Consider the following 55,304-nt stretch of genomic DNA (forward strand, 5'->3'; position numbering starts at 1 on the left):
CGCTGCACCTGGGGGTCACCGAGGCGGGCCCGGCGTTCCAGGGCACCATCAAGTCGGCGGTCGCGTTCGGGGCGCTGCTCGCGCAGGGGATCGGGGACACCATCCGGGTCTCGCTGTCGGCGCCGCCGGCCGAGGAGGTCAAGGTGGGGCTGCAGATCCTGGAGTCGCTGAACCTCAAGCAGCGGGGTCTGGAGATCGTCTCCTGTCCGTCCTGCGGGCGGGCGCAGGTGGATGTGTACAAGCTGGCGGACGAGGTGACCGCCGGGCTGGAGGGCATGGACGTGCCGCTGCGGGTGGCGGTGATGGGCTGTGTGGTCAACGGTCCGGGGGAGGCCCGCGAGGCCGATCTCGGGGTGGCCTCGGGCAACGGCAAGGGGCAGATCTTCGTGAAGGGCGAGGTGATCAAGACCGTGCCGGAGTCGAAGATCGTGGAGACGCTGATCGAGGAGGCCATGAAGATCGCCGAGCAGATGGAGAAGGACGGCGTCGCGTCGGGGGAGCCGGCCGTCACCGTGAGCTGAACAGCACGGAACCGAAGGGGGCCCGAGCGTGACGATTCTGGAGAGCATCCGGCAACCACGTGACCTGAAGGCGCTGTCCGAGGCGGAACTCGGTGAACTGTCCGAAGAGATCAGGGAGTTCCTGGTGCACGCGGTCGCCAGGACCGGAGGGCACCTCGGGCCCAACCTGGGCGTGGTGGAACTCACCGTCGCCCTGCACCGGGTCTTCGAGTCACCCGTCGACCGCATCCTGTGGGACACGGGCCATCAGAGCTACGTCCACAAGTTGCTGACGGGACGTCAGGACTTCTCCAAGCTGCGCGGCAAGGGAGGCCTGTCGGGCTATCCCTCGCGCGAGGAGTCCGAGCACGACGTCGTCGAGAACAGCCACGCCTCCACGGCCCTCGGCTGGGCCGACGGGCTGGCCAAGGCCCGCCGGATGCAGGGGGAGAAGGGGCATGTCGTCGCCGTGATCGGCGACGGCGCCCTGACCGGCGGCATGGCCTGGGAGGCGCTGAACAACATCGCCGCCGCCAAGGACCGCCCGCTGATCATCGTCGTCAACGACAACGAACGTTCCTACGCCCCGACCATCGGCGGCCTCGCGAACCACCTCGCGGCCCTGCGCACCACCGACGGCTACGAGAGGGTGCTGGCCTGGGGCAAACACGTGCTCCAGCACACCCCGTTGATCGGCGGCACCGTCTACGAGGCGCTGCACGGCGCGAAAAAGGGCTTCAAGGACGCCTTCGCCCCCCAGGGCCTCTTCGAGGACCTGGGCCTGAAGTACGTCGGTCCCATCGACGGGCACGACGTCAAGGCCGTGGAGTCCGCCCTGCGCCGAGCCAAACGCTTCCACGGGCCCGTCCTGGTCCACTGCCTCACCGAGAAGGGCCGCGGTTACGAACCCGCCGTCGCCCACGAGGAGGACCACTTCCACACCGTCGGCGTGATGGACCCCCTCACCTGTACGCCGCTCGCACCGGTCGGCGCACCCTCCTGGACCTCGGTCTTCGGTGAGGAGATCGTCCGCATCGGGGAGGAACGCGAGGACGTGGTGGCGATCACCGCCGCCATGCTGCATCCGGTGGGCCTGGGCGCCTTCGCCGAACGGTTCCCGGACCGGGTGTGGGACGTCGGCATCGCCGAGCAGCACGCCGCCGTGTCCGCGGCGGGACTGGCGACCGGCGGCCTGCACCCGGTCGTCGCCGTGTACGCCACCTTCCTCAACCGCGCCTTCGACCAGCTGCTGATGGATGTGGCGCTGCACCGCTGCGGGGTCACCTTCGTCCTGGACCGGGCCGGTGTCACCGGCGCCGACGGGCCCTCGCACAACGGCATGTGGGACATGTCGATCCTCCAGGTCGTCCCCGGCCTGCGGATCGCCGCCCCGCGCGACGCGGACCAGTTGCGCGTCCAGCTGCGAGAGGCGGTCGCCGTCGACGACGCGCCGACGCTGCTGCGGTTCCCCAAGGAGTCCGTGGGACCGGCGATCCCGGCGCTCGACCGGGTCGGCGGCATGGACGTCCTGCACCGCGCCGGCGCTCCCGAGGTGCTGCTGGTGGCGGTCGGGGTGATGGCGCCCGTCTGTCTCCAGGCCGCCGAACTGCTCGAAGCCCGCGGCATCCGCTGCACCGTGGTCGACCCCCGATGGGTCAAGCCCGTCGACCCGGCGCTGGTCGGGCTGGCCGCCGAGCACCGTCTCGTGGCCGTCGTCGAGGACAACAGCCGTGCGGCGGGCGTGGGTTCGGCCGTGGCCCTGGTGCTGGGCGACGCCGATGTCGACGTACCGGTACGGCGGTTCGGCATCCCGGAGCAGTTCCTCGCGCACGCCAAACGCGGCGAGGTGCTGGCCGACATCGGTCTGACGCCCGTCGAGATCGCCGGCCGGATCAGCGCGAGCCTGACCGCCGGGGAGGAGTCGCCGAAGCAACCACAGGACCGACAGGAGTCACCGCAATGACCATCGCGGAGTCCGCGGCGAAGTCTTCGCGGGCCGGGGAGTTCGACCTCGGCGCGCTGCTGGCCGAACGCGGAGCCGAGCGCTACGAGCTGCACACCCGGTACCTCAACCACCAGCTCCCGCGCATGCTGCACACCATCGGCTTCGACAAGGTCTACGAACGAGCCGAGGGCGCCCATTTCTGGGACGCGGACGGCAACGACCACCTGGACATGCTCGCCGGATTCGGGGTGATGGGCCTGGGGCGCCACCACCCCGTGGTCCGCAAGGCGCTGCACGACGTCCTCGACGCCTCGCTCGCCGACCTCACCCGCTTCGACTGCCAGCCGCTGCCCGGTCTGCTGGCCGAGCGACTGCTCGCGCACAGCCCGCACCTGGACCGGGTGTTCTTCGGCAACAGCGGAACGGAGGCGGTCGAGGGCGCCCTGAAGTTCGCCCGCTACGTGACCGGCAGACCGCGCGTCCTGTACTGCGAGCACGCCTTCCACGGACTGACCACCGGCTCCCTGTCCGTCAACGGCGAGTCCGGCTTCCGCGACGGCTTCGCCCCGCTGCTGCCCGACACTGCGGTACCGCTCGGCGATCTGGACGCGCTGGAGCGGGAGTTGGCCAAGGGTGATGTCGCCGCCCTCATCGTGGAGCCGATCCAGGGCAAGGGAGTGCACGAGGCCCCGCCCGGCTATCTGCGCGCCGCGCAGGAACTGCTGCACCGGCACAAGGCGCTGCTGATCGCCGACGAGGTGCAGACCGGACTCGGGCGGACCGGCGACTTCTACGCCTACCAGCACGAGGAGGGGGTCGAGCCGGACCTGGTGTGCGTGGCCAAGGCGCTCTCCGGCGGCTATGTGCCGGTGGGGGCCACGCTCGGCAAGGACTGGATCTTCCGCAAGGTCTACTCGTCGATGGACCGGGTGCTGGTCCACTCGGCCAGCTTCGGGGCCAACGCCCAGGCGATGGCCGCGGGCCTCGCGGTCCTGTCGGTCATGGAGAACGAGCACATCGTCGCGCACGTCCGGGCCACCGGGGAGCTGCTGCGGTCCCGGCTCGCGGCACTGACCGGGAAGTACGAACTGCTGGCCGACGTCCGCGGACGGGGCCTGATGATCGGCATCGAGTTCGGCAGGCCGCGGTCGCTCAGGCTGCGCGGCCGCTGGGCCGCGCTGCAGGCCGCGCGCAAGGGGCTCTTCGCGCAGATGGTGGTCGTACCGCTGCTGCGGCGGCACAGGATCCTCACCCAGGTCTCCGGTGACCACATGGAGGTGATCAAACTGATCCCGCCGTTGATCATCGACGAGCGGGACGTGGACCGGTTCGTGGAGGCCTTCACGGCGGTGATGGACGACGCCCACGACGGCGGTCTGGTGTGGGAGTTCGGCAGGACCCTGATGAAGCAGGCGGTCGTCGGCCGGTGAGACACTGACCCCGTCCGGCCGTGATGCCTGCCAGGCGGTGACACCCGCCCCGTCTTGCCCGTGAGGCAAGAAATTTGCCCCACGGGCAATAATGCTGCTGAATGGGGTCATGAGCACCCCCGGAACCGAGCCGTCGGCCGAACCGGCCGCCGCGCTTCCCGCGGTCGCGCCGCACCTGCGCGCGCTGCGCCGCCGGGCGGGTCTGACCCTGGAGGCCGCGGCGCGCGACGCGGGGCTGTCGCCCGCCCACCTCTCCCGGCTGGAGACCGGGCAGCGTCAGCCCTCGCTGCCCATGCTGCTCTCCCTGGCCCGTACCTACGGTACGACGGTCTCGGAACTGCTCGGCGAGACCACCACCGACCATGACACGGTGCTGCGCGCCGCCGACGCGGAGCCGACCGTCGCGGGCGGCTGGACGTACCGGCAGGCCGGCTCCCCCGGGCGCGGGATGCAGGCCCTGCGGGTCGAGGTTCCCCACGGCTCCCAGAGCGGCATCGTGCGGGTCCACCCGGGCGAGGAATGGCTGTACGTCCTCAAGGGGCGACTGCTGCTGCGCCTCGGGGACGCGCTGCACCGGCTGGCCCCGGGCGACAGCGCGCACTTCGACTCGCTGACCCCGCACCGTATCGCCGCTCAGGACCCCGACGGGGTCGAGCTGCTCTTCGTCCATACCCTGTTGCAGAGCCCCACGGCCGCCCTGTGCCTGGGCCCCACCCATGGAGATGTGTCATGAAAGACCTGGAGGAGAAGTTCCCTCGCGCCCTGTGGGTGAGGCTGTTCGTCTACGTCGTGGTGGGGCACGTCTTCGCGGGCTTCATCTATCTGCTGTTCGCGCTGGGTGCGAAGCAGTAGCCCTCAGGGCCCGTCCGGGCAGTGCCTCCGTGAGGCGCTGCCCGGACGGGTGGTTCCTCAGGCGAGCAGGCGCTCGCGCAGTCGCTCCCGGCTTTCGGGGGTGAGCCCGAGCGCCGTCTCGAGGTAGGGGTCCACGCCGCCCCAGGTCTCCTCGATGGTTTCCAGGGCGGCCGACAGATATTCGGCGCGGGCGTCGAACAGGGGGTTGAGCAGCTCCATGACCTCGGGGGAGTAGGCCGAGGCGGAGCTGCCGCTGCGACGCAGCTTGTAGCGGCGGTGCTTGGCGTTGGACTTGAGGTAGTCGTCGAAGATCGCGTCCCGTTCCACACCCAGGGCGAGCAGCGTCACCGCCACCGACAGGCCCGCGCGGTCCTTGCCCGCCGCGCAGTGCATCAGCACGGGGACGCTGTCCTCGGCGAGTGAACGCAGCACCTGGGAGTGCTCGGCGGTGCGTTCCTTGACGATCACGCGGTACGAGGCGATCATCCGGCCCGCCCCCTTGCCGTCGGCGAGGAGCGAGCGCAGCTGGTCCAGGTCGCCGTCGCGGACCATCCTCCAGAACCGGGCGCCGCCGGCCGGGTCGCTCAGCGGCAGGTTCACATTGCGCACGCCGGGCAGCTCGATGTCGTGGCCGTCCAGCTTCTGGTCGGCCGCGTTGCGGAAGTCGAAGACGGTGTGCAGTCCCAGGGAGGACAGGAAGTCGGCGTCCGACGCGGTGGCGTGGGCGAGATGACCGCTGCGGAACAGCACGCCGTGCCGTACCCGGCGGCCGTCCACGGTCGGCAGTCCGCCCACGTCGCGGAAGTTCCGCACTCCGGTCAGCTCGGGTTCGGTCGACGGGATGTGCTGCGTCACAGGGGCCCCTCCCTCTCACCACCGACGGAGAGGCGCCGGCGGGTGTCACTCGACGATACGACATGCCTGTCAGGGGCAATGAGTTGTCCACGGATCAGCCGGCACGGGCGTTCCGAGCCCGCCGCACGGCCGGAGCAGAACATCCCCGATCAGGTAGTTAAATGCGTTATGTCTGTTTAGTGCGTTTAGGTGCAATACGCTCCGGTAGTGAGGGGTATGGGGAGGGTGTAGTGAGCATCGTCATATCGGTGACGATGTGTTGCCGTCATGCTCATGTAATTCCGGCATTTCGCAAGGGAATTCAGAGGGCGCGGGAAATCCGGGTCGACTCTGGGTGACGGAATTCAGGTAAATGGATCACGGAAAAGGGCCTTCGTTCGGAACATCGCGCTTGTCCCTTTGCGTCGTGGTCGCCTACGTTCGCCATCGATCCGGACGGACGCCTAATCCTGCCGCCGCCCGGAGCCCGCACACACTGACCCGTGTACGGCAGGAGCGGGGGACCCACAGGTACCACTGCCTGTTCCGGTCTCCGGAACAGGCTCGGGGTTAAGTCGCGTCTCGACGCGACCGGGCATCTCCAGTCCGAACCCGACAGCTCACCTCGTAGGCGCCGGAGAGGAATTCGTCATGCCCGCAAAGGGTAAGCACCGCCGTCCCCGCGCTTTGCGTTTCACCCGCGCCATCGCCGTCGCCGGCACTGGTGGCGCCGCGCTCGCCCTGCCGCTTCTCGGCGCCACCGGCGCGAGCGCCGCTCCTGCGCAGGCGGCCCCGGAAAAGGCCGTCCAGTCGTTCTCCGTCGCCGACAAGAAGGCCGACAGCGGCAAGAACGGCGACGCCCGCACGTACATCGTGAAGGGCGGCGACTACCTGGCGAAGATCGCCGAGTCCGAGAACGTCGACGGCGGTTGGAAGCAGCTCTACGCCGACAACCGGGAGGCCGTGGGTGACGACCCGTCGCTCATCCACCCCGGTCTGAAGCTCTCGGTCGACGGCAAGGCCGCGACGAGCACGCCGAAGAAGTCGCCCTCTTCCGGTCCTTCCGGCCCCCTGGGTCTGCCCTCTTCGTCCGCTCCGTCCTCCGCGCCGAAGGCATCCTCCGGCGCCGCGACCGCCAACCAGGCCGCGAACACCTCCGGTTACAGCTCGCCGGTGCCCGGTGGCGGCCTCGGCACCGCCTACAAGGTGGCCGGCAGCATGTGGTCCAGCGGCTACCACACCGGTGTCGACTTCGCCATTCCGACCGGTACCTCCCTGAAGGCCGTCGGCCCGGGCACCGTCGTCTCCGCGGGCTGGGCCGGTGCGTACGGCAACCAGGTCGTCATCAAGCTCGAGGACGGCCACTACGCCCAGTACGCCCACCTGTCCTCGCTGTCCGTCTCGGCCGGTCAGGCCGTGAGCGGCGGCCAGCAGGTCGGCCTCTCGGGATCCACCGGCAACTCGACCGGCCCGCACCTGCACTTCGAGATCCGCACCACGCCGAACTACGGCTCGGACGTGGACCCGGTCGCCTACCTCGGCTCGAAGGGCGTCTCCATCGCCTGACCCCCGCGAGACCCGCCTGACGCACGCCGAAGGCCGGACCCCGATCCCGGGGTCCGGCCTTCGGCGTGCGTCGCCTCGCAACGTTCTTGCCGAGAGGGCTATTCCGGAATGGGGCAATGTTTCGGGAGTGGTTTATCTCACCGCGCGTCAACCCCTTCCTACGGTCGCGTAGGTCACATTCGGAAGGGAATCATGTCCCCTCGTGGCAGACGATTCGAAGAGTGACAGCACATCAGTGATCGGGTCGTACGTGGCGGTGGGGGACAGCTTCACCGAGGGCGTCGGCGACCCCGGCCCGGACGGGGCGTTCGTCGGCTGGGCCGACCGGTTCGCCGTACTTCTCGCCGACCGTCGTCCCGAAGGCGACTTCCAGTACACGAATCTCGCGGTGCGCGGAAAACTGCTCGACCAGATCATGGCCGACCAGGTTCCGCGGGCCGTCGAACTGGCTCCCGCACTGGTCTCCTTCTGTGCGGGCGGCAACGACATCCTCCGCCCCGGCACCGACCCCGACGAGGTGGCCGAGCGTTTCGAGCAGGCTGTGGCCGCGCTCACGGCGGTCTCCGGCACGGTCCTGGTGACCACGGGGTTCGACACCCGGGGCGTGCCCCTGCTCAAGCATCTGCGCGGCAAGATCGCCACCTACAACGGGCACGTGCGGGCCGTCGCCGACCGATACGGCTGCCCGGTGCTCGACCTGTGGTCCCTGAGGAGCGTCCAGGACCGCAGGGCCTGGGACGCGGACCGGCTCCACCTGTCGCCCGAGGGGCACACGCGCGTGGCGCTCCGCGCGGGCCAGACCCTCGGCCTGGACGTCCCGGCCGACCCGGAGCAGCCCTGGCCCCCGCTGCCGCCGCGCGGCAGCCTCGACGTCCGGCGGGACGACGTCCACTGGGCGCGCGAGTACCTGGTGCCGTGGATAGGGCGCCGACTGCGCGGGGAATCGTCGGGGGACCACGTGACGGCGAAGGGAACGCTGTCCCCGGACGACATCAAGGTGCGGATCGCCTCGGTGGCGTAACGCCGGACGGGGAGGGAGGCGGCGGGCAACAGGCCTGGGAGCGGGGCGCGGGAGCGGGTGCCCGCACCCCGCCCCCGCGAGGGGCCGGAGCCCGGCCGGCCCATCGCCCCGTGCGGCCGGTTCTGTCCCGTCCGACACCGCGGTACCGGCCTGTCCGCACATAATGGGATGTCTGACCGACTCCGCTGGGAGGCATCGTGGCCGGTTTCCGTTCCCAGAGCTCCGGGCTCCGTGCGCTACGGCCCGCGGCCTTCGGCGCGGACCCGAGTGGGGAGCGCATGGAGCGCATCCGCAGATCCCCGCACTACCGGGGCGGGGTGTTCCAGAACCCCGGGGGCCCCACCCGGCCCCGGTCCGAGGGCTCGGCCCGAGACCTGGCGAAGACCTACTTCGACAAGGAGACCCGGTACAGCCGTGCGCCGCGCGGCACCGTGCCGGTGCACTCCACCACCCTCGCCGACCTGGCCCGGCCGCCGGTCACCGGGCTGCGCCTCACCTGGATGGGCCACTCCAGCGTACTCACGGAGATAGACGGTCAGCGGGTCCTGTTCGACCCGGTGTGGGGCGAGCGCTGCTCCCCTTTCCCCTTCGTCGGGCCCCGGCGGCTGCACCCGGTGCCCCTGCCACTGGCCGGGCTCGGCCCGGTCGACGTCGTGGTGATCTCGCACGACCACTACGACCACCTGGACCTGCCCACCATCAAGGCGCTGGCCGGCACGGACACGCTGTTCGCCGTGCCGCTCGGGGTGGGTGCCCATCTGGAGCACTGGGGCGTGTCCGCCGACCGGCTGCGCGAACTGGACTGGCACGAGGCGACGCGGGTCGGCGGGCTCACCCTCACGGCCACCCCGGCCCGCCATTTCTGCGGCCGGGGACTGCGCAACACCCAGCACACCCTGTGGGCCTCCTGGGTCGTGGCAGGTGCGGAGCACCGCGTGTACCACAGCGGCGACACCGGCTACTTCGACGGTTTCAAGGACATCGGCGCCGATCACGGCCCGTTCGACGCGACGATGATCCAGATCGGCGCGTACTCGGACTTCTGGCCCAAGGGCCGGCTGGACCCGGTCCCGGGACCTGGCTCATGGCCCGAGATCCACATGAACCCGGCCGAGGGCATCCAGGCCCATCTCGACCTGCAAAGAGGCCGCCCGGACGGTGTCTTCCTGCCGATCCACTGGGGCACCTTCAACCTGGCGCCGCATCCCTGGGCGGAGCCCGGCGAGTGGACGATGGCGGCCGCCGACGCGGTCGGTCAGCCCGCCGCCTTCCCCGTCCCGGGCCTGCCGTTCGAGCCCGCGGGAGAGCTGCCGACGAAGACGTGGTGGCGGGAGGTGGGACACGTCCCGAACCACAAGTGGCCGCTGCCCGCCCCCGTCACGGGTCCCTCCGCTTCCTCCCACGAGGACCTGGACCTGGTGGGAGAGGAGTGACATAGCACAGGAGCCCAGGAGTCATGGCCTGCGCTGCTACGGAGAGTGAGAATTCTGTGGGCCTCTCTCGGGTGTGAAGGATCCCCGGGGACGCCGTGACGGAGGGACCGCGGCCGTCGCGGCGGTCCCGGGTGGGTGGATGCCGGAAGGGCGAGGGCCGGGGAGCCGTGAGCTCCCCGGCCCTCGGTATGTGCCCGTGACCGCTTCTGACCAGGTCAGATCGATCTGTGACCGTTTCCGGGCGGCTCCCTGACGGGCTTATCGGTCTGTCGTACGACGCCTCATACCAGAGCGGGACGCTGTCCGGGCAAGTTTGTCAACTGACCACCGCACGTGATGCGGTGGTGACTACGGTGAGTGTCGGTCGGGCGCATCGCGCCCCGGGGTCATGTTCACCGGATCGGATCAGGGAGCGGGGACCGGTACGTGCAGGCAGCAGGCGGACGAGGGAGCCGACGGGGCGAGGAGTCCCGCCGGCCGGGCCCGGCCGACGTCTCGGGCGCGACCGGCACCCGGAACCGACGGGCCAGTACCAGTTCGAGGACACCGATGCCCGGCTCCCGCGCTCCGGTCTCCCGCACGGACCGGCGGGAGGGCGGACGGCATGGACGCCCGTCCTCCCGGCCCGTCCCCGCGCTCCCCGAGACGCAGATACGGCCCCAGCTGCTGCGGCTCGCCGTGCTGCCGCCCGTCGCGGTCGCCCTCAGCGCCTGCGCGGCCGTGCTGTTCACGGTCCGCTCCACCGGGGTACGCCCCGGCGCCACGCTGTGGGCCGTGCTCGGCGGCGCGGGGTCGGTGGCCCTTGCCGGCATCGTCATCGCCGCCGTGGCCGCCGACCGCGCTGCCCGCTCCGTGCACGAGAGGGTGGAGAGCCTGCGCCGGAGCACGGCCCGGCGCGAGGCCGACCTGGGTGGTCTGGTGGACGCCCTGCGCCGGGGGGAGGGCCCGCCACCACGGGGACAGCGCGACAGGACGCCGGAGGACGCCGACGACTTCGACCTGCTCGCCGCCGACCTGTCCCGGGCGCACGACGGCGCCGTCACCGCCGTCGTGCAGGCGTCCCAACTCTCCAGCCAGGCGGGCAGCGAACAGAAACTCGAGGTGTTCGTCAACCTGGCCCGGCGCCTGCAGTCCCTGGTCCACCGCGAGATCTCCCTCCTCGACGAGATGGAGAACGAGATCGAGGACCCCGACCTGCTCAAGGGACTCTTCCACGTCGACCATCTCGCCACCCGTATCCGCCGTCACGCCGAGAACCTCGCCGTGCTCGGCGGAGCCGTCTCCCGGCGGCAGTGGAGCAACCCCGTCTCCATGAGCGAGGTGCTGCGCTCGGCCATCGCCGAGGTCGAGCAGTACTCGCGGGTCAAACTCGTCCCGCCGATCGACGGCACCCTGCGCGGGCACGCCGTCGCCGACGTCATCCACCTGCTGGCCGAACTCGTCGAGAACGCCACGCTGTACTCCGCCCCGCACACCCAGGTGCTGCTCCGCGCCGGCCTCGTCACCTCAGGGCTCGCCGTCGAGGTCGAGGACCGCGGACTCGGCATGCCCATGGGCGAGCAGGAGCGGATGAACGCCCTGCTCGCCGACCCGGACCAGGTCAATGTGGCCGGCCTGCTGGCCGACGGACGCATCGGTCTGTTCGTGGTCTCGCAGCTCGCGAAGCGGCACGGCATCCAGGTCCGGTTGCAGAGCAACATCTACGGCGGAGTGCAGGCCGTGCTCGTCGTGCCGCAGTCACTGCTGGGCGCGGAGCCGTGGGTCGCGGGGCAGGGCACGGGACAGCCGCGAGAGATCGACGCGGTGCCGGGCGCGGAGCACGGCGGCGGGCCGGCGCCCCGGCCCGGGCGCCCCGTGCCCGCGCCCGGGGGTGTCCCGCTGCCCGGGCCCGCCGGGTACGGGACCGGCCCGCTGCCCGATCCGCAGGCGGGCTCCGGACCCGGCCCGGTACAGGGGCCCGGGACGCCCCGCACCCCGGTGCCGCATGCCGCGGGAGAGCGGTCGCACCGCCGCGACCACGCCACCGTTCCGGCCCCGTCGCCCCCCGACGGCGTGGCACCGCCCCTGCCGCTGCGGGGTGCCCGCGGGGTACGGCCCAACCCGGCCGAGGCGACACCCGGCGTCAACCTCGATGACCGGCGGACCCTCGCCGAGAACGGGACGGGAGCCGCTCTCCTCACCTCGCGCGACGGCACGGTGCGCGGCACCATGGACAAACCCCGGCTGCCCCGCCGCCGTGCCCAGGAACACCTCGTGCCCCAACTCCGCGACGGCCCCACGCCGCGTCAGGAGACCGAACACGTTGCCGGTCACGATCCCCACCTGATGGCGGCCTTCCAACGGGGCGTCAGCCTCGCCGAAACCCAACCACCTATGGACACCGGCCACATGGGACGCGACGACAACGCCGGCGAGCACATGGTGGGCGACCCCACGGTGTCCGTGTCCATGCTGCCGTCACGGCCCATGAACGCCCATCCCATGGACCCGCTCCACACCACGCAGACCCGTGCCATGGAGCCTCACTCCATGGAGTCCCACACCACGGAGTCCCACACCATGGAGGCGCGCCATGTGCCCGCGGTGCCCCGGGAGACGCGCGGTGCCCATGACGGGGTGCCCGCGCCCCGCACCGACCACACCGCCCGGGACGACGGGAGCGCACCCGCCGGATGAGCATGCCCGCACCCACCCCCAGCGCTTCCGCAGACCTTCTTACCCCAAGGAGTCGATCCACCATGGCGAGCGATGCGCCGACCGCCCACGTGTCCGATCTCGACTGGCTGATGAGCGGCCTCGTGCAACGGGTACCGCACACGTCGAGTGCCGTGCTGCTCTCCTGCGACGGGCTGGTGAAGTCCGTGCACGGCCTCGACGCGGACAGCGCCGACCACATGGCCGCCCTGGCCTCCGGCCTCTACTCGCTCGGCCGCAGCGCCGGCATCCGCTTCGGCGACGGCGGCGAGGTCCGCCAGGTCGTCGTCGAACTCGACTCGACCCTGCTGTTCGTCTCCACCGCCGGTTCCGGCACCTGCCTCGCTGTGCTGGCCGGCCGTGAGGCCGACGCGGCGGTGCTCGGCTACGAGATGGCGATGCTGGTCAAGAGCGTCCGGCCGTATCTGATGACCGCTCCCCGACAGCCCGCCGTCGAACCCCCGGTGATGAGGCCTTGAACGTGGCGGCGGCCGGCGACGGCCCCTGGTTGGACGACGCGGCCGGGCGGCTGGTGCGCCCCTTCACCGTCAGCGACGGCCGTACCCGCCCCACCGTCGAACTCGACCTGATGTCGCAGGTGATGGCCACCGGGGCCACCCCTTTCGGCTACCTCGGCCCCGAGCACGCGCAGGCACTCGACCTGTGCCGCGCGCCCCTCCCGGTCGCCGAGGTCGCCGCCCACCTCAAGCTGCCGGTGGCCGTCACCAAGGTGCTGCTGGCGGACCTCGTCGACTGCGGGGGGCTCACCACCAAGCCCCCCGTGTCCGACCACAACCCGACGGACCGGGCCCTTCTGGAGGCAGTGCTCGATGGACTACGACGACAGCTCTGACCGCGGCACCGGCACCGACCCGTTCCCCACCGCGCTCAAGATCCTCGTGGCGGGCGGGTTCGGCGTGGGCAAGACCACCTTCGTCGGCGCGGTCAGCGAGATCGCGCCGCTCAGCACGGAGGAACTGCTCACCACGGTCAGTGCCGCCACCGACCGGCTCGACGGGATCGAGAACAAGGTCGAGACGACCGTGGCGATGGACTTCGGCCGCATCACCCTGGACCCGGAGCATGTGCTGTACCTGTTCGGCACACCGGGCCAGGAGCGGTTCTGGTTCATGTGGGACGAACTCTGCGAGGGCGCCCTCGGCGCGGTCGTCATCGCCGACACCCGGCGCCTGGAGGAGTGCTTCGCCGCCGTCGACTTCTTCGAGCAGCGCGGCCTCGGTTTCGTCATCGCCGTCAACGAGTTCGACGGTGCCTTCCGCTACGACCCCCAGGAGGTGCGCGCCGCCCTGGACCTGACCGACGAGATCCCCGTCGTGTGCTGCGACGCCCGGATCTCCAGCTCGGGTGTTCAGACCCTGCTGACCCTGGTGCGCCACCTCATCGCCCACGCCCCGGCCCCCGCCACGGGGTATGGCGCCCACATGTGATCCCCGCACACCGTCACGGAGCCCGTATATGCGTTTTGCCCACACCCAGGGAGTCCGCCCATGAGCTACGACCCGCCCCGCCCGGCCGGTCGTCTGCTGCTCACCCCCGAGGACAAGGAGGCCCCGGCCCGCACCCGGCGGCTGCGCCGACTGGGCCTGGGTGAGCGCCCCGAGCCCTCGCTCGACGCCTTCGCGTACGGTCTCGCCGAACTCACCGGGGCGGCGTACGCCGTGGTCAACTTCCTGAGGGAGGAGGGGCAGTTCTTCGCCGGTCTGCACGCCCCGGCGGTCGCGCCCGTGGTCCGCGGCGACGGCACCGGCGCCCTGCTGGGCCGGGCACTGCCCCGCGACCACGGCTTCTGCCCCCATGTGGTGGCCCGGCGCAAGGCACTGGCCCTGGGGGACGTGAGCGACTATCCGCGGTTCGCGGGCAATCCGGTCGTGGACGAGTTCGGAGTGCGCTCCTACCTGGGCGCCCCGCTCATCGACAGCACCGGCATGGTGCTGGGCACCGTGTCGGTCTCCGACACCCAGCCGCGGGCCTGGGGGCAGGCGGGGCTCACCGCCATCAAGGAGCAGGCCGCGGGTCTCGTCGTACGGCTCGAACGTCTCGAGAACCTCGAACACCTGGAACACGGAGAGACCGACGGGCCATCGTGGTGAACCCACGGGCCCGGTGGTGAGCAGGTGAGCAGGGGGCCGATGGGGTGACGGCGTGAAGGAAAGCTGTGGCCACGCTTAAGAAATCCTCGATGGACCGGTGAGGGTGGCGTACGGCAGATTGCAGTGCGAATCCACTCCGCTTCCCGGCCTGGGCTGCTCCGGCATGCCCGGGAGTCGGGACTCACCCTCAGGAGCCGTGGCGTTGAAGGCGCTCGTCAAGGAGAAGGCCGAACCCGGGCTGTGGCTCGCGGACGTTCCGGAGCCGGCCGTCGGGCCCGGTGACGTGCTGATCAAGGTGCTGCGCACCGGTATCTGCGGCACCGACCTGCACATCCGGTCCTGGGACGGCTGGGCCCGGCAGACGATCAGTACTCCGCTGGTCCTCGGGCACGAATTCGTCGGCGAGGTCGTCGAGACGGGCCGGGACGTCGACGAGATCAAGACCGGTGACCGGGTCAGCGGCGAGGGCCACCTCGTGTGCGGCAAGTGCCGCAACTGCCTGGCCGGACGACGGCACCTGTGCCGCGCCACCATCGGGCTCGGCGTCGGCCGCGACGGCGCGTTCGCCGAGTACGTCGCGCTGCCCGCGACCAACGTCTGGGTGCACCGTGTGCCCGTCGACCTCGATGTCGCCGCGATCTTCGACCCGTTCGGCAACGCGGTGCACACCGCCCTGTCCTTTCCGCTCGTGGGGGAGGACGTCCTGATCACCGGCGCCGGACCGATCGGCTTGATGGCCGCCGCCGTGGCCCGGCACGCCGGAGCCCGCCATGTCATGATCACCGACGTCAGCGAGGAGCGTCTGGAACTCGCCCGCAAGATCGGCGTGAGCCTGGCGCTGAACGTGGGGGAGTCGGCCATCGCCGACGGGCAGCAGATCCTCGGTCTGCGCGAGGGATTCGACGTCGGCCTGGAGATGTCCGGACGCCCCGAGGCGATGCGGGACATGATCGCCAACATGACCCACGGCGGCCGGATCGCGATGCTGGGCCTGCCGGCCGAGGAGTTCCCGGTCGACTGGGCCCGGATCGTCACCTCGATGATCACCCTCAAGGGCATCTACGGCCGTGAGATGTTCGAGACCTGGTACGCCATGTCGGTGCTGCTGGAGGGCGGCCTGGACCTCGCCCCCGTGATCACCGGCCGGTACTCCCACCGCGACTTCGAGGCGGCGTTCGAGGACGCGGCGAGCGGCCGCGGCGGCAAGATCATCCTCGATTGGACGTCCTGACCCCGGCACCCCCGTCCCGGGCGCACCCCGTCCCGGCGCCCGCCCGACACCTTCCTCTTCCTCGGCATCCACCTCATCCGCGAGCACCTTCATCCAGGAGCCTTCCCATGTTCGACTCCGTGCGCGACGACCTCCGCACCACCCTCGACGAGATCCGCGCCGCCGGACTGCACAAGCCCGAGCGGGTGATCGGCACTCCGCAGTCCGCCACCGTGAACGTCACCGCGGGCGGCCGGCCCGGTGAGGTCCTCAACTTCTGCGCCAACAACTACCTCGGCCTCGCCGACCACCCCGAGGTGCTCGCCGCCGCCCACGAGGCCCTCGACCGCTGGGGCTACGGCATGGCCTCGGTGCGCTTCATCTGCGGTACGCAGGAGGTGCACAAGGAGCTGGAGGCCCGGCTGTCGGCGTTCCTCGGCCAGGAGGACACGATCCTCTACTCGTCCTGCTTCGACGCCAACGGCGGCGTGTTCGAGACGCTGCTCGGCCCGGACGACGCGGTGATCTCCGACGCGCTCAACCACGCGTCGATCATCGACGGCATCCGGCTGTCCAAGGCCCGCCGCTTCCGTTACGCCAACCGTGACATGGCGGACCTGGAACGTCAGTTGAAGGAGGCCGCCGAGGGCGGGGCGCGGCGCAAGCTGATCGTCACCGACGGCGTCTTCTCCATGGACGGCCATGTCGCGCCGCTGGACGAGATCTGCGACCTCGCCGACCGCCACGACGCCATGGTCATGGTCGACGACTCGCACGCCGTGGGCTTCGTCGGGCCCGGCGGACGCGGCACCCCCGAACTGCACGGCGTCATGGACCGCGTCGACATCCTCACCGGCACCCTCGGCAAGGCGCTCGGCGGCGCCTCCGGCGGCTATGTCGCCGCCCGCGCGGAGATCGTCGCCCTGCTGCGCCAGCGTTCCCGGCCGTACCTGTTCTCGAACACCCTCGCCCCGGTGATCGCGGCGGCCTCGCTGAAGGTCCTCGACCTGCTGGAGTCCGCGGACGACCTGAGGATCCGGCTGGGTGAGAACACCGCCCTGTTCCGCCGCCGGATGACCGGCGAGGGCTTCGACATCCTCCCCGGCGACCACCCCATCGCCCCGGTGATGATCGGCGACGCGGCCCGCGCGGGACGCCTGGCGGAGCTGCTGCTGGAACGCGGTGTGTACGTGATTGGCTTCTCCTACCCCGTGGTGCCCGAGGGACAGGCCCGGATCAGGGTCCAGCTGTCCGCGGCCCACTCCACCGAGGACGTGAACCGCGCGGTGGACGCCTTCGTGGCGGCGCGGGCGGAGCTCGACGCCTGAGCGGAGCGCGGCGGCGTTCGAGGGGATCTGAGAGAATCCGGTCTCATGATCGAGGCACGGCGGCTCCACATCCTGCGTGCGGTGGCCGACCACCGTACGGTCACGGCGGCTGCCGCCGCGCTGTACCTGACCCCCTCGGCCGTCTCCCAGCAACTGACCGCGCTGGAGCAGGAGACCGGCCACCGGCTGGTGGAGCGCAGCGCCAAGGGGGTACGGCTGACGCCGGCCGGCGAGATCCTGCTCGACCACACCCACGTGGTCCTCGCCCAGCTGGAGCGGGCTGCGGCCGAACTCGCCGACTACAGTTCGGGCGCGGCCGGCACCCTCACCGTCGCCTCCTTCGCGACCGGGATCGCCCAGGTCGTCGTGCCCGCTCTGGTCCGCCTCGCCGCCACGGCTCCCGGTATCCGTATCCACGTCCAGGACGCCGAGGGCGACGCCAGCCTGCCGATGCTGCTGGACCGGCAGATCGACGTCGCCGTGGCCGTCGAGTACCGGGGAGCGCCGTCCGCCGACGACCCGCGGCTGACCCACGTACCGCTGTACGCGGAGCCCTTCGACGCGGTCGTCCCCGTCAGCCATCGGCTGGCCGACACCGCCGAGGTGCCGCTCGCCGAGCTGGCCAAGGACCCGTGGATCGGCCCCTACCCCGGCAACCCCTGCCATGACGTACTCGTCCTGGCCTGCGAGAACGCCGGATTCCAGCCCCGTCTGGAGCACACTTCGGACGACTTCCGCGCGGTGGTGGCGCTGGCCTCGGCGGACGTGGGTGTCGCCCTGGTCCCGCGCTCGGCGCTGCGCGGCACGGACCTGACGGGCGTCGTCGTCCGCCCCGTCGACGGTGTGGCACCCACCCGCCGGGTCTTCGCCGCCGTACGCCGGGGAGCCGAGGAGCACCCGCTGATCCGCCCGGTGCTGGACGCGCTGAGCGAGGCCGCCGGAGCACCGTAGGCGACCGGCCCCCGTCTCGTGACCGGTTGTCAGTGGCAGTCGCTACGGTGCCTGACATGCCGGATGCCGAAGACGTACGACGGATCGCCCTGTCCCTGCCGGACACCACGGAGAAGATCGCGTGGAGCATGCCCACGTTCCGGGTCGCGGGGAAGATGTTCGCCACCCTGCCCGAGGACGAGACGTCCATCGCCGTGCGCTGCCCCAAGGAGGAGCGCGACGAACTGGCCCTCGCCGAACCGGAGAAGTTCTGGATCGCGGACCACGAGGCGCAGTTCGCCTGGGTCAGGGCACGCCTCGCCGCCCTCGACGGCGAGGACGAGCTGCGTGACATCCTCGCCGACTCCTGGCGCCAGGCGGCCCCGCCCCGGCTGCTCGAGGCGTATCCCCGGCTGGGGCTGCCGTCCGTGGGCTGAACACCGGCGGGCGTTGCCATTCGTTCACCCCGAGACGAAGCCCGCGATCCGCTCCCGGAGCGAGGTGGCGTCGAGACCGTGCGCGGCGACGTGCTCCTCGAGCTGCCCGTACCGTCGCAGTTCCCGCCGCCCCACGCCCAGCCCCAGCACCCGGTGCGGTACGTCGGCCAAGGCGTCGTTCACCCGCGCCACCGACGTACCCGCCAGGTACGGCTCGACGAGGACGACGTCCGTCCCGGCGGTCCCGGTGGCCCGCCGCAGCGCGGCCGCGTCGAACGGCCGGACGGTGGCGGCGTACAGGACGGTGACGTCGAGCCCCTCCGTGGCCGCGAGGACGGCCTCCAGAACGGGCCCCACGGCGACCACCACCGCGGAGCGGCCCTCGCGGACGGTGCGGAAGCGCTCACCGTCCACCGGCAGCGGGTGCGCGTTGGACTGCAGGGACAGCCGCACGTACACCTTGTCGTCCCCGGCGGCCACCGCGTGCCGCAGCAGCGTCTCGGCCTCGTCCGGATGCCCCGGCACATGCACGGTCCAGCCGTCCAGGGTGTCCAGCAGCGCCACGTCACCGGGCGCCATGTGGGTGTAGCCGCCGGCCGGCCAGTCGAAGGACGCGGCGGCGCTCACCAGCACGGCACCCGCGCCCTGATGCCCGAGATCCAGCTTGACCTGCTCGAAGGGCCGCTCGACGAGGAAGCTGGCGAACGTGTGCACGACGGGCCGCAGGCCGGTGAGCGCCATCCCGGCGGCGGCCCCCACCAGGAGCTGCTCCCGGATGCCGACGTTGACGACCCGGTCCGGGTGCCGGCGCAGTGCCTCGGTGAAGCCGTCCTTGCCGATCTCGGCGAGAACCACCGCGACCCGGGGGTCCTCGTCGAGCAGCCGGGTGACGACAGGGGCGAAACGGTCACGCATGGTGTCCACGGAAGTCTGTCCTTTCCATACCGCATACCGAACTTGACTGAAAGAAGGGGAGGGTTCACGCGTACTTCGGCTCGACCCGGGCCACCACCACGTGCGGGCGGCCCGGATGCGGCGCGGTGAACGCGGCGTACAGCGCCTCGTGGTCACGACCGTCGACGGTGAGCGCGGACCAGCCGGCCGCCTCGAAACGCGCGACGATCCCGCCGGGCCGGGCGTGACTGGCGGAGGAGTTGTCGACGACTACGGTGTGCAGCCGTTCCAGACCGGCCGGACCGGCGAAGGCGATCGCCTCGTGGTTGCTGCCCTCGTCCAGTTCGGCGTCCCCGATCAGCGTCCACACCCTCGGTCCGTCCAGCCCCTGCGCGCGCAGCCCCAGCGCCGTCCCGACCGCGATCGGCAGCCCGTGCCCCAGCGAGCCACTGCCGATCTCGGCCCCCGGCACCAACACCCGGTCGGGGTGGTGGCCGAGCGGGGAGTCGTACGAGCCGAAGCCCGGCAGCCACTCCACCGGCAGGAAGCCCTTGGCGGCCAGCACGGCGTAGTACGCCATCGGCCCGTGCCCCTTCGACAGCAGGAACCTGTCACGGTCCTGGGCGTCCGTCCGTTCCGGCGAGACGCGCAGCACCCGGTCGTAGAGCACCCACAGCACGTCCAGCGTGGAGGTGGCGGCCGGCCCGTGCTTCTCGTCGCCGGTCATCAGGCCCATCAGCCCCGGCAGATCCGCGAACCCGTACGTACGTGTGTGTTCCTCGGTGATCGTCATACGGCGATCGTGCAACCTCAACCAAACTTCAGGTCAAGCCCCGCCGTGCAAACGGGTGCGCGATCACCGTCCCGAGTGCGGTATTGTTTCCGTGCACGTTGATCCCGGGGAATCCCCAGGTCAGACGGGCATCGGGACGTGGCGCAGCTTGGTAGCGCACTTGACTGGGGGTCAAGGGGTCGCAGGTTCAAATCCTGTCGTCCCGACCAGCTTGTAGCAGGTCGGAAGCCGCCTTCTCATGGATGGGAAGGCGGCTTTTCGTCGTCCCCCGATGTGGTGGTCGTACGATGTGTCGTCTGTGGGGTGTGCCGCCACCCCTTTGACGGGGAGCCACTGACAGGGAGTCGCTCATGACCACGGCACGGGACCTGATGATCGTCGCCCTCGACACCCCCTCCACCCCTCCGGTGGCGCAGGGTGAGCTGTCGCTCGCGCTCGCGGGAGCGGAGCTGATCGACCTCATGGACGCCGAGGCCGTCACCCTGGACGAGCACCGCGTGGTCCCCGGGCTGCCGCCCGCCGACGGTGAGGGACTGATGGGCGAGGCCGCCTCGTCACTCGTACGGCAGACGCCCTACGAATCCGTCGAGGACTGGTTGTGGCGCCGGGGCCGCGGTCTGGCCGCCGCCCATCTTGCCGCCCTGGAGTCGGAAGGGCTGGTCACCCGGCCGCACGCCCGCCGGATCTCCTTCCGGACGGATCCGCCGGTGCCGGCCGATTCGCCGGCCCGGAGCCGGGCGGCCGACCGCTGGGCGTCGCGTGAACCGGTGCTGGCCGGCCTCGCCGCCGCCGCGGGGATCGGGGAGCAGCCGGCCGAGGACCTGGTCGCCGAGCTCGCCGACGATCAGGTCGTGACCGTCCTGGCCACCGTCAACGACGCCGTCATGGAACTGGGGGCCGTACGGCAGCGGCGGGACATCGAGGACGCGGCCTTCGACAACGTCTGGCGAGCCGTCTGACGCGCTCCGCGGTCGATTCGCCCGTAGATGTCCTTGATGTCGCTCTGTGTGCTGCTTAATGTTCGCCGGGTAAGCACCGCCGCGGGGCCCGACGCCCGCGCCGCCGTCCCGGAAGCGAGGTGTGGAGCGCGTGCGCGCGATGTGCGGGGGCCGACCGGACCCGGGAAACCCCGGCGAGGGGCGACACCCCCGACACCCCCGACGAACGCGACGGCCGCGGCCGCGGGTGCTGGTCGCGCTGACGCTGATGGCGTCCACGCTCGCCGCCTGTGGCGGTGAACAGGAGGGTTCCGGCCCGACCACGCTCAACTGGTACAACTTCCCCGACGACTCCGGCGCCCTGCAGAAGGCCGCCGACCGGTGCGGTCGGGCATCGGGCGGCCGCTACCGGATCAGCTACAACAAGCTGCCACGAGGCGCCGACGGCCAGCGCCAGCAGATGGTGCGCCGGCTCGCCGCCCAGGACGACTCCCTCGACATCCTGGGCCTGGACGTGACCTGGCCCGCGGAGTTCGCCGAGGCCCGCTGGATCCGGGAGTGGACGGGCGAGACGAAACGGCGGGCCACCGAGGACACCCTGCGTGTCCCCCTGCGGACCGCCACCTGGAAGGGCAGGCTCTACGCCGTCCCGTACAACACCAACACCCAGCTCCTGTGGTACCGCGAGGACCTGGTGCCCACCCCGCCCACGACCTGGTCCGAGATGCTGACGATGTCCCGCGACCTGGCCCGGCAGGGCAAACCGCACTACGTGGAGATCCAGGGCGCCCAGTACGAGGGGCTGACCGTCTGGTTCAACACCCTGGTCAACAGCGCGGGCGGCTCCATCCTCAACCCGAGCGCCACCGCGCCGTCGCTCGGCGCGCCGGCCGTGCGGGCCGCCGCCCTCATGCGGGACTTCGCCCGCTCCCCGGCCGCGGATCCCTCCCTGCCCAACCAGATGGAGGACCAGAACCGTCTCGCCATGGAGTCGGGGGCGGCGGCGCTCGAGATCAACTACCCGTTCGTCTATCCGTCGATGAAGGCGAACAACCCGCAGCTGTTCAAGAGCTTCCGCTGGGCGCCCTACCCACGCATCGACGCCGCCCGCCCCGCCCGCCCCACCATCGGTGGCATCGACCTGGCCGTCAGCGCCTACTCCCGCCACCCCGACCTGGCCTTCGAGGCGGCCCTGTGCCTGCGCGACCACGAGAACCAGCTCACCGCCGCGCTCGAGGGCGGACTGCCACCCACTCTGCGCTCCCTGTACGACGAGCCGACGTTGATGAAGCAGTACCCCTTCTCCCAGGATGTGCTGGCCGCTCTGGAGTCGGCGAGCGTCCGGCCGGTCACTCCCGCCTACCAGAACGTGTCGATCGCCGTCTCCCACACACTGTCCCCGCCGTCCGCCGTCAAGCCGGAAAGCTCGGTCGAGACCATCAGGGAGCAGATCGACGATGCCCTGCGATCCGAGGGCGTGATCCCGTGAACCACCACCTGCCGCACCCCGCCGGTGCGCGGGCGTCCTTCCGGGGCGACACCGGATGAGCACGATGGCCGACCCGGCCGGTGCCCGGCCGCCCGACGGGACGACGCCGCCCCAGGGCGGGAAGGACAGGGCTGCCCTCTCGGCCGGTGCCAAGCAGGAACGGCGCCTCGGCTGGCTGCTGTGCGCACCGGCCGTCATCGTCATGACCGCCGTGACCGCCTACCCCATCGGATACGCCGTCTATCTGTCCCTCCAGCGCTACGACCTGCGCTTCCCGGCTCAGGCCGAGTTCGTCGGCCTGAGCAACTACGGGGCCGTGCTGTCCTCCCCGTTCTGGTGGGACGCGTTCTGGGTCACGCTGTTCATCACCGCCGTGTCCGTGGCCGTCGAACTCGTTCTCGGCATGGGGCTCGCCCTGGTGATGCACCGCACGGTCTTCTGGCGCGGCACGGTCCGCACCGCGGTCCTCGTCCCGTACGGCATCGTCACGGTGGTCGCCGCCTTCTCCTGGCAGTACGCCTGGACCCCCGAACTGGGCTATCTCGCCGGACTGCTGCCCAGCGGCGAGGCCCCGCTGACCGAACAGTGGCCCGCGCTGTGGCTGATCATCCTCGCCGAGGTGTGGAAGACCACCCCGTTCATGGCGCTGCTGCTGCTCGCCGGCCTGGCCCTGGTCCCCGAGGAGACTCTGAGGGCGGCCATGGTGGACGGCGCCACATCCTGGCAGCGGTTCACCAAGGTCATGGTGCCGCTGATGAAACCGGCCATCCTGGTGGCGCTGCTCTTCCGCACGCTGGACGCCTTCCGGATCTTCGACAACATCTACGTCCTGACCTCGGGCGCACACGGTACCGGCTCCCTGTCGATCCTCGGCTACGACAACCTGTTCACCGCGCTGAACCTGGGCATCGGGTCGGCGATCTCGGTCCTGATCTTCCTCTGCGTCGGGATCATCGCCTTCACCTTCGTCAAGCTGTTCGGCGCCGCCGCACCCGGCGCGGAGGTGAAGCGCTGATGGCCGCAGCGGGCAGGACGCACGCGACCCGCTGGGGCGTCGTCAACGTCGTCGTGGTGCTGTACGCCCTGTTTCCGGTGTGGTGGATCGCCGCGTTGTCGTTCAAGGACCCCGCCACCCTCTCCGACGGCTACTACATCCCCCGGGACTGGACCTGGGAGAACTACCGGGGCATCTTCGAGACCTCCCAGTTCACCCGGGCACTGATCAACTCGATCGGCATCGCGCTGATCGCCACGGTGATCGCGGTGGTCCTGGGCACCATGGCCGCCTACGCCGTGGCCCGGCTGCGGTTCCCCGGCAAGCAGCTGCTCATCGGAATGTCGCTGCTGATCGCCATGTTCCCGCCGATCTCCCTGGTCTCGCCGCTGTTCGAGATCGAGCGGGCCATCGGGATCTTCGACACCTGGATCGGGCTCATCATCCCGTACATGACCTTCTCGCTGCCGCTGGCGATCTACACCCTGTCGGCGTTCTTCCGGGAGATCCCGTGGGACCTGGAGAAGGCCGCCAAGGTGGACGGCGCCACGCCCGCGCAGGCGTTCCGGCTGGTCATCGTGCCGCTGGCCGCGCCGGGCGTGTTCACCACCGCCATCCTGGTGTTCATCTTCTGCTGGAACGACTTCCTGTTCGCGATCTCGCTGACCTCCACCGAGTCCGCGCGGACGGTGCCCGCCGCGATCGCGTTCTTCACCGGCAGCTCCCAGTTCCAGCAGCCCACCGGGTCGATCGCCGCCGCCGCCGTGGTGATCACCATCCCCATCATCGTCTTCGTCCTGTTCTTCCAGCGGCGGATCGTGGCCGGACTGACCTCCGGGGCGGTCAAGGGGTGACCGGACCGCACCCGGACCCGGCCGCCTGAAGGCCCGTCATAAATGTTTGTCACGAAGGCCCGTCACGAAGGCAAGGAGGCACCACCCATGGCCGAGATCGTCCTCGAGGGCGTCACCAAGCGTTTTCCCGACGGATCCGTCGCCGTGAAGGACGTGGACCTCGCCATCGCCGACGGCGAGTTCGTGATCCTGGTCGGCCCGTCCGGATGCGGCAAGTCCACCACCCTGAACATGATCGCCGGACTGGAGGACATCACCGAGGGCACCCTGCGCATCGGCGGCAAGGTCGTCAACGACCTCGCGCCCAAGGAGCGCGACGTCGCCATGGTGTTCCAGAGCTACGCCCTGTACCCGCACATGAGCGTGCGCGAGAACATGGGCTTCCCGCTGCGCCTGGCGAAGGTGGACAAGGCCGTCATCGCCGGCAAGGTCGAGGAGGCCGCGCGGGTCCTCGACCTGAGCGAGTTCCTGGACCGCAAGCCCGCCAACCTCTCCGGCGGCCAGCGTCAGCGGGTGGCGATGGGGCGGGCCATCGTCCGCGACCCCAAGGCGTTCCTGATGGACGAGCCGCTGTCCAACCTGGACGCCAAGCTGCGGGTGCAGATGCGCACCCAGATCTCCCGGCTGCAGCGCCGCCTGGGCACCACCACCGTCTACGTCACCCATGACCAGACCGAGGCGATGACCCTCGGCGACCGGGTCGTGGTCATGCGGCAGGGCGTGGTCCAGCAGATCGGCACGCCCGCGCAGCTCTACGACCTGCCGTGCAACCTCTTCGTCGCGGGCTTCATCGGATCCCCGGCGATGAACTTCGTCGGCGCCGCCCTGGAGGCGGGTGTGCTGCGCTCACCGCTGGGCGACCTGCCGCTCGACGACCGTACGCGCCAGGCGCTGGAACGGCGGAACGCGCCGCGCGACGTCATCGTCGGGCTGCGTCCCGAGGCCTTCGAGGACGCGGCCCTGGCCCGCGAGCCGGGCGGCCCCGTCCTCACGGCCACCGTGGACGTGCTGGAGTCGCTCGGTTCCGACGTGTACGTCTACTTCGGCGCCGAGGGCGGACCGGTGACGACCACCGAACTGGAGGAACTCGCCACCGACTCCGGCCTGCGCGACACCGGCGCGGGGGCCGCGCAGCAGATCGTGGCCCGGCTGAACGCCGCCACCCGCGCCCGTGAGGGAGCGCCCGTGGAACTCCGGGTCGACATGGGCAAGGCGCATGTCTTCGACCCCTCGACCGGGGCGAACCTCACCCACCCGGAGAGCACGGACGCCCCCTGACCCCGCTCGCGCCGTTCCCGCCGGGTCAGCCCACGCAGCCCGCGTGGGCCAGCGCCTGCTTCAGCAGCACCCCGTGCCCGCCCGGCATCTCGCTCTGCACGGCCTCCGACAGGGCCTCCTGCGGGCTGAACCACACCAGGTCGAGGGCGTCCTGCCGGGGCCGGCAGTCACCCGTCACCGGCACGATGTAGGCGAGGGACACCGCGTGCTGACGCGGGTCGTGGTACGGCGTGACGCCGTGTGTGGGGAAGTACTCCGCGACCGTGAACGGCTGGAGCGACGCCGGGATCCGGGGCAGCGCCACCGGGCCGAGGTCCTTCTCCAGGTGGCGCAGCAGTGCGTCGCGGACCCGCTCGTGGTGCAGCACCCGGCCGGAGACCAGCGTCCGGCTGACCGTGCCGTCGGGTCCTATGCGCAACAGCAGGCCGACGCTGGTGACTTCGCCGCTGTCGTCGACACGGACGGGGACGGCCTCGACGTACAGGATCGGCATGCGGGCCCGTGTCATCTCCAGTTCGTCGGAGGACAGCCAACCCGGCGTGGTTTCGGTCGTGTCAGACATCGCTTGATCATACTTTCAACGGTTCGGACTTACGGGGGTGCCGGCCGCTCCGCGGCGGTGTTTCCTCCTCAAGGGGCTCGGCCGGATCGGGTCGACGGTCGCGTCAGGGTGTCACGGCGTCAGGGTTTCACGGCCACCGCGCCGTACTGCGGTACGACGACCGCGGCGTCCGCCCCGGCACGCCACCGCGAGCAGGACACCAGGCCGGGCTCGACCAGGTTCAGCCCCTCGAAGAACGCGGCGATGTCCTCGGCACTGCGGGCGGTGATCGGGGGAGTGGCGTTCTCGTTCCAGAACTCCATCGCGGGGACCTGGTTCTCGCCGCCCACCTCGGCGTCGGAGGTGGGGTGGGTGAGCACGAGGAAACTGCCGGAGGGGACGGCTGCCACGATCCGCCGTGCGATCTCACGGGCCTCGCCGGTGTCGAGGACGAAGTTGAGGATGCCCAGCATCATCACCGCGACCGGACGGTCGAAGTCGAGTGTGGCGGCGGCCCGTTCGAGGATGGCGTCCGGGTCGCGCACATCGGCGTCGAGGTAGGCGGTCGCGCCGTCGTGGCCGCCGGTGAGCAGGGCCCGGGCGTGGACCAGCACGGTCGGGTCGTTGTCGACGTAGACGATCCGGGAGTCCGGAGCGATCCGCTGCGCGATCTCGTGGGTGTTGTCCGCGGTCGGCAGCCCGGTGCCGACGTCGAGGAACTGCCGCACCCCGCGCTCACCGGCCAGATACGTGACGGCCCGGCCCAGGAACTCCCGGTCCGCGCGGGCGATGTCCCGGATGACCGGGATGATCGAGGCGACCTGGTCGCCGACCCGTCGGTCGACCTCGTAGTTGTCCTCGCCGCCGATCCAGTGGTTCCACACGCGCGCGTTGTGCGCGACAGAGGTGTCCAGCCGCGCCGGGACCCTCGGCGGGGTGTGGCTCTCACCCACGTCTCTCGCCCTCTCTCGCTCCTCCGGCCGGACCCGGCCGTCGCGGTCATTGTGCCGCGCGGTGATCACCCTGTCCCGGGAATGGGAGAGCGGGACAGGGGAGTGGGAGCGAGAGAGGGCGGGGGAGCCAGCAGCAGGGGCGCCGGGGGCGCCGCGTGCGTCCGTCAGGAGCCGAAGGGGGTGTTCTCCGCCTCGAACATCCAGCGCAGTTTCTCCAGTTCGGCGGTGACGGAGATCAGCAGGTCCTGGGTGACCGGGTCCGCCTTCTCGGTGGCGTCGACGCGCTCGCGCAGCCGCACGATCGCGGTCCCCAGCGCCTCCGTCATGACCCGCACGGCGTCCTCGTCCCGCAGCCAGCCCTCTTCGGGGACGGGCAGTGAGAAGACCTTGGCGACGGTCTCCGGACGGCCGTCCGGCGGCACGCCGAGCGTCGCGGAGCGCTCCGCGACCGTGTCGGCGCCGGTGCGCGCGGCCGAGACCACCTCGTCCAGCTGGAGGTGGACCGAACGGAACCGCGGACCCACGACGTTCCAGTGCGCCTGCTTGCCGATCAGGGAGAGGCCGAGGAGATCCACCAGGGTGCTCTGGAGCGCCTCGCAGGCGATTCGGCGGTCCTCGTCGGGCAGCGTGCTCCGCACAACGGTCATGGGGTGGGAGGCTCCTTCCTTGTCCTTGTCCTTCTCGTCCGTCCCGCAGGTGCCCCGGGAACTCCGGCACAAACACGACGACCTCCGCGGTGCGCGCGGTTCGGCGGACGGGGTGGCAGGGCCATCAGGCGAGACGATGCTGACCGCGATCACCAGGGGACATAGCATCGGTCCCCGCAATGAACACGATGACACTCTGGGACCTCAACGGCTGGCAATTCGCCGCCCTCGCCTTCGCGGCCCTGCTCGTGGGCTTCTCCAAGACCGCCGTGAGCGGGGCCAACACGGTCAGCCTCGCCATCTTCGCGGCGATGCTGCCCGCCCGCGCCTCCACCGGCGTACTGCTGCCCATCCTGATCGCCGGGGACGTGCTCGCCGTCCTCACCTACCGGCGGCACGCCCACTGGCCCACGCTGTGGCGGCTGTTCCCGGCGGTTGCCGCGGGCGTCGTGGTCGGCACCGTCTTCCTGATGTGGGCGGACGACGAGGCCGTCCGGACGTCGATCGGGGCGATCCTGCTGCTGATGGCCGGGGTGACGGTGTGGCGGCGACGAGCCGCGGAGAGAGCCGCGAAGGGGGACGGCGCCGGGAACGAACCCGACGCGGTCACCTCCCGGGCCGGCAAGCTCAAGGCGCGCTCGTACGGCGTCCTCGGCGGTTTCACCACCATGGTCGCCAACGCGGGCGGGCCGGTGATGTCCCTGTACCTGCTCTCCGCGGGCTTCCGGAAGCTGGGCTTCCTGGGGACGTCGGCCTTCTTCTTCCTGATCGTCAACACGTCCAAGGTGCCGTTCAGTGTGGGCCTCGGACTGATCAACGCGGAATCGCTGCTGCTCGACGCGGCGCTCGTCCTGTTCGTCGTGCCCGGCGCGTTCCTCGGCAAATGGGCCGTGAGCCGGATCAACCAGTTGCTCTTCGAGCGGCTGGTGATCGCGGCGACGGTGGTGGGCGGCGTGCAACTGCTGCTGCACTGAGCCGGGAGCCGGGAGCCGGGAGCCGGGAGCCGGGAGCCGGGAGCCGGGAGCCGGGGTGCGGCGGGCGCCGGACCTACCGCGAGCCGAGAAAGGGCTCCCTGCCCTCCGTCTGCGGGAAGTCCCCGTGCCGGAACCGGCTGGGGGCCGCCGTGCGCCCGACCGTCGCCGCCAGTTTGCGCAGCCGCCGCCAGTCCAGGCGCGGTGGCACCGGCGCGACGCCGGGCCGCTTGCGGGGGACGCGGACCCGGAGCGCGCCGGGTGCGATGCGGCAGCGGACGGGCGCCGGCAGCACCAGGGCCTCCCCGTCGACCCCGGCTTCTACCTCCGCGCGGTCCCCCTCGATGACCACCTCGGAGGCGGTCATGATGGTGAGCCCGCTCGGCGCGGGGTCCAGCAGCAGCGCGGCGGCGTCCACCGCGCCCTCCACCTTGACGCCGAGGACACCGAGTACGCCCGAATCGAGCCGATCCCGCCGGCCCAGGCCGAAGGGATCGTCGGTGCGGTAGGGGTTGTTGCTGACCAGCACCGCCTGCGGGGCGTCGAGCGTCGTGTCGCCGACGCGGACGACCAGCCGGGGACCCTGCTGCCCGGTGAGCAGGTCGGGCAGCAGCTCCAGACTGGTGCCGATCTTGTCGTCCCGGTAGGCCGGGCTCTGCACGATCGACGCGTACGCGCCGAAGGACGCGTTGTTCACGAAGGGCTGGTCACCGGCGAAACCGAGATCGACGCGCAGCTCCACCCCGTCGGTGAGCGCGTCCAGGCAGGCGGCAGGATCACCGCGGTCCAGACCCAGGTCCAGGGCGAAGTGGTTGCGCGTTCCGGCGCTGATGACCAGGAACGGGATGCCGTGCTCGGCTGCCACGGCCGCGACCAGCGCCTGCGTGCCGTCACCCCCGGCGGCACCCAGCAGATCGGCGCCGTCCGCGACGGCCTCCCGGGCCAGAGCGGTCACGTCGTTCTGCACCTCCGGATCGAGCAGGACGACCCGGGCACCCAGGCGTTCCGCCTTCTCCCGCAGGCCGAACCGACCCACCTTGCCGCCGCCCGAACGGGGATTCATGATGAGCACCGGCCGCCGCGGCGGCGGTGTCCGCCGCTCCCCCTGCCGGTCCCGCAGCCGCTCGCTGCCCGTCCCCCGCAGCGCGTACCGGCCGCTCCACACGGCCAGCCCCCACAGGACCAGTGACAGCGGCAGCGCCCAGAACAGGGTGACGGCGAACAGCGCGACGACAGCCGCGGGCACACACAGCACCACCAGCCCGGCAACCCAGCGCAGCGGGCCCCGCAGGGTCAGCGTCCACCACAGGGCCGCGGCGCTCACGGCGAGGCCGGCCACGCCGCAGAGCAGCAGCGCCAGTCCCCGCAGACCTCCGTAGAGGAGCGGGAACAGCACCGCGAGCGTGGCCGCGGCCAGCGCCACCCGCGCGGACCACCGCTGGACCCGGTAGGCCCGCCTGCTCAAGTCCACGGCCATGACTCCTCCAGTCGCCGGCGTCATCGTAGGACGTAAGGGGGCACGGGTGTTGCCGACATCCACGGGCCTGCCCCTCGGGCGCCCCTCCGACGCCCCCATCAGGTCCCGGCCCGTCCCCTCCGGCGCCGGACTCGTACGCTCGGCGTCATGTCCGCACACGTCCTGGTCCTCGGCGGTACCACCGAGGCACGCGAACTCGCCGCTGAGCTGACCGCCCGCCCCGGAGTACGGGTGACCACTTCGCTCGCCGGACGGGTGGCACGGCCCGCAGCGGTCGCGGGCGGGATGCGCGTCGGAGGCTTCGGCGGGGAGCGAGGGCTGGCCGACTGGCTCCGCGACCAGGGCGTGACGGCCCTGGTCGACGCCACGCACCCGTTCGCCGAGCGGATCACGGCGAACGCGGCACGGGCCGCGACCGCGACCGGCGTGCCCCTGGTCGTACTGCGCCGCCCCGGCTGGCAGCCCGGACCGGACGACCGCTGGCACCCGGTCCCCTCCCTGGACGCCGCCGCCGAACTACTGCCCGGGCTCGGACAGAGAGTCTTCCTCACCACCGGCCGCCTGGGCCTCGCCGCCTTCGCCCGGCTGACCCGGCTCCACTTCACCGTCCGGTCGGTGGAGCCCCCCGAGCCGCCCGTGCCGCCGCACACGTGCGTCCTGCTGGACCGCGGGCCGTTCACCGTGGCCGACGAGACGGCCCTGCTGCGCGAGCACCGCATCGACGTACTGGTGACCAAGGACAGCGGGGGAGCGGCGACGTCCGCCAAACTCACGGCGGCCCGCGAACTCGGCCTGCCGGTCGTGGTCGTACGCCGTCCACCGCTGCCGGAGGGCGTCAGCCCGGTGCCCGACGTGACGAGCGCCCTGGAACGCCTGGGACCCCTCTGACGCGACGGGCCGCGGACGGCTCAGCCGTCCCCGGGATTACGCCGCAGCAGATACGTGTCCATGATCCAGCCCTTGCGCTCGCGGGCCTCGGCGCGCAGCCGCTCGATCCGGGGAGCGGCCTCGGCGAGCGGTCCGGAGACGAGGATCTCGTCCGGGGTGCCTATGTAGGCGCCCCAGTAGATGTCGATGTTTTGACCGTCCTGACCGTCCTGACCGTCCTGGTCGGCGTACTGCCGGAAGGTCTGGTGGGCGTCCAGCATCACGACGACGTCGTCCACCCCCTCGGGGAAGCCCTCCGCGAGCCGTCGGCCCGTGGTGATCTGGACCGGGCGGGCGACCCGGTTGAGCCCCGTGCGGTGCCGGGCGACGAGCGCCGAGACACTGCTGATCCCCGGCACCACGTCGTACTCGAAGGCGACCACGCCCCGCGCCAGCACCTCCTCGAGGATGCCCAGTGTGCTGTCGTACAGCGACGGGTCCCCCCACACCAGGAACGCGCCCACCTCGCCCTCGCCCAACTCCTCGGCGATCAGCCGCTCGTAGATGTCCGCGCGGGCGCTGCGCCAGTCACCGACGGCGGGGGAGTAGGCCGCGCCGCCGGCGCTCCGGTCCCGCTCCGGGTCGCGCGCCTCGACGACGCGGTACGTCCGCTCCGGCAGGTGTGCGTCGAGCATGTCCCGGCGGAGCCCGGTCAGGTCCGCCTTCACCTCGCCCTTGTCGAGGATGAAGAACACGTCCGTCCCGCGCAGCGCCTTGACCGCCTGCAAGGTCAACTGGTCGGGATCGCCAGCGCCGATACCGATGACATGGATTTTTCGCACGCCCCGAGTCTGCCGTACGCCGCTGACAGCGCACGCACCGCACCCCGGCCGGTACCCGCCCCGCTACGCGGGCTTCCGCAACCGCGGCGCCCGCGCCCCCGCGTCCACCGGAGCGCCGTCCCCCCGCTCCACCTCCGCCGCCAGCTCCCGGGCCCAGGCGACGACACCGTCGAGGTCGATCCCGTGCGGACGCGCGGACCCGGCACCCGCGGCCCACTCCTCCGCCGCGCCCGCCCCGCGCCGCAACAGCCGGGCCCCGCCGGTGACGTTCCCGCGTGCCGCGTGGGTGAGCCCCACGGCGAGCTGGGCCAGCCCCCGCCACAGCTCCCGCTCCTCCTCGGGCCCCGACTTCCAGGCGTCCTCGAACACCTCGTGCGCGTGGAACGGCTTCCCCTCGTCCAGCAGCCGCTGTGCCTCGGCGACGCTCTCCTCCGGCGGCCGGACGACCCCCTCGGGCTGCCGGGGCACCCCCTCCGCGCCGTACGGCAGCGGCCGCCCCAGCCCGTCCCGCGGCCGGGCGTTGCGCGCCCGCCCCTCACCGTCCCGGTCCCGCACGACGGCCGTCCGGTCCGGGGATGTCCTGTCCGTGCTGTCCATACGCCGATTGTCCCCCGTCCGACCTGGCTTCGGCGCCGGGCGCGGTGTGCGGTAAAGTGCTGTCCACGTGATCACGCGCTTCACCGCACGTGACCGCACCGGGACGTGGCGCAGCTTGGTAGCGCACTTGACTGGGGGTCAAGGGGTCGCAGGTTCAAATCCTGTCGTCCCGACTTGTGAGAGTCGCAGATCAGGGCCGGTTTCGGAGGTTTCCGAAACCGGCCCTTGATCATTGTTTGGGGACCAGTTGGGGACCGGCGTCCTTGCCTCAGATCAGCGGGTCGCGACGAGCGGTTTCGGCAGCGAGCGCGGTGCGCGCAGCACGCTGAGGTGGGCGGAGAGCGCCGCCCCGGCGGCGGTGATCTTGTGTACGTCCGGGTGCAGGTAGCGCTGGGTGGTGGTCAGTGATCCGTGGCCGTCGATCCTGCGTAGGACGTGTACTTGGACTCCGGCGTCGGCGAACCAGGTCAGTCCGGTGTGCCGGAGGTCGTGACGGCGCAGGTGCTCGTAGCCGAGCTTGGTGACCACGTCTCCCCAGCCGCGGTACTGGTCGTGGGAGGCGGCCACGAGCGCGTCGGCCAGCGCGATGAGAGTCTCCCAGTCGGGCAGGGCGAGCGCGCGTGGGTCGAGGAGTTAGTCCTCGGCCTGCTTGTAGAGTTCCTGCCAACCGATCACCCGGGCTGAGTTGACCTTGATGATGCCGTCACGGACTGCTTGCTCCATGAGGCGGACCAGGACGGCAATGGTGTTCTTCACCGTGGAGCGGCTGTGCTCGTCGGCGAACCAGTTCTGCACAGTGCGGTCGACGACGCCATTGGCGATCATCCGTGCCGCGAGGTGGCCCAGGGCGGGGACAACACGCATCCGCCACCCCGAGAGGTAGGCCTCCAGCGTTTTCAACTCCAGGCCGCGCAGGGCGAGGTCCATGTTCGCTTCGCCGTATGGCGAGGTCACTGGTCGAATACCAGGCGTTGGTCAGGAGGGGCGCTTGGTTATCGGGTGAGACGACGTGATGGCGGGGAGCTGCAGGGTACGCTGCGGCCTCCTTCTCGTGATGTGGTTCGGCGTTGGCAATGGTTGCTATCCGCTCATTGGGCAAGTGCGGCTGTTCTCCGGGGAGTACGGAACACTGGACGGATCTGTGGAAGAGTCCAGAGACCGACGACGCAGTTCGCGAACGGAGATCGCGAAGCCGCTGATCCCGCTGTCCAGGGTGCGGCCACAGGGCGGCGGGACGCAGGACACGCCCGATGAGACGCTGTTCGCCGCGATCATCTACGTCCTGGTCAGCGGCTGCGCCTGGCGGGCCCTGCCACCGTGCTTCGGCATCTCGAAGTCGACGGCTCATCGCCGGTTCCTGATCTGGTCGCGGGCCGGCGTGTGGGGCCGGCTGCACGAGGAGATCCTGCACCGCCTGGACGACGCCGGACTGCTCGACCTGTCCCGGGCCGTCCTCGACTCCGCCCACGTCAGGGTTGAAAAGGGGGCGAACTCACTGGCCCGAGCCCCGTGGACCGGGGCAGGTCGGGTTCCAAGATGCACGTCCTGTCGGACGCGGACGGACTGCCCTTCCTCGTCGGCCTCTCGGCCGCCAACACCCACGACGGCCAAGCGCTGAAACCCATGATCGCCGGTCACCGGACGAGACACGACCCCCACCGCGGCCGGTACTTCAAGCCCCAACGCCTGCATGCCGACAAGGCGTACGACGTCCCCTCTGCGGAAAGGGCTGCGCGGCAAGCGGATCGGCGTGCGCATCGCCCGCAAGGGCGGCGAGTCCAGCGAACGGTTGGGGCGGCGCAGATGGGTCATCGAACGCACGATGTCCTGGCTGACCGGCTACCGCCGGCTCAACCACCGCTACGAACGCCGCCCCCGCAACTACCTGGCCTTTCTCGGCCTGGCCGCCGCGTTGTGCTGCTACAAGCGACTCGTCCGACTCACCACATAGGACACGGTCTTAGAGCCAGGGCAGGAAGAAGTGAGGGCCCATGAATAGGCCCCCTACCTGGGGTTCCTCCGCCAGGAGGGGGCTTTTCATCGGCCGAGGGCTGTCTCTGGGCCGTCAGGTGCGGGACGGGCCGGACCGGTCCGTACCGAAAACGGCGGCCACGCCTGCGGGTGTGCCCCTGACTCGACGGCATGAGGCTCCGCAGGGCGTGCATCCGGTGACAACGCCCCGGATTGCTCATGGTCCGGACGGGCCCCAGAAAGCCGCCGCTTCCCGATCTGAGGGCTTCGGGGAAGCGATCAACTCCGATTCGTTCCCACGGACCGGCCGGCACGGTCTGCTCTGGACGATGGCACTGCATCGTGGTCGAGGTCGGTGCGGGTGCAGCGTGTGCCCTTCGCGTGCCCGATGGAAAGGGAAGCGGCGGGGAACAACGGGGAACTCGAGAGGGCGCCAGACCGTCTCAGGCAGAAAGGTAGGAGAAGAGGAGACTCTGCGGGTCGTACTCCGCCCGCAAGGATTGCAGGCGATCCCAATCGGCAGCTGTGAACGATCGCCTGGCACGGGACGGGTCGGCGGTCAGGTCCGCTTCGGCGATGTAATGACCGGTTCCGAACGGCTCCACCACGTGCATGGCGTCGCGTAGCCAGTGCACGTTGACGTCATCCTGCGCGGGATCGGCCCAGACGGCGTAGGGCACGACGTAGCTCTCTCCGAGCACGGAGAACGCCATGTTCCGCAGCAACTCGTCCTCCTGCGAGACCGGTGAGACGGGCGCCAGCACGAAGGACTCACCGGAAGGGGCTTTGGCGACCGCGTCGCCCAGCTTCGCCAGGAGCACAGCGTAGTCCTCGTGCGACCACAGCGTGTCGGCCGCGTAACGGTGCTTGTCGGGCCACAGGTCCATTGAGGCGTCATAGAGAACGGCAAGGGATGTCGGCTCATCGAGTCGCCGGGACAGCGGTCGTTCGGAGAGAGGGCAGCTCCGCAGCGGATGCAGGGCGCCGACGGCTTCAGTGTGCGAGTTCGCGAACGCGGTGGCGGTGACGACGACCACCTTGGGCCACGGCCCATCCGTCACGCCTGATGCGTCCCCGCCGGCCAGCAGGAAGGACAGTTCCACGTTCGCAGGCAGTTCACGCGCCGTCTCGGTGGCCCAGTCGGCTACGGGGCCGACTGCCGCAAGGGGAAAGACGTAGGAGGTTGTGGCGAGTGCGGTCGGGCGCGGCTGCAGACGGAGACGGAAGCTGGTGACGACGGCGAAGAAGCCGGGTCCGGCCCCCCGTGCTGCCCAGAACAGGCCGGGATGCTCTTCTTCGGTGCACCTGAGCACTTCACCGTCGGCTGTCACAGCGGTGATCTCCAGTACGCTCGCGCAGCCCACTCCCCACAGACCGGAGTTCCAGCCGAGGCCGCCGCTGAGGAGGTAACCGCCCAGAGCGACGGAGGGGCAGTGGCCTGCCGGGAAGGCGAGATCGCGCCGGGCGAGCTCCCTCGCGAATCTGCTGCCGATGACACCTGGCTGCACGGTCGCCGTCGCCGAGTCGGCATCGATCTTCCACTGATTGAGCCCCGAGAGGTCGAGGAGTATGCCTCCGTCCCGCAGCGGTGAACCGCACCAGCTGTGTCCGCCTGCGCGTACGGCAAGTCGCAGTCCGCGGGACACGGCCAGCTTCAGGACTTCCTGAACGTCCCGCTCGCAGGTGGCTCGGACGATCACATCGGGGTACCGGTCCGGCTTGAGTTCGTTCCACAGTGCGCGCGCCCGGGCGGTCTCGTAGCCCGCGTCGCCCCTGCGGAGGAGCGCGCCCTCGATCCGTGAGCGCCAACTGTGTTCGCTCATGACGACCTCCTCGTCGTGAGCATCTCCCGGGGCCGGCTGTCGGCCGGTGGTCAGGCCGAAGATCACGACGAACGCCAGCCAGCAGATCGCCACCACTGCGGCACCTGCCACGTCAATGCGGAGGGATCGCGCCTGGCCGGGCATCAGCCAGAAGGCGAGGGCTCTGTTCACCAACGGCATCAGCAGCCATGTCAGGATGCACACGCTCAACACGTTCGAGATGAACAAGGCGAGATATCCGGGCAGGCCAAGAGCGGCAAGCCGGGGACTCACCACGAGGTTGAGGATCTCGACGGTGGGATAGAGGGCCAGCACCACGGACATGGCCTGCTTCCAGTTGGGCGGAGCACCCTCTTCCGTACCCTGCTCGAAGCGGAACCAGCTGCCGAACGCGGATCCGACCTTGCGCACGTCGTAGGACACGAAGGCGCCTCGCCCTTCGTCGAGGAGCTTTCGACGAGTGGTGGATTCGGGCCACTTGTCCAGATGGTGACGGGTGTCGAAACGGAAGGCGGCGACCCACTTGTCCTGGACCCCCTTCACGGGTCGGAACAACTCCGAGCCCATGAAGCCCGGGAACTTCCGTTGAGCCGACAGGATCTTTTCCTGCCAGCTCACAAATGCCCGCTCCTGGTCAGGCCGCACGTCGTGCGAGACCACCGCGGTGACGGCGTCACGGACCGGCGTGCCGCCCGCGAGGACTTCCTGCGTGGGGGCCTCCTCGAACAGGTCGCGTCCCTGTTCGAGGAGTTCGCGACGCGTATCGGAGCCCATCCACGCGGTCAGCTGATCCAGATGGGAGAAGCGGAAGACAACGACCCACTCGTTTCCCTCGGCGGAGGGCGGAGGGTACTGCTCCGTGCCCTCGAACCCGTCGAATTCGCCTGCGACCTCGTTGGTTCGATCCTGCCAGCGCCGGTACTCGTCTTCACGTCCCGGACGGACCTTCTGTGAGATCACGACGGTCGCGCTGTCGTCGTGGGAGCCAGGAGTTGCACGAGGACTCACGCCTCCTAGCGTAGATAAAACCCTCATATGCCGCAAAAGTAACGTGGGATCGGAGGCGCCGAGATGGGACACAGGGAGTACCTGGCCGAAGCGGCGCAATTGGCCACCGAATCGGTAGAGAGCGGCTGGGGAGGCCCTTTCGGCGCGGTGATCACCCAGGATGGTGAGGTGATCGCCCGCGGTCAGAACCGCGTGCTGCTCACGGCCGACCCAACCGCGCATGGCGAGGTAGAAGCCATACGCAAGGCCATTCAGTACCTGAACCCGGATGCTCCCACGGTCTCGGAAGAGCACCAGAACGAGTACACACTGGAGTTGGTGCCCCGTCCCGACGGGTCCCCGGACATCTTGCCGGAGCGTGCCCGCATGCTCCAGGGATGCTCGATCTACACCAGCGGCGCGCCCTGTCCCATGTGCATGAGCGCTATCTACTGGGCACGAATCGAAGCCGTCTACTACAGCTGTGACTGGAAAGCCACCGAGGAGATCGGGTTCAGCGACGACTTCCAGTACGAGGACTTCCAGCGACCTCCGGACCAGCGGAGCATCAGTCTCAAGCAGATGTACCCCGAGCTGGGCGCCCAGGCCTACCAGGCGTGGCGGGACAAGCCGAACCACCATCCGTACTGACGGGCATTCACTACTGACCTCAGCGTTTCGCTTCGTGCGACTGAGCTCGTCTGCCGGTGCTGGACCTGTGATTTTGGTGCTCGGCTGTCGGGCTGGCATGGGGTGGGACCCGACGCGCGGGCCGGGTGCTCCGGGTTCCTTGGTCGTGAGCGGGCAGGGACAGCCTTGCTGTCAGGTAGCCGGGCGAGGGAGAGCCGTCAGGAGGGCGAATGTGCTGGTCAGCTCGTTTCGCCAGGGCCAGGTCGCGCAGATGCGCAGGCGGGGACGACGACCGCCGCGGGTGATGCGGGCAGCGGCATGCAGGAGCCGGTAGCGGAGCTTCTTCGGCGGAGCACCTGACCATGGTGACACCGCGTGAGGAGATGCGGAGAGAGCTGTAGACAGGTGGGAAGCCCTGGCTCGGTGGGTTCACCCACCGGGGCTCCGCCGTCCCACATCCGTTTCGCGGACTTGTTGTATAGAAGTGGTCATGACCACTCTGCATGTGTTCTCCCCGTACGTGCCCTCCCGCCCGGCGGCCCTGCGGTGACCGCCGGAGTCGACAGCCCCGACCGCAGGGGCCGCACCGGACTCGACCGGACCGGACGGGACCTGACCGGGAACCCGCGGGTGAAGGTGCGGGACGTGAGGCTGTTGTCCACCCACTGGTACGTCGAGCGCACGACGACCTTCGACTTCCAGCGCGCCGACGGCACCTGGAGCACACAGGAACGCGAGACGCACGACCGCGGCAACGGCGCGACGATGCTCCTCTACGACGCCGAACGCGAAACCGTGCTGCTCACCCGCCAGTTCCGTTTCCCGGTGTACGTCAACGGCCACCCCGACGGCATGCTGATCGAGACACCGGGTGGTCTGCTCGACGACGAGGAGGAACACCCGGAGATCGCCGTGCGCCGTGAGGTGGTGGAGGAGACCGGGCACACCATCGGAGCCGTCCGGCACGTCTTCGACGTCTACATGAGCCCCGGCTCGGTCACCGAACGCGTCAGCTTCTACGCCGCCGCCTACGGAGCCTCGACCCGGACCCACGCGGGCGGAGGGCTGGGCGAGGAGGGCGAGGACATCGAGATCCTCGAACTGCCTTTCCGCCAGGCCCTGGAGATGATCCGCACCGGTGAGATCAACGACGCCAAGACCATCATGCTGCTTCAATGGGCCGCGCTGGACGGGCCGTTCGCCCGTTGAATCCCGACGCACCACCGTGTGGCGGGCGGAGCGGGCCCGCGTCCTCGTGACGGCGGCCGGGCTGCCCGGGGTGTCTTCGGGGGCCCGGCTGGAGGGGGCGCGCTGAGACGTCCGCGTGTGTCGGTGGGACCGTGGAAGGGACACCCGGACACCCGGAGGGAGCGCCGGCCATGACCACCCACCCCGCTGCCCGCACCATGCGGGCGACCCCGGAAGGGCTGCTGTGGGAGCCCAGTGAGCGCTGGGTGCGCGGTACCGCGGGCGATGTCACCGTCGTCGACAGCCGCCACCCGCTCCTCGTCTGGGAGCCCCGGCTGCCCGTCCCGCAGTACGCCTTCCCCCGTGCGGAGGTGCGCACGGACCTCCTCCGCCCCGCACAGGACCCGCCCACGGGCAGGCACACCGGCTCGACGGTCTTCTACGACCTCGAGACCGGTGGCGGGGTGCGCCCGAACGCGGCCCGGACGTTCCCCGCGGAGGACCTGGCCGGCCACCTCGCCTTCGAGTGGTTCCGGCGCACCGGCACGGGACTCGACCACTGGTACGAGGAGGACGAGGAGATCTTCGTCCATCCCCGTGACCCGCACACCCGGGTGGACGCCGTGCCGAGCAGCCGCCACGTCCGGGTCGGGATCGACGGCACGGTCGTCGCCGACACCCGGTCCCCGGTCCTGCTGTTCGAGACCTCCCTGCCGACCCGGTACTACCTGCCGCGCCAGGACGTCCGCCTGGACCTCTTCGAGGCCACGGACCACAGCACCGACTGCCCGTACAAGGGCACGGCCGACCGGTACTGGTCCTGGCGCGGCGGGGGCGCCGTACCGCCGGACATCGTGTGGAGCTACTCCGAGCCGCTGCCCGCCGTGGCCGCGATCAGGGGGCGGCTGGCCTTCTTCAACGAGGCGGTCGACCTCACCGTGGACGGTGAGCGCCTCCAGCGCCCGGTCACGCCCTTCAGCGCGGGCCTCAGGACCTGACCAGGAGCTGGAAGTCGAAGGAGTACCGCGAGGCGCGGTAGACGTGTGTGGCGTACTCCACCGTGCGGCCCGTGTCGTCGTAGGCCGTGCGCTGCATGGTGAGCAGGGCGGCGCCCTCCTTCTCGTCCAAGCGGGAGGCCTCCGAGGCCGTGGCCGAGCGGGCGCCGACGGTCTGGCGGGCGCTGTGCAGGGTGATGCCGGCCGAGCGCATCATGCGGTACAGGCCGGTCGACTCCAGGCGGGCGTCGTCCAGGTCCAGCAGCTCCGGCGGGAGGTAGTTGCACAGCAGGGCGACCGGCTGGCCGTGGGTGCGGCGCAGGCGTTCCAGCAGGACCACCTCGCCGCCCTCGGCCAGGCCGAGCGCGGCGGCCGCCGCGGCGGGCGCCGGGACCGTCTCGTGGCGTACGACCTGTGTGGTCGGACCCTGTCCCGCCGCCTCCAGGTCGTCGTAGAGGCTGCTCAGTTCCAGCGGCCGTCTGACCTGGCTGTGCACCACCTGGGTGCCCACCCCGCGCCGCCGGACCAGGAGCCCCTTGTCGACGAGGGACTGGATGGCCTGGCGGACGGTGGGGCGGGACAGACCGAGGCGTACGGAGAGGTCGACCTCGTTGCCCAGGAGGTTGCCCGGGGCGAGGACACCGCGTGCGATCGCCGCCTCCAGCTGCTGGGCGAGCTGGTGGTACAGCGGCACCGGGCTGCCCCGGTCCAGGGCGAAGTCCATTGTGCTGAGCGCGGATTCGGTCACGGCACGGGGCCGGTCACCGGTCTTCGCCATGGGCGTACCTCCCTGTCGAGGGCGCGGTAGGGGTCGGGAACTGATCAGAGGTGGCGGCGGCGTTCGGCGACCCGGGCGTCGTACCGTTCGCGGGCCCGGAGGGCGGCCTCGCGGGAGGAGACCTCGGCCACCGGCACGTCCCACCAGGCCTCGGCCGGGGGAGCGGTGGGGGCCGGGTCCGTCTCGACGTACACGCACGTCGGACGGCCGGCGGTACGGGCCCGGTCCAGGGCGTCCCGCAGCTCCCGCACCGTCTTGGCGCGCAGCACGTCCATGCCCAGGCTGGCGGCGTTCGCGGCGAGGTCGACGGGCAGCGGGGCGCCGGTGAAGGTGCCGTCCTCGGCCCGGTAGCGGTAGGCGGTGCCGAAGCGTTCGCCGCCGGTCTCCTCGGACAGGCCTCCGATGGAGGCGTATCCGTGGTTCTGGATCAGGACCATCTTGACGGGCAGCCGCTCCTGGACGGCCGTGACGATCTCCGTCGGCATCATCAGGTACGTGCCGTCGCCGACCAGCGCCCAGACCGGGGTGCCGGGCGCGGCCTGCTGGACGCCGAGGGCGGCCGGGATCTCGTAGCCCATGCAGGAGTAGCCGTATTCCAGGTGGTACTGGCGCGGGCTGCGCGCACGCCACAGCTTGTGCAGGTCGCCGGGAAGCGAACCGGCAGCGTTGATCACCACGTCCGTGTCGCCCACGACCGCGTCGAGCGCGCCGAGCACCTGGGTCTGGGTCGGTACGGCGTTCTCGTCGTCGGCGCGGTAGGCCGTCTCGACGACCTGCTCCCAGCGCTCCTTGCCGGCGCGGTACTCCGCCTCGTACGCCGCGTCCACGCGGTGCCCGGTCAGCGCCCCGGCCAGCTGCTCGAGACCGGTGCGCGCGTCGCAGACCAGAGTGCGCGCCGCCAGCTTGTGGGCGTCGAAGCCGGTGATGTTGAGGTTGAGGAAGCGGACGTCCGGGTGGCGGAAGAGGGTGCCGGAGGCGGTGGTGAAGTCGGTGTAACGGGTGCCGACGCCGATCACCAGGTCGGCGGTGCGGGCGAGGTCGTCGCTCACCGCGGTGCCGGTGTGGCCGATGCCACCCAGGTCGGCCGGGTGATCGTGGCGCAGGGAGCCCTTGCCGGCCTGGGTGGAGGCGACCGGGATGCCGGTGGCGTCGACGAGGGCCTTGAGCGCGGTCTCGGCCTCGCTGTGGTGGATGCCGCCACCCGCGACGATCAGCGGGCGCCGGGCGGCCCGTACGGCTGCCACGGCCGCCGTCAGCTCGGCCGGGTCGGGCGCCGGGCGCCGTACGGGCCAGACGCGGTCGGCGAAGAACTCCTCCGGCCAGTCGTACGCCTCGGCCTGTACGTCCTGCGGCAGTGCGAGGGTGACGGCGCCGGTCTCGGCCGGGTCGGCGAGCACCCGCATCGCGTTCAGGGCGGAGGCGATCAGCGCCTCGGGGCGGGTGATCCGGTCGAAGTGGCGGGAGACGGGGCGCAGGGTGTCGTTGACGGAGACGTCGGCCTCGACCGGGTGCTCCAGCTGCTGGAGCAGCGGGTCGACGGCGCGCGAGGCGAAGTAGTCGCCGGGCAGCAGCAGCACCGGCAGCCGGTTGACGGTGGCGAGGGCGGCGCCGGTGACCAGGTTGGTGGCGCCGGGGCCGATGGACGTCGTCACCGCCTGCGCCGAGAGCCGGTTGAGCTGGCGGGCGTGGGCGACGGCCGCGTGCACCATGGCCTGCTCGTTGCGGCCCTGGTGGTACGGCATGACGTCGGCGTACTCGACCAGTGCCTGCCCGACGCCCGCCACGTTGCCGTGGCCGAAGATGCCCCAGGTGCCCGCGATCAGCCGGCGGCGCACGCCGTCCCGCTCGGTGTACTGGGCGGACAGGAACCGCACCAGGGCCTGGGCGGTGGTCAGTCGGCGGGTGGCGGCGCTCATGCGGACCTCTCCGGGGCGGTGTAGAGGGGGAGACGGGGGTCGACCGGCTGGTCCGGCCAGGTGTCACGGACCCAGGCGTGGTCGGGGTGGTCGCAGATCAGCCAGGCCCGTTCGGCTTCCGGGCCGGCCATGACGTTGAGGTAGTACATGTGGTGGCCGGGCACGGCCATGGACGGCCCGTGCCAGCCGTCCGGGATGAGGACGACGTCGCCGTCGCGCACCTCCGCCAGCACGTCCGTCTCCCGGCCCGGACCGGAGGGGGAGACCCGCTGGTAGCCGAGGCCGGGGGTGCCGTCGTGGCCGGCGAACTCGAAGTAGTAGATCTCCTCCAGCACGGACTCCTCGCCCGGCCGGTGCTCGTCGTGCTTGTGCGGCGGGAAGGACGACCAGTTGCCGCCCGGGGTGAGGACCTCCACCGCGATCAGCTTGTCGCACTCGAACACGCCCGCCGCCCCGAAGTTGTTGACCTGCCGGGAGCAGTTCCCGGTGCCGCGCAGCTCCACGGGAACGTCCGAGGCCGGCCCGTAACGGGCGGGCAGGCGGCGGGTGCAGCGGGCGCCGGTGAGCGCGAACCGGCCGCCGACGGCGGAGGTCACGCTCGCGCGGGCGTCGCGCGGCACGTAGGCGAAGTCGGTGACGCCGTCGAACACGCCGGTGCGGCCGGTGAGTTCGAAGGTGTCGTGGCCGAACTCGTCGTCCGCGGTGACCGTGCAGCCGCCGCTCAGCGGCAGCACGATCCACTCGCTGTCGCCGGTGTCGAAGGTGTGGCTGCCGCCGGGCGGCAGTTCCAGCACGCGCAGGCTGGAATACCCCCAGCCGGCGGTCTTCGGGGTCACGTCGACGACGTAGGGGCCGGTGTGGGCCCTGCCCGCGGGAAGGTGGTACGTCATGGCATGCCTCCGTCTCGGAACGGGCTTCTCACAACAGGCCGACGGCCGTGTCCACCGCCGACTCCACGGTGCCGCTCGCCGGGTAGAGCAGCGAGCGGCCGACGACCATGCCCTGCACGGAGGGCAGTCTCAGCGCCTTGCCCCACCGCTCGTACGCGGCTTCCTGGTCGCCGACCTCGCCGCCGAGCAGGACGACGGGCAGGGTGGAGCTCCGCAGGACCTCCGCCATGTCGTCGGCGTTCTCGGTGACGGGGAGTTTCAGCCAGGTGTAGGCGGAGGTGCCGCCGAGGCCGGAGGCGATGGTGATGGACCGGATGACGGCCTCGGCCGACAGGTCGTTGCGGACCCTGCCGTCGACCCGGCGCGAGATGAACGGCTCCACGAACACCGGGAGACGGCGTTCGGCCATGGCGTCGATCGCGCGGGCGGTGGACTCCAGGGTGGTCAGGGAGCCCGGGTCGTCGTAGTCGATGCGGACCAGCAGCTTGCCCGCGTCGAAGCCGAACCGCTCGATGTCCTCGGGGCGGTGGCCGGTGAAGCGGTCGTCCATCTCGAAGGCCGAGCCGGCCAGCCCGCCGCGGTTCATCGACCCCATGACGACCTTGTTCTCCAGCGCGCCGAGCAGCAGCAGGTCCTCCAGGACGTCGGCGGTGGCCAGCACCCCGTCGACACCGGGCCGGGACAGGGCGACGCAGAGACGTTCCAGCAGATCGGCGCGGTCGGCCATGGCCAGCCGCCGGTCGCCGATGCCGAGCGCGCCCCGCGCGGGGTGGTCGGCGGCCACGATCATCAGCCGCCCGCTGTCGCCGATCAGCGGACGGCGCGCCCGGCGGGCCGCCGCCTCGGCGACGGCCTCCGGATTCCGGGCCCGGACCGCGGTGAGGTCACAGATGCTGAGATTCAAGGGAAGGACTCCGTTCAGGACTGGCTCGGCAGGCTCGCGTCGCCCGGCGGCACGGCCCGCGCGAGGAGGCCGTCGACGCCGAACTCCTTGGGCGCCTCGTGCAGACAGGCGCCGAAGGGGTCCTCTCCCGTGCGGGTGACCACCGCCGTGGCACGGCCGAGGCGGGCGGCGGCCACCGCGACGTTCGCGGCCGAACCGCCGAGGAACTTTCCGAACGTTTCGACCTTCGTCAGCGGAACGCCGGTCTCCAGTGGGTAAAGGTCGACCCCGATGCGGCCCATGGTGATCAGGTCGAAATACTGTGGTGCGTCTGAGTCGGTCATCGAGCGAAGCTCCTCGAACTGCTGGGGATGCGGGTCCCCTGGCGCCCTGCGACGGTGGGGACGTGGAAGCCAGGGACCTGCCGCCTCTCAGGTGTAGGTCGCGGAGGGCGACGCTGTCAATAGTTTGTACTTACATTCGGACTAGCTAGTGAAATGATGTCTTAACAAAGTATTGACAGAGTGCGCATCAAGGGATTTGATCCCGTCCCAGCACGACAGCCGTTTCGCACGACAGACCGGACGTCCGAGGCTCCGGGGAGGATCCTCGGGACCCGCCCTTTTTCCGCGTAGCCCAGCGAGGTGCAGGCAAAGATGGACCGCTCTTCTCACAACCACCCCCGCAGAATCGCGCCGTTCGTCGCGGTGGCCGCGGCGGCTGCCCTGACCCTCACCGGCTGCTCCAGCGGTTCCGGCGGCAAGAAGTCCGAGGAAGGCGCGGACGCCTCCTCGGCGGGCAAGGCGAGCACGCCCCGCATGACGGTCGCCCTCGTCACGCACCAGGCGCCCGGTGACACCTTCTGGGACATCGTCCGCAAGGGCGCCGAGGCCGCCGCCGCCAAGGACAACGTCAAGCTCGTCTACTCCGCCGACCCGAACGCGGGCAACCAGGCCAACCTGGTGCAGAACGCGATCGACCAGAAGGTCGACGGCATCGCCGTCACCCTCGCCAAGCCGGACGCGCTCAAGAGCGTCATAGCCAAGGCGACGAAGGCCGGCATACCCGTCGTCGGCCTCAACTCCGGCCTGAGCGACTGGAAGGACCTCGGCCTGCTCGAGTTCTTCGGCCAGGACGAGTCCGTCGCGGGTGAGGCCTTCGGCAAGAAGCTGAACGAGGTGGGCGCGAAGAACACCGTCTGCGTCGTCCACGAGCAGGGCAACGTCGGCCTGACCCAGCGCTGCGACGGACTGAAGAAGACCTTCGAGGGCAAGACCCAGATCCTCAACGTCAACGGCACCGACATGCCGTCGGTGAAGTCGACGATCACCGCCAAGCTCAAGCAGGACTCCGCCATCGACTACGTCGCCACCCTCGGCGCCCCGTTCGCGCCGACCGCGGTGCAGTCGGTGGGTGACGCCGGCAGCAAGGCGAAGGTCGCCACCTTCGACCTCAACAAGGACCTGACCAAGGCGATCCAGGCCGGCGACATCGAGTTCGCCGTGGACCAGCAGCCCTACCTCCAGGGCTACCTCGCCATCGACGGCCTGTGGCTCTACGAGAACAACGGCAACTACAGCGGTGGCGGCGAGCAGCCGGTGCTGACCGGCCCGGCGTTCGTCGAGAAGTCCAACGTCGACGCGGTCTCCGAGTACGCCGCGAAGGGCACTCGGTGATGAGCATGACCCGACAGGCTGAGCCGGCGGTGACCCCACCGCCGGCCTCCGGCCCGAAGGAGACCGACGGCCGGACGGTGCGGCGCCCGCTGGCGCTGCGCCTGCTCGCCCGGCCCGAGGTCGGCGTCTTCCTCGGCGCCGTCGCCGTCCTGGTCTTCTTCCTCTTCACCGCCCCGCCGATGCGCGACGGCAGCTCGATGGCGAACATCCTGTACCAGTCGTCGACCATCGGCATCATGGCGCTGCCGGTGGCGCTGCTGATGATCGGCGGCGAGTTCGACCTGTCGGCCGGTGTCGCGGTGATCACCTCGGCGCTCACCGCGAGCATGCTCAGCTACCAGCTGACCATGAACATCTGGGTGGGCGTGATCGTCGCCCTCGTGGTGTCCCTCGCGGTCGGCATGTTCAACGGCTGGTTCCTCGTCAAGACGGGCCTGCCGAGCTTCCTGGTCACCCTGGGCACCTTCCTGATCCTCCAGGGCGTCAACCTGGCGGTGACCAAGCTGGTCACCGGGAACGTCGCGACCGACGACATCAGCGACATGGACGGCTTCGACCAGGCCAAGGCCGTCTTCGCCTCGAGCTTCGAGGTCGGCGGCATCCAGGTGAAGATCACCGTCGTGTGGTGGCTGGTCTTCGCCGTCCTCGCCTCCTGGGTGCTGCTCCGCACCAAGTACGGCAACTGGATCTTCGCGGTCGGCGGCAACAAGGAGAGCGCCCGTGCCGTGGGCGTGCCGGTGACGTTCACCAAGATCTCCCTGTTCATGCTGGTCGGCTTCGGCGCCTGGTTCGTCGGCATGCACCAGCTGTTCTCCTTCAACACCGTGCAGTCCGGCGAGGGCGTGGGCCAGGAGCTCATCTACATCGCCGCCGCGGTGATCGGCGGCTGCCTGCTGACCGGCGGCTACGGCTCCGCGATCGGCCCGGTCTTCGGCGCCTTCATGTTCGGCATGGTGCAGCAGGGCATCGTCTACGCCGGCTGGAACCCCGACTGGTTCAAGGCATTCCTCGGCGTCATGCTCCTCGGCGCCGTCCTCATCAATCTGTGGGTCCAGCGCACGGCGACCCGGAGGTGACAGCGATGACCGACGACACGACCGGCACCCACGGTGCCGTCCCCAAGGACACCGCCCCGGACGGGGAGCACCCCCTGGTCGAACTCCGCGGCGCCGGAAAGTCCTACGGCAACATCCGCGCCCTGCACGGTGTCGACCTGGCCGTCCACCCCGGCAAGGTGACCTGCGTCCTCGGGGACAACGGCGCCGGCAAGTCCACCCTCATCAAGATCGTCTCCGGACTGCACCAGCACACCGAGGGCGAGTTCCTCGTCGACGGCGCCCCGGTACGCTTCTCCACCCCGCGCGAGGCCCTCGACAAGGGCATCGCCACCGTCTACCAGGACCTCGCCGTCGTCCCGTTGATGCCGGTGTGGCGCAACTTCTTCCTCGGTTCCGAGATGACCAGGGGACCCTGGCCCGTCCGCCGCCTCGACATCGACCGGATGAAGAGGACCGCGGACGAGGAACTGCGCAACATGGGCATCGTCCTGGACGACCTGGAGCAGCCCATCGGCACCCTCTCCGGCGGCCAGCGCCAGTGCGTGGCCATCGCCCGTGCCGTCTACTTCGGCGCCCGCGTCCTCATCCTCGACGAGCCCACCGCCGCGCTCGGCGTCAAACAGTCCGGTGTGGTGCTGAAGTACATCGCCGCCGCCCGCGACCGCGGCCTCGGCGTCATCTTCATCACCCACAACCCGCACCACGCCTACATGGTCGGCGACCACTTCAGCGTCCTGCGCCTGGGCACCATGGAACTCTCCGCCTCCCGCAGCGACGTCACCCTCGAGGAACTCACCAACCACATGGCCGGCGGCACCGAACTCGCCGCCCTCAAGCACGAACTGGCGCAGGTGCGAGGCGTCGACGTGGAGGAGCTCCCCGAGGCGGAAGACCTCCAGACCCCCGCAGCGGCATCCCCGGAAGGAAAGTCCTGACATGGCAGTCGCGCTCGACCGCATCCGGGTGGGTTCCGCCCCCGACTCCTGGGGCGTCTGGTTCCCCGACGACCCGCAGCAGGTGCCCTGGCAACGCTTCCTCGACGAGGTCGCCGAAGCCGGCTACTCCTGGATCGAACTCGGCCCCTACGGCTACCTCCCGACCGACCCCGCCCGCCTCACCGACGAGGTGGAGAAGCGGCACCTCAAGGTCTCCGCCGGCACCATCTTCTGCGGACTGCACCGCGGCCCCTCCGAGTGGGAGTCCACCTGGGAACAGGTCGGCCGGGTCGCCTCCCTCACCCAGGCCATGGGCGCCAAGCACCTCGTCGTCATCCCGTCCTTCTGGCGCGACGACAGGACCGCCGAGATCCTGGAGGCCCCGGAGCTCACCACCGAGCAGTGGAGCCACCTCACCCGGGGCATGGAACGCCTCGCACGGGAGGTGCGGGACACCTACGGTCTCGACATCGTGGTCCACCCGCACGCCGACACCCACATCGACACCGAGGAACACGTCGAGCGCTTCCTCGACTCCACCGACTCCTCCCTGGTCAACCTCTGCCTCGACACCGGCCACTACGCCTACTGCGGCGGCGACAGCGTCAAGTTGATCGAGACCTACGGCGAACGCATCGGCTATCTGCACCTCAAGCAGGTCGACCCGGAGATCCTCGCCGACGTGGTCGAGAACGAGATCCCGTTCGGCCCCGCCGTGCAGCGCGGCGTGATGTGCGAACCGCCCGCCGGCGTACCGGAGCTGGGCCCGGTCCTCACGGCCGCCCAGAAGCTGGACGTGGACCTGTTCGCGATCGTCGAGCAGGACATGTACCCCTGCGAACCGGACAAGCCGCTGCCGATCGCGGTCCGCACCCGCAAGTTCCTCCGCTCCTGCGGCGCCTGACGGCGAGGAGCCCGACCACCCGGAAACACCCGACCACCCGGAAAGGGGAGGCGACGACATGAACCGGCAGGAACCCCTGGGAATCGCCGTCATCGGCACGGGCCGCATGGGCGCGGACCATGTGCGCCGTATCGACCGGGTCATCAGCGGCGCGCGGGTCACCGCCGTCGTCGACACCGACGCGGAACGGGCCAAGGCGGTGGCCGCCGGCGTCGACGGCTGCACCGCCCACACCGACCCGGCCGCCGCGATGGCGGCGGCCGACGTCGACGCCGTTCTCATCGCCTCCCCGGGGCCGGCCCACGAGGCGGCCCTGCTCACCGCGTTCGAGCACGACCTGCCCGTGCTGTGCGAGAAACCCCTCACCCCCGACGCGGCCTCCGCGCTGCGCGTCATGGAAGCCGAACAGGCACTCGGCCACCGCCGCGTCCAGGTCGGCTTCATGCGCCGCTACGACGCCGAGTACGTCCGCCTCAAAGCCCTGTTGGAGAGCGGGCAGCTGGGCCGCCCGCTGATGCTCCACAACCGGCACCGCAACGTGGCCAGCCCGCCGTTCTTCACCAGCTCCATGCTGATCAGCGACTCCGTGGCACACGAGGTGGACGCCACCCGCTGGCTGCTGGGCCACGAGATCACTGCGGTCACGGTGCTGCGCCCCACCCCCTCCGCCGGCGCCCCGGACGGACTGCGCGACCCGCAGTTCGTCGTCCTGGAGACCGACGGCGGCGCGCTCAGTGACGTCGAGATCTTCGTCAACTGCGGCTTCGGCTACCAGGTCCAGGCCGAGGTGGTCTGCGAACGCGGCACCGCCCGCATCGGCGACGGCCACGACCTGGTCACCAACATGGCCGGCCGCTGGGGCGGCACCATCGCCCAGGACTGGGCCGAACGCTTCGCCCAGGCCTACGACGACGAGGTCCAGGCCTGGGTGGACACCACCCGTCGGGGCGAGGTCACCGGCCCCAGCACCTGGGACGGCTACGCGGCGGCCGCCGTCTGCGAGGCCGGCGTCCGGGCCCTGGAGGAAGGCGGCCGGGTCGCGGTCGAACTGGTGGAGAAGCCCCCGCTGTACCGGTGAGACCACATGATGCGTGGGTGGGGGGCCGTCCTTCGCAAGGACGGCCCCTCGCTCATGCCTGACGTACCTCCTCGAGGGTGACGGGGCGGTGCTCGTGCAGCGAGAGGGTGCACGCCTCCGCGATCCAGCCCGCCTCCAGCGCGTCCTCGATCGTGCACGGAGAGGGGCGGGACCCGGCCACGACCTCGGTGAACGCGGTCAGTTCGGCCCGGTAGGCCGCGGTGAAGCGGTCCATGAAGAAGTCGTGCGGGGTGCCGGCGGGGAACGTCACGCCCGGCTCCACCGACCGGAGCGGCAGCTTGTCCTCCAGGCCGACCGCGATGGAGTCCTTGAAGCCGTGGATCTCCATGCGGACGTCGTAACCACGGGCATTGTGGCGGCTGTTGGACACCACGGCGATGGTGCCGTCGTCCAGGGTGAGGATCGCGCCGGTGGTGTCGGCGTCGCCCGCCTCCTTGATGTAGTCGGCACCCCGGTTGCCGCCCACCGCGTACACCTCGGTCACCTCACGGCCGGTCACCCAGCGGATGATGTCGAAGTCGTGCACGGAGCAGTCACGGAAGATGCCGCCGGACGCGGCGATGTACGCGGCCGGCGGCGGCGCCGGGTCCAGCGTGGTGGAGCGCACGGTGTGCAGCGTGCCGAGTTCGCCGCTGCGCACGGCGGCCCGCGCGGCGACGAAGGCGGCGTCGAAACGGCGGTTGTAGCCGATCTGGATCGGCACGTCCCGGCCCCCGACCGCCTTCAGTACCCGTACGCCCTCGGCCATCGTGCCGGCCACGGGCTTCTCGCAGAACACGGGGACGCCCGCATCCACACAGGCGAGGATCAGCCCCGGGTGGGCGTCGGTCGCCGCGGCGACCACCACGCCGTCCACCCCGGCCGCGAGCACGGCCTCGGGGGAGTCGGCGACCTCGGCGCCGAACCGGTCCGCGGCGGCCTTCGCGGCGTCCGCGAACGGGTCGGAGACGACGAGCGACTCGACGGCGTCGAGCCCGGAGAGGGTCTCGGCGTGGAAGGCGCCGATGCGGCCGAGGCCGAGGATTCCGATGCGCATGGGGGTGGTGCTCCTTGAATGCGGGGATGCGGGGATGCGGGGCGCGTACGAGCGGACTGCGGCAGAGCGGGGGAGGTCAGTCGAGGCCGCCGAGGACGTTCTGGTCCCAGTCGATCACGGAGCCGGTGACCACCCCGGAGCGGTCGGACAGCAGGAGGACCACGAAGTCGGCGATCTCGTCCGGCCGGCCCAGCCGTCCCATCGGCAGCCGGGCGGCGGCCCGCTCGCGCCAGTCGTCCCCGGCGGCGTGGAAGGTGCGCTGGGTGGCGTCCTCGCCCTCGGTCGCCGTCCAGCCGATGTTCAGGCCGTTGATCCGGATCCGGTCCCAGCGGTGGGCGTGGGCGGCGTTCCGCGTCAGGCCCATGAGCCCGGCCTTGGCGGCGACATAGGGCGCCAGGAAGGGCTGCCCACCGTGCGCCGACGACGTGATGATGTTGACGATCGTGCCGGGCGCCTCGCGCCGCACCATGTCCGCCACGGCGGCCTGCATGGCGAAGAACGGTGCCTTGAGGTTGATCGCGACGTGCTGGTCGAACAGCTCCGGCGTGGTGTCCAGCAGCGTGCCGCGCGAGGTCAGCCCCGCCGAGTTGACCAGGCAGTCGACCCGGCCGTGGGCCCGCACCACCCGGGTGACGGATCCCTTCGCCTGCTCGGCGTCCGCCAGATCGGCGCGGACGAACATCGCCTCGCCGCCCGCGGCCGTCAGCTCCGCCACCAGGGCCTCACCGGGCTCGGTACGGCGCCCGGTGACGGCCACGGCCGCCCCCTCGCGGACGGCGGCCCGCGCGACGGCGGCGCCGATGCCCTGACTGCCGCCGTTGACGAGGACGACCTTGTCGTCGAGAAGTCCCATGACTGTGCTCCGGGGTCCGGGTCCTTTCAGCTGTCGCGCCGTTTGGCGGCGGCCCGCAGGGCGTCCCGCAGGGTCCGCGCGGTCCATTCCTCGCGCAGCGCCCGCCGCACGAGGTCGGCCTGCGAGGGCGGGGCCAGACCGTCGGCCGGCGGGTCGTTGTCGAGGTTGGTGGGGAAGGGGTAGCCCTCGGCGCTCGCCGCGATCACGTTCTCCTGCCACTGCTCGCCGGCGCCCTCCGCCCGGCCCTTGAGCAGCGCCGGGTAGACGGCTCCGGTCACGGCCTCGCGGTCCACCGTCTCCATGGCCCGCCCGAACGCGGAGGACACCTGGAGCAGGTTGGCCATGCGCCGGATGTCCGCCGAGTGGTTGGCGCCGGCGGCGTGGAACAGCGCCGGGTTGAAGAAGACCGCGTCGCCCTTGGCGAGCGGCAGCTGCACGTGGTGCTCCTCGAAGTACGCCTGGAACTCGGGGAGCCGCCAGGCGAGGTAGCCGGGCCCGTACTTCTGAGAGTGCGGCAGGTACAGCGTGGGACCGGACTCGACGGGCATGTCGCAGTGCGCGACCGCGCCCTGGAGGGTGAGCACGGGGGAGAGGTGGTGCACCTGCGCCGGGTAGGCGGCGGCGACCTCGTTGGAGAGGAAGCCCAGGTGGTAGTCGCGGTGCACGGTCTGGGCGGCGCCGCCCGGGTTGACCACGTTGATCTGGGAGGTGACCTGGTAGCCGGGGCCGAGCCAGGCCGAGGAGACCAGGGCGATCACGTCGTTGGCGTAGTAGTCCGCGAAGGTCTGCGGGTCGTGGAGGGCGGTCTTCTCCAGGGCGTTCCACACCCGGTCGTTGGCGCCCGGCTTGGCGAAGTGGTCGCCGGCGGTGGCGCCCGTGGCGCGCTGCTCGGCGATCAGGGCGTCGAACACGGCGGTGGCCCGGTCCACGACCGCCGGGTCGGGGAAGGCACCTCGGACGACCACGATGCCGGGGCCGCCCAAGAGGGCGCGCACCAGCTCGGCCTGCGCGTCGCGGCGGTCCGCGAGGGCGAGCCGGTCGGCGTCGTAGAGCAGCACGTTCTGCTCCACGGCCGAGGCGTGCGGGTAGTCGGCGCCTTCCGTGGTCTGCTCGACCAGGGCACGGAAGACATCCAGGTCGCAGTCCTGCTCGGACAGCCAGGGCCGCTGCTCCGTGGACGGCTGGGCCGGGGTGGGAGCGGTGGAGAAGGACATGTTCGTCCTTTCGGGTCACGGGGGGACTCGGCTCTGCCATTCTTGTCAGTACAAAGCCTTCGAACAACCATCAGTCAGCCATCAAAAACCCCTCAGAAGCCTCAGGAGCCGGAGCATGGGCCACCCCTTCCCGATCAGGGAAATCGCACGTCAGGCAGGGCTGAGCGAGGCCACGGTCGACCGGGTCCTCAACGGCCGCGGCGGGGTGCGGGACAGCACCGCGCAGGAGGTGCGCCGCGCGATCGCCGACCTGGACCGGCAGCGCACCCAGGTCCGGCTGGTCGGCCGCACGTTCATGGTGGACATCGTGATGCAGTCGCCCGAGCGGTTCTCCACCGCCGTGCGCACCGCCCTGGAGGCCGAACTGCCCGCGCTGCACCCGGCGGTGGTCCGCTCCCGCTTCCACTTCCGCGAGACCGGCCCCGCCGACGAGCTGACCGCCGTCCTCGACCGGATCGCCCGGCGCGGCTCGCAGGGCGTGATCCTCAAGGCGCCGGACGTCCCCGGGATCACCGCCGCCGTCGGCCGGCTCGCCGCGGCGGGCATCCCGGTGGTCACCCTGGTGACCGACCTGCCGACGAGCGCCCGGGTCGGCTGTGTCGGCAGTGACAACCGGGCCGCGGGCGCCACCGCCGCGTATCTGGTGGGCCAGTGGCTGGGAGACCGGCCCGGCAATGTGCTCACCAGCCTCAGCAGCGGGTTCTTCCGCAACGAGGAGGAACGCGAGATGGGTTTCCGGGCTGCCATGCGCGCCCGGCACCCCGGGCGCGCCCTCGTCGAGATCGCCGAGGGCCAGGGCCTGGACACCACCCAGTACGACCTCGTCCGGGCCGCCCTGGACCACGACCCGGACATCCGCGCGGTCTACTCGATCGGCGGCGGCAACATCGCGACCCTGCGTGCCTTCGAGGACGCCGGGCGGGAGTGCGCCGTGTTCGTCGCACACGACCTCGACCACGACAACACCCGGCTGCTGCGCGAGCACCGGCTGTCCGCGGTGCTCCACCACGACCTGCGCCAGGACCTGCGCGAGGCCTGCCACATCGTGATGCGCGCGCACGGCGCCCTGCCGCCCGCGGGCCCCACCCTGCCGTCCCCGATCCAGGTGGTCACGCCGTACAACATGCCCACCGACATTCCTACACCGACGGTACGTTGACCCATGCTCCGCTCTCCGCCGAGCGCACCATCGCGTCCAGTACGGCCGCGCTGCGCACGGCGTCGGCGAGCGTGGCGCCGTGCTCGGTGTCCTCGGCGACGGAACGCAGGAACCGGTACGCCTCGACGACCTTGAGGTCGTCGTAGCCCATGGCGTTCGCCGCGCCCGGCTGGAACGCGCCGAACTCGCCGTCGCCCGGACCGACGTAGACCGTGCTCACCGGCTGGTCCTGGTACGCGGTGCCGCGGCTGACGCCGAGTTCGTTCATCCGGCGGAAGTCCCAGAACACGGCGCCCCTGGTGCCGTGCACCTCGAAGCCGTAGTTGTTCTGCTCGCCGACCGAGACCCGGCAGGCCTCCAGCACCCCGCGTGCGCCGGAGGCGAAGCGCAGCAGGCAGTTCACGTAGTCCTCGTTCTCCACCGGGCCGAGTTCGCCGCCGGTGGCGCGGGAGTGGCCGGCCGTGGCACCGGCCGGACGGGCCCGTTCCGGCAGGAAGATCGCCGTGTCGGCGGTCAGCGAGGCGATGTCGCCGAGCAGGAAGCGGGCCAGGTCGGCGCCGTGCGAGGCCAGGTCGCCGAGGACTCCGCTGCCGCCGCGCTCCCGTTCGTAGCGCCAGGTCAGCGCGGACTCGGGATGGGCGGCGTAGTCGCTGAACAGGCGGATGCGGGCATGGGTGACGGTGCCGATGTCACCGGAGGCGATCAGGGTGCGGGCCGCCTCGACGGCGGGCGCGTTGCGGTAGTTGAAGCCGACCGCGCTGCGGACACCGGCCTTGGCGACGGCGTCGGCCACCGCGCGGGCGTCCTCGGCGGTGAGACCGACGGGCTTCTCGATCCAGATGTGCTTCCCGGCCTCCGCCATCGCGACACCGATCTCGCGGTG

54 protein-coding genes, 2 tRNA genes, 3 pseudogenes and 1 riboswitch (1 of these 60 running past the window's edge) are annotated in these 55,304 nt (G+C 70.8%); of the genes and pseudogenes, 37 read left to right on the top strand and 22 right to left on the bottom strand.

Going from position 1 to position 55,304, the window contains the following annotated elements:
* From DIZ27_RS00005 to DIZ27_RS00025, 5 genes are all read left to right on the top strand, one after another.
* The coding region (locus tag DIZ27_RS00005; protein WP_181383316.1) for a flavodoxin-dependent (E)-4-hydroxy-3-methylbut-2-enyl-diphosphate synthase at positions 1 to 521 on the top strand (521 nt) is incomplete at its 5' end.
* A 28-nt stretch (positions 522 to 549) separates the two neighbouring features.
* Positions 550 to 2,463, top strand: a complete 1,914-nt coding sequence (dxs, locus tag DIZ27_RS00010; RefSeq protein ID WP_109376176.1) for a 1-deoxy-D-xylulose-5-phosphate synthase — start codon at positions 550 to 552, stop codon at positions 2,461 to 2,463.
* Positions 2,460 to 3,875 carry an aspartate aminotransferase family protein gene (locus tag DIZ27_RS00015; RefSeq protein ID WP_109376177.1) on the top strand — a complete coding sequence of 472 codons (1,416 nt, stop codon included), beginning with the start codon at positions 2,460 to 2,462 and terminating at the stop codon, positions 3,873 to 3,875. Before dxs ends, DIZ27_RS00015 begins: the two co-directional genes overlap by 4 nt.
* 109 nt (positions 3,876 to 3,984) lie before the next feature.
* Complete coding sequence (locus DIZ27_RS00020) at positions 3,985 to 4,608, top strand: helix-turn-helix domain-containing protein (protein ID WP_109376634.1); 624 nt, start codon at positions 3,985 to 3,987, stop codon at positions 4,606 to 4,608.
* Positions 4,605 to 4,727: a DUF6126 family protein gene (locus tag DIZ27_RS00025; protein ID WP_109376178.1), complete on the top strand. Its 123-nt coding sequence runs from the start codon at positions 4,605 to 4,607 to the stop codon at positions 4,725 to 4,727. The genes DIZ27_RS00020 and DIZ27_RS00025 overlap by 4 nt, the downstream gene beginning before the upstream one ends.
* Positions 4,728 to 4,784: 57 nt before the next feature.
* On the opposite strand, the gene DIZ27_RS00030 is transcribed toward DIZ27_RS00025, so the two are convergent.
* On the bottom strand, positions 4,785 to 5,582 hold the full coding sequence (locus DIZ27_RS00030) for a tyrosine-protein phosphatase (protein WP_109376179.1): 798 nt from the start codon (positions 5,580 to 5,582) through the stop codon (positions 4,785 to 4,787).
* Positions 5,583 to 6,045: 463 nt separating this feature from the next.
* Positions 6,046 to 6,208, top strand: a riboswitch (cyclic di-AMP (ydaO/yuaA leader).
* Positions 6,209 to 6,212: 4 nt separating this feature from the next.
* On the opposite strand from DIZ27_RS00030, the gene DIZ27_RS00035 reads away from it, so the two are divergent.
* From DIZ27_RS00035 to DIZ27_RS00090, 12 genes are all read left to right on the top strand, one after another.
* Positions 6,213 to 7,127 carry a LysM peptidoglycan-binding domain-containing M23 family metallopeptidase gene (locus DIZ27_RS00035; protein WP_109376180.1) on the top strand — a complete coding sequence of 305 codons (915 nt, stop codon included), beginning with the start codon at positions 6,213 to 6,215 and terminating at the stop codon, positions 7,125 to 7,127.
* Between the two features lie 235 nt (positions 7,128 to 7,362).
* Positions 7,363 to 8,148, top strand: coding sequence for an SGNH/GDSL hydrolase family protein (locus DIZ27_RS00040; RefSeq protein ID WP_109376181.1), 786 nt, complete (start codon positions 7,363 to 7,365; stop codon positions 8,146 to 8,148).
* Positions 8,149 to 8,345: 197 nt separating this feature from the next.
* Positions 8,346 to 9,581: an MBL fold metallo-hydrolase gene (locus DIZ27_RS00045; RefSeq protein WP_109376182.1), complete on the top strand. Its 1,236-nt coding sequence runs from the start codon at positions 8,346 to 8,348 to the stop codon at positions 9,579 to 9,581.
* Positions 9,582 to 10,130: 549 nt separating this feature from the next.
* A complete protein-coding gene (locus DIZ27_RS00050) occupies positions 10,131 to 12,257 on the top strand; it encodes an ATP-binding protein (protein ID WP_109376183.1) in 2,127 nt (708 codons plus the stop codon).
* Between the two features lie 62 nt (positions 12,258 to 12,319).
* Entirely contained in the window at positions 12,320 to 12,754 is a 435-nt protein-coding gene (locus DIZ27_RS00055; protein ID WP_109376184.1) for a roadblock/LC7 domain-containing protein, read from the top strand.
* 2 nt (positions 12,755 to 12,756) lie between these two features.
* A complete protein-coding gene (locus DIZ27_RS00060) occupies positions 12,757 to 13,128 on the top strand; it encodes a DUF742 domain-containing protein (RefSeq protein ID WP_109376185.1) in 372 nt (123 codons plus the stop codon).
* The gene (locus tag DIZ27_RS00065; RefSeq protein WP_109376186.1) at positions 13,106 to 13,723 is read left to right on the top strand and encodes an ATP/GTP-binding protein; all 618 of its coding nucleotides are present in this window, start codon (positions 13,106 to 13,108) and stop codon (positions 13,721 to 13,723) included. The genes DIZ27_RS00060 and DIZ27_RS00065 overlap by 23 nt, the downstream gene beginning before the upstream one ends.
* 60 nt (positions 13,724 to 13,783) lie before the next feature.
* A complete protein-coding gene (locus DIZ27_RS00070; protein ID WP_109376187.1) occupies positions 13,784 to 14,386 on the top strand; it encodes a GAF domain-containing protein in 603 nt (200 codons plus the stop codon).
* Positions 14,387 to 14,588: 202 nt separating this feature from the next.
* On the top strand, positions 14,589 to 15,617 hold the full coding sequence (tdh, locus tag DIZ27_RS00075; RefSeq protein ID WP_109376188.1) for an L-threonine 3-dehydrogenase: 1,029 nt from the start codon (positions 14,589 to 14,591) through the stop codon (positions 15,615 to 15,617).
* Between the two features lie 107 nt (positions 15,618 to 15,724).
* Positions 15,725 to 16,924, top strand: a complete 1,200-nt coding sequence (locus DIZ27_RS00080) for a glycine C-acetyltransferase (protein WP_109376189.1) — start codon at positions 15,725 to 15,727, stop codon at positions 16,922 to 16,924.
* Positions 16,925 to 16,969: 45 nt separating this feature from the next.
* Complete coding sequence (locus tag DIZ27_RS00085; RefSeq protein WP_109376190.1) at positions 16,970 to 17,875, top strand: LysR family transcriptional regulator; 906 nt, start codon at positions 16,970 to 16,972, stop codon at positions 17,873 to 17,875.
* Positions 17,876 to 17,931: 56 nt separating this feature from the next.
* Positions 17,932 to 18,291 carry an MmcQ/YjbR family DNA-binding protein gene (locus tag DIZ27_RS00090; protein ID WP_181383317.1) on the top strand — a complete coding sequence of 120 codons (360 nt, stop codon included), beginning with the start codon at positions 17,932 to 17,934 and terminating at the stop codon, positions 18,289 to 18,291.
* Between the two features lie 24 nt (positions 18,292 to 18,315).
* On the opposite strand, the gene DIZ27_RS00095 is transcribed toward DIZ27_RS00090, so the two are convergent.
* The gene (locus DIZ27_RS00095) at positions 18,316 to 19,215 is read right to left on the bottom strand and encodes a transketolase family protein (protein ID WP_109376192.1); all 900 of its coding nucleotides are present in this window, start codon (positions 19,213 to 19,215) and stop codon (positions 18,316 to 18,318) included.
* A 55-nt stretch (positions 19,216 to 19,270) separates the two neighbouring features.
* The gene (locus DIZ27_RS00100; protein ID WP_109376193.1) at positions 19,271 to 19,978 is read right to left on the bottom strand and encodes a transketolase; all 708 of its coding nucleotides are present in this window, start codon (positions 19,976 to 19,978) and stop codon (positions 19,271 to 19,273) included.
* 132 nt (positions 19,979 to 20,110) lie between these two features.
* Here DIZ27_RS00100 and DIZ27_RS00105 point away from each other — a divergent pair.
* From DIZ27_RS00105 to DIZ27_RS00130, 6 genes are all read left to right on the top strand, one after another.
* Positions 20,111 to 20,187 (top strand) — tRNA-Pro (locus DIZ27_RS00105).
* A gap of 141 nt (positions 20,188 to 20,328) precedes the next feature.
* Complete coding sequence (locus DIZ27_RS00110) at positions 20,329 to 20,937, top strand: GPP34 family phosphoprotein (protein ID WP_109376194.1); 609 nt, start codon at positions 20,329 to 20,331, stop codon at positions 20,935 to 20,937.
* Positions 20,938 to 21,184: 247 nt separating this feature from the next.
* On the top strand, positions 21,185 to 22,405 hold the full coding sequence (locus tag DIZ27_RS00115; protein ID WP_109376635.1) for an ABC transporter substrate-binding protein: 1,221 nt from the start codon (positions 21,185 to 21,187) through the stop codon (positions 22,403 to 22,405).
* Between the two features lie 55 nt (positions 22,406 to 22,460).
* Entirely contained in the window at positions 22,461 to 23,420 is a 960-nt protein-coding gene (locus DIZ27_RS00120; protein WP_109376195.1) for a carbohydrate ABC transporter permease, read from the top strand.
* The gene (locus tag DIZ27_RS00125; RefSeq protein ID WP_109376196.1) at positions 23,420 to 24,253 is read left to right on the top strand and encodes a carbohydrate ABC transporter permease; all 834 of its coding nucleotides are present in this window, start codon (positions 23,420 to 23,422) and stop codon (positions 24,251 to 24,253) included. Before DIZ27_RS00120 ends, DIZ27_RS00125 begins: the two co-directional genes overlap by 1 nt.
* An 87-nt stretch (positions 24,254 to 24,340) precedes the next feature.
* Complete coding sequence (locus DIZ27_RS00130) at positions 24,341 to 25,531, top strand: ABC transporter ATP-binding protein (protein ID WP_109376197.1); 1,191 nt, start codon at positions 24,341 to 24,343, stop codon at positions 25,529 to 25,531.
* Positions 25,532 to 25,556: 25 nt separating this feature from the next.
* Here DIZ27_RS00130 and DIZ27_RS00135 read toward each other — a convergent pair whose 3' ends face one another.
* From DIZ27_RS00135 to DIZ27_RS00145, 3 genes are all read right to left on the bottom strand, one after another.
* Positions 25,557 to 26,093, bottom strand: coding sequence for an NUDIX hydrolase family protein (locus DIZ27_RS00135; RefSeq protein ID WP_109376198.1), 537 nt, complete (start codon positions 26,091 to 26,093; stop codon positions 25,557 to 25,559).
* A gap of 119 nt (positions 26,094 to 26,212) precedes the next feature.
* Positions 26,213 to 27,025 carry an SAM-dependent methyltransferase gene (locus DIZ27_RS00140; protein ID WP_109376199.1) on the bottom strand — a complete coding sequence of 271 codons (813 nt, stop codon included), beginning with the start codon at positions 27,023 to 27,025 and terminating at the stop codon, positions 26,213 to 26,215.
* 164 nt (positions 27,026 to 27,189) lie between these two features.
* Positions 27,190 to 27,672 carry a Dps family protein gene (locus DIZ27_RS00145; RefSeq protein ID WP_109376200.1) on the bottom strand — a complete coding sequence of 161 codons (483 nt, stop codon included), beginning with the start codon at positions 27,670 to 27,672 and terminating at the stop codon, positions 27,190 to 27,192.
* Between the two features lie 179 nt (positions 27,673 to 27,851).
* On the opposite strand from DIZ27_RS00145, the gene DIZ27_RS00150 reads away from it, so the two are divergent.
* Positions 27,852 to 28,646 carry a sulfite exporter TauE/SafE family protein gene (locus DIZ27_RS00150; RefSeq protein ID WP_109376201.1) on the top strand — a complete coding sequence of 265 codons (795 nt, stop codon included), beginning with the start codon at positions 27,852 to 27,854 and terminating at the stop codon, positions 28,644 to 28,646.
* Positions 28,647 to 28,719: 73 nt separating this feature from the next.
* On the opposite strand, the gene DIZ27_RS00155 is transcribed toward DIZ27_RS00150, so the two are convergent.
* On the bottom strand, positions 28,720 to 30,120 hold the full coding sequence (locus tag DIZ27_RS00155; RefSeq protein WP_109376202.1) for a diacylglycerol kinase family protein: 1,401 nt from the start codon (positions 30,118 to 30,120) through the stop codon (positions 28,720 to 28,722).
* 147 nt (positions 30,121 to 30,267) lie between these two features.
* Between DIZ27_RS00155 and DIZ27_RS00160 the strand changes: the two genes are divergently transcribed.
* A complete protein-coding gene (locus DIZ27_RS00160) occupies positions 30,268 to 31,008 on the top strand; it encodes a cobalt-precorrin-6A reductase (RefSeq protein ID WP_109376203.1) in 741 nt (246 codons plus the stop codon).
* A gap of 20 nt (positions 31,009 to 31,028) precedes the next feature.
* Here DIZ27_RS00160 and cobF read toward each other — a convergent pair whose 3' ends face one another.
* Both cobF and DIZ27_RS00170 read right to left on the bottom strand, forming a co-directional pair.
* The gene (gene cobF, locus DIZ27_RS00165) at positions 31,029 to 31,829 is read right to left on the bottom strand and encodes a precorrin-6A synthase (deacetylating) (RefSeq protein WP_109376204.1); all 801 of its coding nucleotides are present in this window, start codon (positions 31,827 to 31,829) and stop codon (positions 31,029 to 31,031) included.
* Between the two features lie 63 nt (positions 31,830 to 31,892).
* On the bottom strand, positions 31,893 to 32,426 hold the full coding sequence (locus DIZ27_RS00170; RefSeq protein ID WP_109376205.1) for a DUF309 domain-containing protein: 534 nt from the start codon (positions 32,424 to 32,426) through the stop codon (positions 31,893 to 31,895).
* 99 nt (positions 32,427 to 32,525) lie between these two features.
* Here DIZ27_RS00170 and DIZ27_RS00175 point away from each other — a divergent pair.
* Positions 32,526 to 32,599, top strand: a tRNA-Pro gene (locus tag DIZ27_RS00175).
* Between the two features lie 100 nt (positions 32,600 to 32,699).
* Here DIZ27_RS00175 and DIZ27_RS46690 read toward each other — a convergent pair.
* The gene (locus DIZ27_RS46690; RefSeq protein ID WP_258308157.1) at positions 32,700 to 32,993 is read right to left on the bottom strand and encodes a tyrosine-type recombinase/integrase; all 294 of its coding nucleotides are present in this window, start codon (positions 32,991 to 32,993) and stop codon (positions 32,700 to 32,702) included.
* Positions 32,994 to 33,059: 66 nt separating this feature from the next.
* Positions 33,060 to 33,380 carry a hypothetical protein gene (locus DIZ27_RS46695; protein WP_258308158.1) on the bottom strand — a complete coding sequence of 107 codons (321 nt, stop codon included), beginning with the start codon at positions 33,378 to 33,380 and terminating at the stop codon, positions 33,060 to 33,062.
* Positions 33,381 to 33,567: 187 nt separating this feature from the next.
* On the opposite strand from DIZ27_RS46695, the gene DIZ27_RS48630 reads away from it, so the two are divergent.
* Both DIZ27_RS48630 and DIZ27_RS48635 read left to right on the top strand, forming a co-directional pair.
* Positions 33,568 to 34,044: a transposase gene (locus DIZ27_RS48630; protein WP_375231917.1), complete on the top strand. Its 477-nt coding sequence runs from the start codon at positions 33,568 to 33,570 to the stop codon at positions 34,042 to 34,044.
* Positions 33,963 to 34,377: pseudogene (locus tag DIZ27_RS48635) on the top strand (transposase). Before DIZ27_RS48630 ends, DIZ27_RS48635 begins: the two are co-directional and overlap by 82 nt.
* A gap of 463 nt (positions 34,378 to 34,840) precedes the next feature.
* Here the strand turns inward: DIZ27_RS48635 and DIZ27_RS46700 are convergent.
* Positions 34,841 to 37,300, bottom strand: a complete 2,460-nt coding sequence (locus DIZ27_RS46700; RefSeq protein WP_258308159.1) for an FAD-binding protein — start codon at positions 37,298 to 37,300, stop codon at positions 34,841 to 34,843.
* On the opposite strand from DIZ27_RS46700, the gene DIZ27_RS00200 reads away from it, so the two are divergent.
* Entirely contained in the window at positions 37,292 to 37,858 is a 567-nt protein-coding gene (locus DIZ27_RS00200; RefSeq protein ID WP_109376206.1) for a nucleoside deaminase, read from the top strand. The two genes, DIZ27_RS46700 and DIZ27_RS00200, sit on opposite strands and share 9 nt — an antisense overlap.
* Positions 37,859 to 38,029: 171 nt before the next feature.
* On the opposite strand, the pseudogene DIZ27_RS00205 reads toward DIZ27_RS00200, so the two are convergent.
* Positions 38,030 to 38,191, bottom strand: a pseudogene (locus DIZ27_RS00205) (IS1380 family transposase); the annotation flags it as partial.
* 192 nt (positions 38,192 to 38,383) lie between these two features.
* Here DIZ27_RS00205 and DIZ27_RS00210 point away from each other — a divergent pair.
* Positions 38,384 to 39,046, top strand: a complete 663-nt coding sequence (locus DIZ27_RS00210) for an NUDIX domain-containing protein (RefSeq protein WP_109376207.1) — start codon at positions 38,384 to 38,386, stop codon at positions 39,044 to 39,046.
* Positions 39,047 to 39,216: 170 nt separating this feature from the next.
* Positions 39,217 to 40,023, top strand: coding sequence for a DUF427 domain-containing protein (locus DIZ27_RS00215; RefSeq protein WP_109376208.1), 807 nt, complete (start codon positions 39,217 to 39,219; stop codon positions 40,021 to 40,023).
* Here DIZ27_RS00215 and DIZ27_RS00220 read toward each other — a convergent pair.
* The 5 genes and pseudogenes from DIZ27_RS00220 to DIZ27_RS00240 form a co-directional block, all read right to left on the bottom strand.
* A complete protein-coding gene (locus DIZ27_RS00220) occupies positions 40,013 to 40,798 on the bottom strand; it encodes a GntR family transcriptional regulator (protein WP_109376209.1) in 786 nt (261 codons plus the stop codon). The two genes, DIZ27_RS00215 and DIZ27_RS00220, sit on opposite strands and share 11 nt — an antisense overlap.
* Before the next feature lie 44 nt (positions 40,799 to 40,842).
* A complete protein-coding gene (gene iolD, locus DIZ27_RS00225; RefSeq protein ID WP_109376210.1) occupies positions 40,843 to 42,714 on the bottom strand; it encodes a 3D-(3,5/4)-trihydroxycyclohexane-1,2-dione acylhydrolase (decyclizing) in 1,872 nt (623 codons plus the stop codon).
* A complete protein-coding gene (gene iolB, locus DIZ27_RS00230) occupies positions 42,711 to 43,604 on the bottom strand; it encodes a 5-deoxy-glucuronate isomerase (protein WP_109376211.1) in 894 nt (297 codons plus the stop codon). The genes iolD and iolB overlap by 4 nt, the downstream gene beginning before the upstream one ends.
* A gap of 28 nt (positions 43,605 to 43,632) precedes the next feature.
* A complete protein-coding gene (locus DIZ27_RS00235; protein ID WP_109376212.1) occupies positions 43,633 to 44,508 on the bottom strand; it encodes a deoxyribose-phosphate aldolase in 876 nt (291 codons plus the stop codon).
* A gap of 71 nt (positions 44,509 to 44,579) precedes the next feature.
* Positions 44,580 to 44,831, bottom strand: a pseudogene (locus DIZ27_RS00240) (PfkB family carbohydrate kinase); the annotation flags it as partial.
* 312 nt (positions 44,832 to 45,143) lie between these two features.
* Here DIZ27_RS00240 and DIZ27_RS00245 point away from each other — a divergent pair.
* From DIZ27_RS00245 to DIZ27_RS00265, 5 genes are read left to right on the top strand one after another with little or no spacing between them, the layout of a single operon-like run.
* Complete coding sequence (locus DIZ27_RS00245) at positions 45,144 to 46,163, top strand: sugar ABC transporter substrate-binding protein (protein ID WP_109376213.1); 1,020 nt, start codon at positions 45,144 to 45,146, stop codon at positions 46,161 to 46,163.
* Positions 46,163 to 47,239, top strand: coding sequence for an ABC transporter permease (locus DIZ27_RS00250; RefSeq protein ID WP_109376214.1), 1,077 nt, complete (start codon positions 46,163 to 46,165; stop codon positions 47,237 to 47,239). Before DIZ27_RS00245 ends, DIZ27_RS00250 begins: the two co-directional genes overlap by 1 nt.
* 5 nt (positions 47,240 to 47,244) lie before the next feature.
* Positions 47,245 to 48,156 carry an ATP-binding cassette domain-containing protein gene (locus DIZ27_RS00255; protein ID WP_109376215.1) on the top strand — a complete coding sequence of 304 codons (912 nt, stop codon included), beginning with the start codon at positions 47,245 to 47,247 and terminating at the stop codon, positions 48,154 to 48,156.
* Position 48,157: 1 nt separating this feature from the next.
* The gene (locus tag DIZ27_RS00260; protein ID WP_109376216.1) at positions 48,158 to 49,060 is read left to right on the top strand and encodes a sugar phosphate isomerase/epimerase; all 903 of its coding nucleotides are present in this window, start codon (positions 48,158 to 48,160) and stop codon (positions 49,058 to 49,060) included.
* Positions 49,061 to 49,118: 58 nt separating this feature from the next.
* Positions 49,119 to 50,138 (top strand): Gfo/Idh/MocA family protein, encoded by a 1,020-nt coding sequence (locus DIZ27_RS00265; RefSeq protein ID WP_109376217.1) that lies wholly within the window; start codon positions 49,119 to 49,121, stop codon positions 50,136 to 50,138.
* Between the two features lie 52 nt (positions 50,139 to 50,190).
* Here the strand turns inward: DIZ27_RS00265 and DIZ27_RS00270 are convergent, their stop codons facing one another.
* The 3 genes from DIZ27_RS00270 to DIZ27_RS00280 all read right to left on the bottom strand — a co-directional run bounded on the left by DIZ27_RS00270 (position 50,191) and on the right by DIZ27_RS00280 (position 53,262).
* Positions 50,191 to 51,195, bottom strand: coding sequence for a Gfo/Idh/MocA family oxidoreductase (locus tag DIZ27_RS00270; RefSeq protein WP_109376218.1), 1,005 nt, complete (start codon positions 51,193 to 51,195; stop codon positions 50,191 to 50,193).
* Between the two features lie 76 nt (positions 51,196 to 51,271).
* A complete protein-coding gene (locus DIZ27_RS00275) occupies positions 51,272 to 52,048 on the bottom strand; it encodes an SDR family oxidoreductase (protein WP_109376219.1) in 777 nt (258 codons plus the stop codon).
* Between the two features lie 26 nt (positions 52,049 to 52,074).
* Complete coding sequence (locus tag DIZ27_RS00280; protein ID WP_109376220.1) at positions 52,075 to 53,262, bottom strand: phytanoyl-CoA dioxygenase family protein; 1,188 nt, start codon at positions 53,260 to 53,262, stop codon at positions 52,075 to 52,077.
* Between the two features lie 115 nt (positions 53,263 to 53,377).
* Here DIZ27_RS00280 and DIZ27_RS00285 point away from each other — a divergent pair, with 115 nt between their 5' ends.
* Positions 53,378 to 54,421: a LacI family DNA-binding transcriptional regulator gene (locus tag DIZ27_RS00285; RefSeq protein ID WP_109376221.1), complete on the top strand. Its 1,044-nt coding sequence runs from the start codon at positions 53,378 to 53,380 to the stop codon at positions 54,419 to 54,421.
* On the opposite strand, the gene DIZ27_RS00290 is transcribed toward DIZ27_RS00285, so the two are convergent.
* Positions 54,402 to 55,304: the 3' portion of a Gfo/Idh/MocA family protein gene (locus DIZ27_RS00290; RefSeq protein ID WP_109376222.1), read on the bottom strand. 258 nt of this gene lie beyond the right edge of the window; only the last 903 of its 1,161 coding nucleotides appear in the window; its start codon lies beyond the right edge, outside the window — the gene reads right to left on this strand; its stop codon occupies positions 54,402 to 54,404. The genes DIZ27_RS00285 and DIZ27_RS00290 overlap by 20 nt on opposite strands.

Origin of the sequence: Streptomyces sp. NWU339 (assembly GCF_003143855.1) — a bacterium.
In the GTDB taxonomy this organism is placed as follows: Bacteria; Actinomycetota; Actinomycetes; order Streptomycetales; family Streptomycetaceae; genus Streptomyces.

Excerpts from the sequence above, each read along its gene's own strand:
- DIZ27_RS00110 (WP_109376194.1), top strand. The coding sequence starts at position 20,329 with ATGACCACGGCACGGGACCTGATGATCGTCGCCCTCGACACCCCCTCC.
- DIZ27_RS00145 (WP_109376200.1), bottom strand. The coding sequence starts at position 27,672 with ATGACCGTTGTGCGGAGCACGCTGCCCGACGAGGACCGCCGAATCGCC.
- DIZ27_RS00100 (WP_109376193.1), bottom strand. The coding sequence starts at position 19,978 with ATGACGATCACCGAGGAACACACACGTACGTACGGGTTCGCGGATCTG.
- DIZ27_RS00130 (WP_109376197.1), top strand. The coding sequence starts at position 24,341 with ATGGCCGAGATCGTCCTCGAGGGCGTCACCAAGCGTTTTCCCGACGGA.
- DIZ27_RS00020 (WP_109376634.1), top strand. The coding sequence starts at position 3,985 with ATGAGCACCCCCGGAACCGAGCCGTCGGCCGAACCGGCCGCCGCGCTT.
- DIZ27_RS00265 (WP_109376217.1), top strand. The coding sequence starts at position 49,119 with ATGAACCGGCAGGAACCCCTGGGAATCGCCGTCATCGGCACGGGCCGC.
- DIZ27_RS00170 (WP_109376205.1), bottom strand. The coding sequence starts at position 32,426 with ATGGACAGCACGGACAGGACATCCCCGGACCGGACGGCCGTCGTGCGG.
- DIZ27_RS00155 (WP_109376202.1), bottom strand. The coding sequence starts at position 30,120 with ATGGCCGTGGACTTGAGCAGGCGGGCCTACCGGGTCCAGCGGTGGTCC.
- DIZ27_RS00260 (WP_109376216.1), top strand. The coding sequence starts at position 48,158 with ATGGCAGTCGCGCTCGACCGCATCCGGGTGGGTTCCGCCCCCGACTCC.
- DIZ27_RS00065 (WP_109376186.1), top strand. The coding sequence starts at position 13,106 with ATGGACTACGACGACAGCTCTGACCGCGGCACCGGCACCGACCCGTTC.
- DIZ27_RS00025 (WP_109376178.1), top strand. The coding sequence starts at position 4,605 with ATGAAAGACCTGGAGGAGAAGTTCCCTCGCGCCCTGTGGGTGAGGCTG.
- iolB (WP_109376211.1), bottom strand. The coding sequence starts at position 43,604 with ATGACGTACCACCTTCCCGCGGGCAGGGCCCACACCGGCCCCTACGTC.
- DIZ27_RS00085 (WP_109376190.1), top strand. The coding sequence starts at position 16,970 with ATGATCGAGGCACGGCGGCTCCACATCCTGCGTGCGGTGGCCGACCAC.
- DIZ27_RS00215 (WP_109376208.1), top strand. The coding sequence starts at position 39,217 with ATGACCACCCACCCCGCTGCCCGCACCATGCGGGCGACCCCGGAAGGG.
- DIZ27_RS00115 (WP_109376635.1), top strand. The coding sequence starts at position 21,185 with ATGGCGTCCACGCTCGCCGCCTGTGGCGGTGAACAGGAGGGTTCCGGC.
- DIZ27_RS00220 (WP_109376209.1), bottom strand. The coding sequence starts at position 40,798 with ATGGCGAAGACCGGTGACCGGCCCCGTGCCGTGACCGAATCCGCGCTC.
- DIZ27_RS00090 (WP_181383317.1), top strand. The coding sequence starts at position 17,932 with ATGCCGGATGCCGAAGACGTACGACGGATCGCCCTGTCCCTGCCGGAC.
- DIZ27_RS00160 (WP_109376203.1), top strand. The coding sequence starts at position 30,268 with ATGTCCGCACACGTCCTGGTCCTCGGCGGTACCACCGAGGCACGCGAA.
- DIZ27_RS00250 (WP_109376214.1), top strand. The coding sequence starts at position 46,163 with ATGAGCATGACCCGACAGGCTGAGCCGGCGGTGACCCCACCGCCGGCC.
- DIZ27_RS00255 (WP_109376215.1), top strand. The coding sequence starts at position 47,245 with ATGACCGACGACACGACCGGCACCCACGGTGCCGTCCCCAAGGACACC.
- DIZ27_RS00150 (WP_109376201.1), top strand. The coding sequence starts at position 27,852 with ATGAACACGATGACACTCTGGGACCTCAACGGCTGGCAATTCGCCGCC.
- DIZ27_RS00200 (WP_109376206.1), top strand. The coding sequence starts at position 37,292 with ATGGGACACAGGGAGTACCTGGCCGAAGCGGCGCAATTGGCCACCGAA.
- DIZ27_RS00285 (WP_109376221.1), top strand. The coding sequence starts at position 53,378 with ATGGGCCACCCCTTCCCGATCAGGGAAATCGCACGTCAGGCAGGGCTG.
- DIZ27_RS00245 (WP_109376213.1), top strand. The coding sequence starts at position 45,144 with ATGGACCGCTCTTCTCACAACCACCCCCGCAGAATCGCGCCGTTCGTC.
- DIZ27_RS00055 (WP_109376184.1), top strand. The coding sequence starts at position 12,320 with ATGGCGAGCGATGCGCCGACCGCCCACGTGTCCGATCTCGACTGGCTG.
- DIZ27_RS00050 (WP_109376183.1), top strand. The coding sequence starts at position 10,131 with ATGCCCGGCTCCCGCGCTCCGGTCTCCCGCACGGACCGGCGGGAGGGC.
- DIZ27_RS00015 (WP_109376177.1), top strand. The coding sequence starts at position 2,460 with ATGACCATCGCGGAGTCCGCGGCGAAGTCTTCGCGGGCCGGGGAGTTC.
- DIZ27_RS00135 (WP_109376198.1), bottom strand. The coding sequence starts at position 26,093 with ATGTCTGACACGACCGAAACCACGCCGGGTTGGCTGTCCTCCGACGAA.
- DIZ27_RS00125 (WP_109376196.1), top strand. The coding sequence starts at position 23,420 with ATGGCCGCAGCGGGCAGGACGCACGCGACCCGCTGGGGCGTCGTCAAC.
- DIZ27_RS00120 (WP_109376195.1), top strand. The coding sequence starts at position 22,461 with ATGAGCACGATGGCCGACCCGGCCGGTGCCCGGCCGCCCGACGGGACG.
- DIZ27_RS00070 (WP_109376187.1), top strand. The coding sequence starts at position 13,784 with ATGAGCTACGACCCGCCCCGCCCGGCCGGTCGTCTGCTGCTCACCCCC.
- DIZ27_RS00270 (WP_109376218.1), bottom strand. The coding sequence starts at position 51,195 with ATGCGCATCGGAATCCTCGGCCTCGGCCGCATCGGCGCCTTCCACGCC.
- DIZ27_RS00080 (WP_109376189.1), top strand. The coding sequence starts at position 15,725 with ATGTTCGACTCCGTGCGCGACGACCTCCGCACCACCCTCGACGAGATC.
- DIZ27_RS00275 (WP_109376219.1), bottom strand. The coding sequence starts at position 52,048 with ATGGGACTTCTCGACGACAAGGTCGTCCTCGTCAACGGCGGCAGTCAG.
- DIZ27_RS00280 (WP_109376220.1), bottom strand. The coding sequence starts at position 53,262 with ATGTCCTTCTCCACCGCTCCCACCCCGGCCCAGCCGTCCACGGAGCAG.
- iolD (WP_109376210.1), bottom strand. The coding sequence starts at position 42,714 with ATGAGCGCCGCCACCCGCCGACTGACCACCGCCCAGGCCCTGGTGCGG.
- DIZ27_RS00035 (WP_109376180.1), top strand. The coding sequence starts at position 6,213 with ATGCCCGCAAAGGGTAAGCACCGCCGTCCCCGCGCTTTGCGTTTCACC.